A 57,671-nucleotide genomic window follows, 5' to 3' on the forward strand; every position below is an offset into this window, starting at 1 on the left:
ACCAGAGAAGAATTGTTAATTGCAGGTATTAAAACTTATTATTCCTTTTATTTGCATCAAGAAATTAGAGTTTTAAAGGGGAATTATAGTAGGTTATTCAAATATTTAGTTTCATCATTTAGTTTACTAGCAATGTCTATTTTTTTAGGTACAATAGTTGGTGAAAACATAATCTTAGAAACATTGCAACAAGGATTTAACATAGGCGGCTGGGTATTTTTATGGGAAGTTATTTCAATAGTAATATTTAGAGGACGCGAAGTTAGTTCTGAAATTAATAAATACCAGAGATTTTTAAATTCATTAATTTATTTTAAATATGGTAATGAGAACCCGTTATCATAGGATAGTTAAAAGCTAAAAAGGTAGATATTTCTGCAACAGCAAAAATATCTACCTTTTTTATTACCTTTAGGAAATATTAAACTAACCTTGTTACGGTTTTGTTTTAAAATTTAAAGGATTCTTCTAAAAATGTATATTTAGGAAGACCATTTTCTATTGATATTTTTGGTTCCCCCATTATTAATGGCAAGGTGTATTCGTATGCGTCGCGCGTAACATTATTACCTTCCGAATTTATCCATTCCAAAGGGAAGTATTTTATGTTATTTGCAACATGTACAGTATCGAGCGCAAAAGTTGCAGAGGTGTAAGGATCGTTTGAAAGTCTTCTTATACCTATCATATTTCCGCTTATTCCATCTATAGAATAAATAGCAGCGGCTTTTCCTACTTCATATGCTTCATCAATATCTGTTTGAGATGCACAGTGCATTGAACAACGTTGAGTTGTAGAAAGTTCTAAAACTCTAACTTTTTCAGCGGTACTCGTAGTTAAAATTAAATCCTTAAGGTAGGCACAAACACCACCTAATTGAACATGACCAAATTTATCGAGGCATGTTGCTCCCATTTCACCTAAGAATTTACCTTCTTTAGTTCGGATGCCCTCAGATACTACTACGAAAACATGATTTTTTTCAGTAAGTTTTTTACTGACATCTTTCAAAAATTTCTCTACATCAAAAGCTACTTCTGGTAGATATATAAAATCCGCGGCAGGTTTACCGTTAATAGTTGCAAGGCAAGCACTAGCAGCGAGCCACCCAGTATCACGTCCCATAGTTTCAAGTATGAAAACCCCTTTTGCAGGATAAACACTGGCATCTAGGAAGTTTTCAAGAACTTGAGTGGCAATTAGTTTAGCTGCGCTTCCAAAGCCTGGGGTATGATCCATAATTGGTAGATCATTATCTATTGTTTTAGGAATGCCAATAAATTTTATATCCTTATTATGCTCAGTTGCGTAAACGCTAAATTTATGAACAGTATCTTGTGAATCATTCCCCCCGATATAGAAGAATGTTTTTATTTCATATTCTTCTAATATTTCAAAGAGTTTTATGTATTCCTCGGTGCTTTTTTCAAATGGTTTTAATTTATATCTGCAAGAACCAAGACCAGAGGAAGGCGTGTATTTTAATCCTTTAACATCATCATAGTTAATGGTGGATAGGTTTACAATGTGGTTGTCTAAAATACCTTGTATTCCATATATACCAGCATAAACATTATCATAATAGTGAGAATTTATATTTGCGTCTAGTAATCCTATAGCACTAGCATTTATTACGGAAGTTGGACCTCCTGATTGCGCTACGATACAATTTTTCATTAGAGAATCTCCCCTTTCAATAGAACTTAAATTAATAGTATGTTCTTATAGCACATACCTATTTATTATAATGCACATAAAAACAAATAACAAGCCAGTATTATAGCGTAACAGGTGATGTTAAAAAAAAAGACGAAAATCTATAGAACTATTAGAAGTTTCGTTTAATAATAAAATTGTTGCAAAAATTCGAAGACTAATTTTGAAATTAATGATAAAATATATATATAATATTTTAAAAATTCTGTGAAGTTTTTGGTATTAAAATCAGGAGGGATACAATGTCGATTAATAAAAATAAACATAAAAAAGAATTGAAAAATAATATAATTTTAAAAGAAGTTAATATAAGAGGAAATTTATGTGGGGAATTTGCGGAGTATACTATTGACCATGTATATGAGAATAAAGGAAGCAATAATGTAGAAGCAATTTATACTTTCCCAATTCCAGATGGAGCTATAATATCTGGTTTTGAAGCAGTGCTTGGCGGTAGGACTATAAAGGGATTAATACAAGATAAGGAAGAAGCAAATAAACTATACGAAAATCTTAAGGGAAAAGATAATAACACTTTTATGCTGGAAGAATTTAAAGATAATATAGTTAGAATATTTATTGGCAAGATAATTCCTAATGAAGTTGTGAAAATTAAAGTGTCTTATATAGAAGAACTTAGTTATGAAAATAGAAACTTAAAATTAATTATTCCAACTATAATAACTCCAATAAATCTTTCTACTAATAATAATTTACTATCTAATAAAGATAGTAGCACCAATGAAAATTATAAGTTCACTTTAAGCCTATTAGTTGAATCCTTAACAAAATTAAAATTTAAATGTTCTTCGCATAAACTCAAGGTTGAATATGAAGAAAATAATTTATATAAAGTAACGTTAGATGGAAAAAATCAAAAAATGGATCAAGATTTAGAAATAGTACTAGAAGAGCAAGAAAAATTAGAAACTACAGGAATGATATATGATTATCCGAGAGATGATAAGGGGATTTTATATTTAAGGTTTATACCAGAGATTGAAATAGAACAAAAACCGACTGGAGAAAATTATATATTGCTGTTGGATATATCAATGGATGAAGATAAGTTAATAGAAGGTAAAAATGCGCTTCAACTATGTTTAAGAAATTTAACACTAGGAGATACCTTTAATATTGCAGCGTTTGGAGATAAGCTTAATTACTTCTCTAAAGAGATGAGGGTTGAGTTTAACGAAGAAAATTTAAGCAGTGCTAGCAAGTGGATTGAAGAACTTACAACAGAAAAAGATGCAGCAATTTTTGATGCAATAAAATATGCACTACTTGGGAAAAGTGAAAAAGAAGAAAATATAATATTCTTATTTACAGATGATGTGGTTGAAAATGAAAAAGAAATATTGAATTTTGTGGAAGAGAACATTAAAGAAAGCCGAATATTTACTTTTGGAATAGATACTTCAGTAAACAGTTATTTCATAAATAAATTAGCTCGTATTAGCTATGGTGCTGCAGAAGTTATTTCCTCAGATGAGAGAATTGAAGATAAGGTGCTTAGACAATTTAATAGAATCAAAAATCCTCAAATTACTGACATTGAAATTGATTGGGGTAAAATGAATGTGGAAACAACATTCCCAAGAACTATTGAATATATGTATGATAAAGAACCATTTTCAATTTTTGCTAAAATTAAAGGAGAAGTTGGCGGTGTTGTAACTTTAAAAGGAAAAGTTGGTAACAATAGAATTCAAAGAATAATTATGCTTAATGAACTTGAACTAGAAGAAAATGTGAATTTAATTGAAAAAATGTGGTACAAAAAACGTATAGAATCTCTTCAACACAGAGTCAAGTATGAACGAGGGGAACTTCGTGATGCAATGAGCAATAAAATTGTTGAAATTTCTAAAAAGGTTGGTATAATTTGCAAAGAAACTTCTTTTATTCTTTATGAAGAGATGGAAGATCCAATAATAGGAATAAGAATAAGAGAGATTTTACCCGTTAAAACAACGAAAAAATTAGGGATTTCCTGTGAAAGTTTAGATGAAGACTCTGAATCAACAGCATTTTATTATAAAGATTTATTAAAACTAAAAGAAGGCAATGATAAATATTCTAATTTTCAAAGAAATGAGTTATTAAGGATTTTGGCGTCGAACCAATTTGCCAGCGGAGCTTTTGGTATTAATGTGGAAGATAAATTAGAAAAAAATATAAAATACACTGTAAAAGCTATATTAGCATTTATCATAGGCAGTGAAGACACTAAGAAGTATACTAATCAATTAAATAAATCTATAGAATTTTTAAATGGAGCATTAGGAAAGAATGATTTAGAAATAAACAAAGAAGAATACCTAAATTTATTGTTAGTTTTTAAATTGGCTATTAAAAAGAATATAGCACTATCTTTTCACAAAGAAAATATTGATAAGAAAATTAATGAAATCAAAGAAAAATTTGAATTGCAGAATGTTGATGTAATTGAAATGCAAGATGAATTTATTAATAGGTTAAGGGAAAGTTCTAATGAGCCTAAAGACACACTTAATTTTATAATTGACACCGCTATTTTAAAAACTGTTTAAAATTCACTAGAGTTTTTAAGTATTAGGCACATGGAAATAAATAAGTAGTCAGGATATACTGACTACTTATTTTTATGAATCAACCTAAGAATAAGGAAGTAAGGCAATGATAAATGAAAATATAAAAGATTTAGAGTATGGCAGGTCAGAAATAATTGAAAAAAGAAATAGCATAAGAAAGAAATTTATAGTAAGATCTATTAATGTAAAAAATGGAAATATACAATGCATGTCAAATGAGGATTTGAAAATTTTATTCTATTTGTATGATGAAGAATTTTTTTATGATTACTTTAGTAAAAGATTCAAAGGGAGCTTAATTTTTTCATTATCCACTAGGATGACTTCTGCTGCAGGAAAAACTATGTATAGTAGAAAGATAAAACTATTGCAGGAAGCAGAAGAAAGTTATGAAATCAGGATGGGAATAAAATTCTTTTTTCAGTATTATAAGGTAGACAGAGACAAAATAGTATCTGGTATAAATACAAAAGATTCCTTAGAGGCATTCCAAATAGTATTAGAACATGAATTATGCCATTTAATTGAACTACATATTTATAAAGAATCTAGTTGCAAAAAACTTAGGTTTAAAACTATGGTTAATAACTTATTTGCCCATACGGATGTGTATCACCAATTGCCAAGTCAAAAGGAGGTAATTTCACAAAAATACGGTTTAATAATAGGACAAAAGGTGAGTTTTGTGAATGCAGGTAAAAAATATAGTGGGTTCATTTATAAAATAAATAAAAGAGCAATAGTTATGGTGAAGGATTCAAAAGGCACTTATAGAGATGGATATGGAAATGCATATACTAAATGGTATGTACAATTAGAGAAACTTAATTTTTAAAAAAAATTGTCACATAACATCATAATTTATGATATAATTAGAAATAATTGCTAACGAAATTAAGATGTTTTTATATTTTGTCAACGATTAATATAATATCAAAATCAATACGTGTAGCATGTGCTACATGAGATGTAAATAGGAAGGTGACAAAAATGAAGAGGATTCTTTCAGTAATATTATGTAGTGTGGTAATATTTACATTGGTCGCTTGTGGGAAATCTGAGGTAAAAAAAGAGGAGCCAAAAGCAGTTACTAAAGTAGAAACTAAGGAAATACCTAAAGAAGAAACTAAATCAGAACCTAAAGAAGAAGTGAAAAGTAGTGAAGTGCTGCTGTATTTTAGTGATGATCAAGCTATGTACTTAGTAGGAGAGAAAAGAAATATAACAAAGCCTACAGCTAAATCTATCGTAGAGGAATTAGTAAAAGGACCTAGTGCAAAGAGCGAAGGAGCAGGAAAATTGTATGCAACATTGCCTGTTAGAGCACAAGTACTAGATGTGCAGATTAAAGAACATATAGCTTATGTTGATTTTAAAGGTAACTTAAGTGAGAAAATGCAGGGTGGCTCTGCAGGTGAGGGAATGGCTTTATTTTCAATAATAAACACATTGGTTTTAGATAAGGAATTAGGAATAACAAAGGTTCAATTTCTTGTTGACGGGAAAAAGGTAGATACTATCAAAGGCCATTATGATGTTAGTAAACCTATGAGTGAAAATAAAGAAATGATAAAAAAATAATACCCACAAGGTTTCAGATTTATAGATTACTGAAAAACAAAAAGGCAAGTTTATTATAAATACATTTAAACAAATAACAAGTCAATATGCTAGCCTATTTGACTTGTTATTTATTTTCATGTACCTAATAACTTGCCTTTTAACCCTAGGGATTATTTGACAACTTAGAACAGTCTTCGCTACAACCCATATACATACCTACACACCTATTTGTAATCTTTCAACAACATACAAGCATTACAGCACATATATACATCTTTGCTCGACAATATAGAACACCTTGGGAGCCAAAAACAATCTCTCGATTAAGAATAACCCCTAGTTATAAGTTAATAAAACCTGCGGCAACCTATATCATCTTAGCTCGAATATTACACATCCGGGAGAACCATATATATACGGTTAGGCACATATCCAGCTGTTAAGAACCCATAATAATCTTCCCTCCAGCATATACAAAACCTTAGCAGATCTCGCATACACCTTTGGCCGAATACTCTAAAGCCATTTCCAGCCTACGAGCACTCTAGACTCAACCATAATAAATCATCTACTAAGATTATTGTATGCTTTTTTTTATTTATTATACTATAAGGCATAATAAAAAAATTATAAAAATTAGCCAAGAGTAAGAATTTCTTTCAGAGAGGATATAACAAATTCAACATCTTTATCAGAAACCCAATTGTGAGTAACAAAACGCATTAATCCATCTTCTTCTCCATTAATTTTTATTCCTCTATTGTAGAATTTCTCTACTAATTTATCGCTACTAAATCCAGTACTCCTCATATTAAAGAATACCATATTAATATGGATATATTCCTTATTGACTACTATGCCAGGGATTTTTGACAATTCTTCGCCTAGAACTATAGCATTTTTATGATCTATTTTAAGTTGTGGAATCATCTCACAAAGTGCTACAAGGCCTGCTGCAGCTAGAATACCGGATTGCCTTAAACCTCCACCTAAAACTTTTCTTTTCTTTCTTGCCTTATCAATAAAAATTTTACTGCCCGCAAGCATAGAACCTATAGGTGCACAAAGAGCTTTGGATAGGCAAAACATAACAGAATCACAATACTTAGTAATTTCTTTTGCATCCACATCTAAGTAAGCAGAAGCATTAAAAAGCCTTGCTCCATCTAAGTGAACAGGTACTTCATGCCCTTTTGCCAAGGTGTAAATTTTTTTCATTGTACTTAGAGGTATTACTGTACCGAAGGAATGAGCATTTTCTATGCATATAAGGCCTGTACTAGGATAATGAATGTCTTCTTCCTCTTTTCTGATTTTAGATTCAATTTCTTTAGGATCTAATTCACCCTTATTGCTCATTAGAGTTCTAAGCTGAACCCCAGCAATTATTGATGCACCGGCAACTTCATGCATTACTATATGGCAATCATCACCAAGAATTACTTCATTACCCCTAGTGCAATGAGTAAAAAGTGCTAGTTGATTACCCATTGTACCACTTGGTACAAATAGCGCAGCTTCTTTGCCAACAAGTTTAGCAGCATACTCTTCTAGTGTATTTACAGTTGGATCATCTCCATAAACATCATCTCCAACTTCAGCTGTGAACATAGCTTGTCTCATATTTTGTGTAGGCTGCGTTACTGTATCACTTCTTAAATCTATAAATTTCATTTTAATAACCTCCCTAAAATATTTATAGATACTATTATAACTTAAAATTTTTTATATTGTAGGGAATAATAAAATCTTAATGGAGTAGTAGTAATATTACTTTTGGTTTTTATGGTAAAATCTATATTAGGGGGTGGTAAAGTAATGAGTGGAACATTTCGATTTATTCATGCTGCAGACTTGCATTTAGGTTCCTTTCTTAATATAAATGGGAAACCACAGGAGGAAATTCAAGGCTTGTGTAAAGACGCTGTCTATGATGCCTTTGAAAGGATATGTAATAAAGCTATTTCATACAAGGTAGATTTTATATTACTTTGTGGAGACGTTTATGATAGCTATTTAAGATCAGTAAGAGGAAATAGTTTTTTTATTAATCAATGCGAAAGACTAAATGAAAAAGATATAAGGGTATATGCTATTTACGGTAATCACGATGCTATAAATGATGCACAGGAATTATTTGCTATGCCACAAAATGTTCATATATTAAGCGCTGATAAAGCAGAGAGTTTTGTGGTATACAAAGAAGGGAAAGTTATAGCAAAAATTATTGGGAAATCTTATAAGCATCGATCCGAAAGAGAAAAAATATATGAAAACTATTTAATGGATAATGATGTTTTTAATATTGCAATGCTACATACTGCTTTAGAAGGGGATAATAAAAATTATGTTCCTTGCACTTTGGAGGAACTTAAGGTGGTGCCTAATATAGATTATTGGGCTCTGGGTCATATTCATAAACTAAGTATTTTAAGCACTATGAAACCTATTATAGCTTTCCCAGGGATTCCTCAAGGGCGTGATATGGGAGAACAGGGAGTAGGGGGAGTTTTCTTAGTTACAGCATGCAAGAAAGAAATTGCCCATATGGAATTCATACCTGTAGCAACAGTTATGTATAAAAGGGTAGAAGTAATAATAGGTGATGAGAATGAAATAGAAAATTATAGTGATTTACTTCGAGTAATTTACGATAAGATAAGTAGTTTAACATATAGTCTTCCTGAAATTTATAGCGAGATTGTTCCTTTAAATGAAGATACATATTCTAAGGAAAGTACGCCTTTAAACGAAGATCTATTGGATGAATTTAAAGGCTATATTGTGAAGCTTATAATAAAAGGAAGAACAGATATGCACGGTGATATAAATAACATGACGGAAGATGATTATAAGCAGTTTATAGAGGATATAAATGAAGAACTGGTCGCCCAAAAATATTTTCTGTGGATAGATTCCATAATATTTAGAACCAAACCACTTATGCAGGATTTTGAAAGTCTAAAAATGCAAAACTCTATTTTTAAGGATTTAGATGAAATAATTAGCTTATATACTGAGGACCCTGAGCATAAAAACCAACTTGCAAAAAATTGGGGATCCATTTGGAAAAAACAAATTTATACAGAAAATATAGATGAAGATAAATTTGATTTTGATGAAGAGATTATGCAGGATATTATATCACAAGCTAGAGAATTGCTTATTGAAAAATTGGCAGAAGCTTTAGAAATAATGTAGGGGTGGTGAGAATTTGAAAATAACACAGCTAGATATTAGAGATTTTGGCGTGTTTCAAGGTGAAAAACTGGAAGACTTGGGTAGCGGCATAATAGTTATTGGTGGTGCAAATAGATCTGGTAAAACTACCTTAATGCAGGTACTTAGAAATATCCCCTTTGGGTTTTCAAAGAATAGCGGTATACCCCCAGCTAAATTCCAATACAATGTACGATGTGATTTATTATTAGATGATGGAAATGGCGTAAATGTACTTTTAAAAGGATTTAGTAATCCGGAGATAGTTTATAATAATGCTACAGACAATAAAGCTAATAAAGGGTTATATAATATAGATAAATCAGCCTACAGAGAACTCTTTACCATAAGTCTTGATGAACTCAATAAAAGCTCTGGCAAGGAAGATAGTAACCTACAGTCTATGCTACTGGGTGCAGGTTTTAAGCATATTGCAAAAATTCCTGGAGTTGCTAAAGAGTTAAGGGAAAAAGCTAATACAATCGGTGGAACTCGTGGAAATCCATCAACTAAAATGTTTAAGCCCTTCACGGAGAATATTAAAAAAGGCGTAGAGGGAAGGAAAAAATCCATATCCATGTTAGATACTTTTGCTGAAAAGAAAAATAGCTTGTCCCATCTTCAGGCTACCATAATTTCAAAGGAGAAGCAGCTTGAGATTAGCAATAATAATATAATTAAATTAGACATTTTAAGGCACAATTACGAGCTTAACCAAGACAGAAAAAATATTGAGGGTGAGCTTCAAACATATTTTTTTAGTCATAGTGATATAAAGGAATATAATATAGAAAAAGCAAAGACCCTAAAAACTCAATATATTAAAGAGTTAGAACAGTACAATAATGACAACAATGGATTTCAAAGAGAAATAATCACAGAGAAACCTATGAAAGAATTGCTTTTAGGTAGCAAGGATTTAATTAGTGATTTTTATAATGGAATATCAGGCATTAAGGAAATGAACAAGAACCTACTAAGTGAAAAAAATGAGTATTATGAGAAAACACAGTTATTAATGAATAAAATTAAAAAATCAAATGATAACTGGTCTAGTTTTAAAGGTATTTCAGAGATTAATTGTGATGAGGTGCAACAGTGCATTTTAATACAGAATATTGAAAAATTTAAAAAGGCAGAATACGATAGAGCACTTTGTGATAAAAGAAGTGGAGACCTCAAAATCCAAAGGGAGATCTTAGAAAAACAAATAGTAACCTGCGATTCTGCAACTTATATGAAAAAGTATTTTTATCTTACAATATCTTTTATGATTTTAGGCTTGGCATTATTTTTTATAGATAAATTGCTTGGGTGTTCACTAATAATAATTGGGGCAATAGGATCAGCCCTATATTTGTTTATAAATTACTCAAATAGCAAACTAATTATAAATAGAAATATAGAAATTAAAACTCAGATAGAGAATAGATCAGGTGATATCAGTAATAATTCCCAGGAAATAATAAGCTTAGATGAGGATTTAAGAGAACTAAACAACATAATGGACGAGTATAGGGACATTCTAAAGCTTGATGGAAGAGTCTCAGTAGAAGGTATCAAGGATTATTTTAAAACCGTGTCTTATTTAAAGGATGAAATATCGGAGTACTATTTATTAAAGAAAAAACTAAGCAGTCACTTTAATACCCTTAATGAATCTTTAAGTAGTATTGGTGAGGTGCTTAAAAAATTTACTGAGTTTAATACTAAAAATCCAGAGGAAATAAATTTAGATAATATTGAAAATATTTGTAGCGACATACTGCTAAAGTTAGAGGAGTTATATAAGCATTTGATACTGGTGGAAAAAGCCCATGAAAGTTACTTAAAATTAAACATGGTAGAGCATGAAATATTGGGGCTCCTTGGAAGCAATTACTTAGAGGATATAATATTAAATATAGAAAAGTATATAAGTCAGGGAGAAAAGTATATAAAATATTTAAATATGCAGAACGAATTAAAAATTATTCAGGAGAAGTTATTGCAATCGGTAAAAAGCCAGCGTATAAAAAAAATATTATATGATGGGAAAGTAGAAGCTGCGCCCAGTGATGATGCAAATCTATTAAAAATCCTTGAAAATTTATATAGGGAGTATATCAATATAGATGAACTCACTTATGAATATGAGGGATTAAATGCTGAAATTAAAGAATTGATAGGGCAATTGGATATTTTAAAGAATGAAAAACAAACTTTAAAAGATGAACTCCTAGCCTTAAATTCTGATGAGATGTTAGTGCAATACGATAAAGAAATTAGACAGGCAAGAGGCCACTTGCGGCCCCTTGCAGAAAAATATGCTGTTTATAATACAGCAGCTTTATTACTCGAAAAAATCAGAGAAAAGTTTTTAGAAAGTACTAAGGATAAGTTATTAAAAGGAGCTAGTGATATTCTAAGTGAAATAACCTCTGGGGAATACAAAGATATTGTGCCTATGGAAGATTTAATGCAGGGAGACTTTAAAACTGTATTACGAGATGAGAGTGTTAAGGAGAGTTCAAGAGAGTTAAGCAGGGGCACAAAAGAACAATTATTTTTGGCAGTTCGTATAAGCAGAATAAAAGAAATTAAGCCAAGTTTACCAGTGATTTTAGACGATTCCTTTGTTAACTTTGATATTGCACATACGAAAAATACAGTTAAGGCATTAGTACAGCTTTCAAAAACTCATCAGATTTTTGTACTTACCTGTCATGCAACTTTAGTAGAGTTAATAAATGATCTAGAGAAGCAGGCACAATATTTCAAATTAGACAAGGGTAAGTTTGAAAAAAGCACAGGGGGAGATTTGAAAAAATATCTAAAAGAACTATAAGTGCATTTCCTTTGAAATAGGTGCGTAAAAAATGGTATAATAGATTGCTTAATACAATTATTAGAGCATGTATTATAGAGTTTGTTAATACTTCAGCTCCGCAGGAGATGATTTAATGGAAAGTGAAGTGGTAATTATTAGTAAGGCGTTATTTATTACAGAGAAACCAAGTGTTGCTGCGGAATTTGCCAAAGTCTTAAAAATAAATGGTAGAAAGTTTGATGGATATATAGAGTCTGATAAAGCTGTTGTTACATGGTGCGTGGGACATCTTGTTACTATGAGTTACCCAGAAAAATATGATGCAAAACTTAAAAAGTGGTCTTTAGATACTTTGCCATTTTTACCTAAAAAGTATAAATATGAAGTTATAGATGGAGTGAAAAAACAATTTAATATAGTTAAAAGCCAACTAATACGTGAAGATATTGATAGAATTTATGTTTGTACAGATTCGGGGCGAGAAGGGGAGTACATATATAGATTAGTAGATGAAATGGCGGGGACTCCTAATAAGCAAAAACGAAGAGTGTGGATAGATTCACAAACGGAAGCTGAGATTATTCGAGGAGTTAAAGAAGCAAAGGATTTGAGTGAATATGATAATTTATCTGAAGCGGCCTATTTAAGAGCAAAAGAGGATTATCTAATGGGAATTAATTTCTCAAGGCTTTTAAGTTTAGTATATGGAAAAACTGTAAGCAATTATCTTGGAAAAAATTATATAGTTATTGCTGTGGGACGAGTAATGTCTTGTGTGCTTGGAATGGTAGTTCAAAGGGAAAGAGAAGTTCGCGAGTTTGTTGTTACTCCTTTTTATAAGATTATGGTCAGTTTTAAGGTAGATGAAGGTTGTAATTATGAGGGAGAATGGAAAGCCGTAGAAGGTTCTAAGTATTTTGATTCACCTATGCTTTATAATGAGGGTGGGTTCAAAACCAAGGAAACGGCGGAAAAGTTGATGGGAGAACTAAGGGATTCAAGTATAGATGGTAAAGTTTTCGTTGAAAATATTACTAAGAAAAAAGAAAACAAAAATGCTCCGCTGCTTTTTAATTTAGCAGAAATACAAAATGAGTGTTCTAAGAAATTTAAAATAAATCCAGAGCAAACGCTTAGTCACATTCAAGCATTATATGAGAAGAAAATGCTTACATATCCAAGAACGGATGCTAGGGTATTGACTACAGCGATAGCAAAAGAAATAGATGAGAATATAAAAAAATTAACGAAGTTAAATGGAAATGCTGAGATAAATAATATAGCTCAGACTATTTTAGGGAAAAAATGGTATAGTAATATAGCTAAAACAAAATATGTTGATGATAGCAAGGTAACAGATCATTATGCTATTATTCCAACAGGTGAAGGGCTTCAAAACTATTCATCATTAAAGGATATACAAAAGAAAATTTATGACTTAGTGTTACGACGGTTTTTGGCGATTTTTTATCCGCCTGCTGTGTATAGTAAGGTCTCTGTTATAACAAAGATTGACAAAGAAAGATTTTTCACCTCAGACAAGGTGTGCGTTGAACTTGGATATTTGGAGGTTTTAAAACCGGATAGGGATAGCAATGATAGTGAAAGCACAAATATGAAATTTTTGAGTACATTAAAAAAAGGTCAAAGTGTAGAAATTGAAGATTTAGTTGTAAAAGAAGGTAAAACTTCTCCCCCTAAAAGGTTTACCACAGGTTCAATTATTATAGCTATGGAAAATGCAGGTAAGCTAATTGAAGATGAAGAACTAAGAGAACATATAAAAGGGTCAGGTATTGGTACAAGTGCCACTCGTTCAGGGATTTTAACGAAGCTTGAAAAAATAGAATACATTAAATCTAATAATAAAACACAAGTAGTTATGCCTACTCTACTTGGAGAAATTATCTATGATGTGGTGAAAAATTCTATCCCCACGCTTTTAAATCCAGAGTTAACAGCTAGTTGGGAAAAAGGATTAACCATGGTTACTCAAAAAGAAATAGCTGGAGATTTGTACATGGAAAAGCTTGAAAATTATATTATTAAAAATAATGATAGGGTACTTAAACTGAATAATGGACAAAGGCTTAAAAACAATTTTGATATGGTAAGTGGGTTTTACAAAAATTCAAAAGCTAAGGTGGAATAATAGAAAAGATAAGCAGAACGTAAAATATATCTTCTGCTTATCTTTTTTCTGAATTTCACTGATATTATAATTAAAGGGAGATGGCTCTAATTGGCAAAAGATAAAATAATCTATGTTTGTAAAGAGTGTGGGTCACATGCTCCAAAATGGATGGGTAAATGTAATGATTGCGGTGCATGGAATTCATATGAAGAGAAAGTGGTTAAGGCGGGCTCTGCTAAATCAAATACTTTAAATAGTATGGGAACAACAACTAAACCTACAAAACTAAAGGCGGTTGTACAGGCGAACAGTGATAGAATAATTACTGGAGTTTCAGAGTTTGATAGGGTTATGGGTGGAGGAATAGTTAGAGATAGTGTGACTATTATATCTGCGCCCCCAGGGGCGGGAAAGTCTACACTTTTGCTACAACTCGCAAATTCACTGTCATTAAAAGGATATAAGGTTTTATATGCGTCTGGAGAGGAAAGTAATAGCCAAATTAAAAATAGAGCTGACAGAACAATAAAAGAGATAGCTGATAATTTTTGGGTTGTTTCAGATACAAAGTTAGATGAAATATTACAACATATAGAAACTGTTGATGCTGATTTAATAATACTTGACAGTATTCAAACATTCACTTTGGAGGAATATTCAAGTTCGAGGGCTGGTTCTCCTACTCAAGTAATTGAATGCGCCACAGCTTTAAAGGATAAAGCAAAAAATCCAGAGAGGCCAAGAGCTGTTTTTCTGGTTGGGCAAATGACAAAGGCAGACGAGATGGCAGGACCGCGCATATTAGAGCATTTAGTAGACACTGTATTATATATTGAAGGAGAAGATGGAGAAGAGCTAAAACACTTGGTAAGTAAGAAGAACCGTTTCGGAAATACGGAAGAGAGTGGTATGTTTAGGCTTTCGGACATAGGAATGGAAGAGATTACTGATCCTTCTGAGTTTTTTATGACCAAAAGAGATGAGTTGGTTCCAGGAAGTGCCTTAGCTGTTATAAAGGATGGAACAAGACCCATTGTTATAGAAATAGAAAGTCTTGTATCTAAATCTTTTACTCCTTACCCGAGTAGGTTAAGTGAGTGTTTTTCAAGGAAGGAGCAACTGGGAACCCTTATTTCTATTCTTGAAGAAAGGGGAGGGATAGGGCTTTATGATAAGAATGTTATTATAAAAGCAACAGGGGGTCTTAAATTAACTGAAACATCGGTGAATCTTGCTGTAGTTATGAGCATCGCATCTTCTACGCTTAATCATGGGATAGCTACAGATACAGTATTTATTGGAGAACTGGGTCTTACTGGTGAATTAAAAAAAGTCCCATCTTTAGAGCAAAGACTAAAAGAAGTAGACAGGATGGGGTTTAAAAAGGCTTATATACCTCAAAATTGTTTAAAAGCAGGGGTTAAATTTAAGAAATTAAAGGTTATCCCATGTAAAAAATTAACCGATGTTATTGAAAAAGAATTTAAGCAATAATGAAAAGGCCACTGAAATATTTATACATATTTCAGTGGCCTTTTCCGATAGGTCGCGGGTCTGTCCCACCTATCATTGTTAGCCGCCAGACCGTTCTCTTCCATGGTCGCGCAAGAGCTCCATCTTTGAATATGGAGATGCACAATAGTATGGAACTTCACTTTTCAAGCTCTTATTTGGAGTCACGCAGGAGAAACTTCATACGGATTGCACTCTTATTTTATAATTAATTCAAATAGTTTTTTAGCTGCCTTTTTAGGACCATCTTTTTCTTGTCCTTTTACACCCAAGGAAGTTCTGATTTGTCCAACTTTTACCCCTGTTTTGAAGAATTCGTCAAAATAGTTCACTAGAAGTACATCTACTAGTTCTTGTTTTTGAACAGGACCAAAAGGGTTTGCAAAATAAGAGGTTACAAGACCTAATTCAGTAGTAGTACCTTTTGCCATCCTTGACCCTCTTTTGCAAACATCAATAGCGTCCGCAGGATTCGTAAAGAAATTAATTTCTTCAATATCACAGGTTACTTCTTCATAATTATTTGCATAGAGAAATAAATCTATGGGATAACCCTTAATAATATCTTTATAGCTTGCTACTGGCATAACAAGTCTTGCATTAATTTTATCAGGATTCATAAATATGCTTCTATCAATTTCTTTAAAGGCATAACCTGCATCTAAATCATCGAGTCTTACGAAAGCACCAATTTCAGTTCCAAAGGCTAATGGTTTAGCACCTTCGTTTAGAGTAAGAACGCCCATGTCATCAAAGACTATGGTCATGTCACTGATATAATCTTCACTTAAACTTCTAAAGGCTTCTAAGCATTCAGACTTACCCGCACCGCTATCACCCATGATAACAATATTTGCGCTGTTACCATTATTCATAATAATGTTTACCATTGCGCCATGAATTGGCAGAGAACCGCGTTTAATCATTATTAAGTTATGAAGTGTTAAGGTCATCTTTTTTACATATCCGAAATAATCAATTTCATCGCCATAACTTATATAGCCAAGCATGATATTATTTGCTACATCATCATAAAATACTGTGCTGCCTTTAGAAGAGGAATTTTTAATATTAGAAGAATCTTTACCACCAAAAACAAAAACTATATCTGGCTTAATGCCCCTATATTCGCTTTCACTTGCCATTTCAAAGAGGTTACATAGCGTTATTGCATGGGCCATAAAATCTCTGTGAATATAAATGAATGCAAGTAAAGTGCCTACTTTAGCTGGATAACAAAACCAATGGTCTGTGCTTATAGTACAATTTTTCAATGGGTTTTCAAAGCATTCATTAAAAATTCCATTACGAGTATTCTTTTTAGGGTAGCTTATATAAGGTAAATCTAATATTATTGAATCAATAAATGGAACGTCTTTTAATAGCTCATATCCAGAAGGCATTGGCCAATATGCATTATTAACAATTAGACCAGCATTGCCACCTGCGGGCAGTTGCCTGTAAACCTTAGGTTTATATCCAACAACATTCTCTTCAATTTTTCTGTATAAATTAAGTATAAGCATTGAAAAATTATTGTTAGCTTCAACAAAGCTTGTTTTCTCAAGGCCATCATTGATTTTATTGTTGTGAATTACAGTGTATCTTTCAAGTTTTCTCCAAAAGCCATAGAAATCTTCTATAAAATCAATAAAAGTATCCTTGCTACTTATAAGGGAACTATATTTAGTGTTTAAATTTGTAATCTCATGTACATTTAATACAGATAAGAGTTTAAATAAATGTACAATGAAGACATCTAAATTCTCATTGTCTGTGTGTGCATTTTGGATTAAATATTTATATATATTCGATTTTTTCTTTTTTATTTTTTTGAGATATGCGTTGAAAACCCGTCGAAAGCCAGCACTTTCTAATAGGGTTTCAGGACTATTACAGTATTTTGCAGTGAAATTTATCATTACTTTATCGTTACTTAAAGAAAATTCTTTTTTCAAATTGGCACCTCCATATGTGAGTAGATAATTTTTGCGTTTTAACGAAATGAAATTAATATAAAAAAACATTTCATAAGTGACGGTTGAAACTTGAATACTATAATATAATACTGCAAAAATGAAATATTAACAACACCTAAATTGCATAAATCGTATTTTAATATATTATGCACATGAAAATATATAGGGATATAGACATACTAGGATACTGAATTGTTATTTTTAAAATGTGCTTTATAATAATAATATATTAGAGTAACTAGATATTGGCAACTATCTTAATGTTTATGTGGAGCTTATCATATTTAAGCATAAAGGTTATATCAGAAGAGGTAGAGCCAACATTATCGGCATTTTATAGATTTATGTTAGCTGCAATAATTTTATTTATAACATTAAAAGTGAAATTCCATAAGGAAAAAGTTTTAAAAGAGGAGAAGTTTAAATTTGCCTTGGGTGGTCTCTTTGGAGTAACACTATATTTTATATTTGAGAATAGGAGACTTGATGACTCTTGGAGCAGTATTTTCTTGGATGATTTACAACATTGTTTGTAGTAGTTTTAAAGGGAATTATAAAGTTATAACTATAAATACTTATGAAATTATGTAGGGGTAATTATTATAACCTACTATTAGAAAAAGCGCATAGCGCTAATTTTTTGAAAAGACAACTAATGTTCATCAGGAAATATCGCATTTATAACGTTTATGATGGTTTCATTACAAATTTTATAATTAATTTGTAGACCATTTCTTTCACCTTTGATAATTCCAAAAGATTTTAGTTTTTGAAGATGCTGAGAGACGGTGGATTGAGGAAGGTTTAAACAGTTCTGCATATAGCTAACATTGCAGCGTCCTTTGTTCATAAGTCCTCTAATAATACATATTCGTGCAGGGTGAGCAATAGCTTTTAATAAATCAGCAATTTCTGTATATTGTTCAAAATTCGCATTCATAAAAAATCTCCTTTTAAAAATCAATAAATTTTATCTTAGATTTGTTTTATACATTATATGTAATGAAAAATATAACAACTTATAATATATTAATATTCTTATATTAGTATATTACGATATAAATGTCAATATACTCGCAAAAAAAATATTTGAAAAGCCTAAAAAAGGACTATATTAATTTTTGAATTAATATAGTCCTTAAACTCGCAAATACCTATTTGAATCTCATTCCTCTACTATGACGATTTTTACGTCGGTTGATAGAAGAAATTAATAATACAATTAATGCTAAAACTACGATTAGTACAATGGCAGCTGCAGCATAGATAATTATATTATCTTTAATAAGAGCAGATTTTGAAATCATTGGATATAATTTATAGCTTTTTTCAGCATCTTTTTGTTTGAAAAGTAATGTCCCAACAGAAGTCTTTTTATTAAGTTTCCATGCATTCGTGAGGGAAACTTTAGAGGAAGTTTGTGGTGCGACATCATTTTTATAAAAAGTCACATCTTCCTTTGACTCTAATGGCACATCAATTGTTTTTTCTGGTCCTATGAATGGAATAACCTTATAGGGTACAGAAATTGTTTTGATTTCAGTAGCTTTTTTATTAAGCACTTCTTTTTTAGCGTCATAACTAAAGTCAATTAGTTTTTTCATATCTTCAAATACCTTTGTATCTTTTGCATCATTCTCAGAATTCATAACAACGCCTATGATATGGCGACCGTTACGTTCATATATAGAAACTAAGCATCTTCCAGCCTTTTCTGTATAGCCAGTTTTACCACCTATGTTGCCTTCTATGCCAAGAAGTTTATTTCTATTCTGAACAGTAGCTTCGACCCCATTAGCAGATTTTATTATACTTGTTTTTTTACCCATAGACTTTTTTACCCAATCATTTTTATAAGCAGCTCTACCTAAAAGAGTTAGGTCATAAGCAGTTGTATAATGTTGATCATTTTTATCATCCAAACCATTAGGTGTGATAAAATGAGAGCCTTTCATTCCTAGATTCGTAGCCTTGTCATTCATCATTTTAGCAAAATTAGTTGGATTTTGACCAACGTTATCGGCAATCATATAGGCTATATCATTTCCCGAATAAAGAAGAAGTCCATCCATTACGTTGTCAGCGGACATTGTATCTCCAATTGCTACAGGCTGTACATTTAGATTATAAGAGTAAGATGGTTGTTCTTTTGCAGTTTTTGTATAATTTAAATTATCTGTTGATTTTTTATTTTCAGCTAGTAGTAAAGCTGTAATAAGCTTTGTAATACTTGCTGGGTACATCTTATTATCAATGTTTTTGGTGTAAATAATTTCGTTAGTATCCATATCTACAGAAATGGCAGCTTTACCAATTAATTCTGGTGGGTTAACAGCAGCTAAAACAGTTGTAGAAAATATTAAAGTAAACACTAGTGTAAATAATAAAAGCCGATTTTTTCTTTTCAATTTTCATCTCTCCATTTGTATTGAATTTTATCTTTATCTATTGATAATTATAAAGCAAGTATATCATTTTAAGATATTAAGAACAAGGTACATTGATTAATGAAGATGTATTTAGGATGAAGTTAATACAATATATTTATGTTTGATATGTGAGAACCAAAATAATGAAAGGTTTGGTTTATTATTTGAGTATCTTGGTATAGTATATAAGTAGGTTGAATCAGGAGGTAATAGGTATGGTAAATAAGCTAGAAAAAATATTTAAAAATAGAGATTCTAAGGTTATTGGAGAATTTAAAGAAAGTGCAGTTATGATATTACTTACGGAGGATGCAGAGGGATTATCTATTGTATTTGAAGTGCGTGCACACAAATTAAGAAGCCAGCCAGGTGATGTTTGTCTTCCAGGTGGAAAGGTGGAACTAGATGAAAATCCAAGGGAAACTTCTATAAGAGAAACTATGGAAGAATTAAATTTGAAAATCGATCAAATTGAAATTATAGGGGATATGGATTATTATATAAGCCCTTATGGTAACTTGCTATATGCTTTTGTAGGCAAACTAAAATATGGTGAAATAAATCCTAATGAGGATGAAGTAGATCACGTTTTTAAAGTTCCACTAAAATTCTTTTTGGAAAATGAACCACTGCTTTATAGAATGGAGATAGGTCCCATAAACCAAGAGGGTTTTCCTTTTCATTTAATAAATGGAGGAAAAGACTATAAGTTTAGAAAAGGGTATCTAGATGAGCATTTTTATGAATATAATAACTATAAGATATGGGGTTTTACAGGGCAGATTATTAAAAGTTTTATTGAAATTTTACAAAACAGTAATAAGAAATAGATTATTACTGTTTTGTAGTTATATTATTTACTGCGTGCGACTTTGTTTTTCTTAATGAATAATAAAACACTTAGTGAGATAAGAACCAAATAGATAAAAACATATATAATTGAAACTAATCCTGATTTATAGAAAAATTTTAGATAAATAAACGCACTTTGCGATATTAAGGCCCAAAATAGAGAAATAAAAGCCATGATATTATTTCCGTGTCTCCAATGCTCAGGGTCTTTCATTGATCCAATGATTTTATCTCGTCTTTTACTTTTATCACCTGTGTTAATTACTAGAAATTTGTAATACAAGAAAAATATAAATGATACTATAGAAATTGCAAAAAACATATATGATAATGAAGTACTGGTTACATTCAAAAAAATCACTCCTTTTAGCAATTAATATGCCCTAAAAGTTAAAAAATATGTTTAGTTAGCTGATGATTAGCATACTTAATTTGAACATATCAAAAAAAGAGTGGAAAAGTCCACCCTTTAAAAATCACTATTCTTTGTTGTCAGAGACGATGCCTTCATAATAATCAGTTCCCCACTTACACATAACGTCTAATATAGGCATTACACTTTTGCCTTGTTTTGTTAAAGAGTATTCTACCTTAGGAGGAACTTCTGCATAAACTTTTCTATGAACCATTTCATATGATTCTAATTCTCTAAGCTGTTGTGTTAACATTTTTTGTGTTATTCCACCCATGGAGCGTTTCAATTCGCTAAATCTTAATACACCGTTTTGGGCTAATTTCCAAAGAATAATTGGCTTCCACTTACCACCTATTATATCTAGTGTTAACTCTATGGCACAACTATATTCTTTATTATTTATTTTCATAATTTTATCGCTCATAATACCTCCTAGTGTTAGTTCGAGTGGTAACAGTTCTTAGTATACTAAGTAACTTATAAGTGAGTACTTGATTAAAAAACCTTTGGTATATACAATTATATCATTGATATATTTTATATACAATGATATAATCCTCCTTAAAAAAGGAGGGAAAGAAATGAAAGAAATTCATACATGGCATAAAGAGACTATTGGGTCAAAAGTAGTAGAGGTTCTTAAAAAAAATGGTTTTTCAGCAGTTTATTTAAAAAAAGGTGAGGAAGCCTCAGAATTTATAATGAGTAATGTACACAAGGGTGACAGAGTAGGTTTTGGAGGATCAATGACTATAAGTGAACTTGGTATACAAGAAAAGGTAAAGGCCATGGGAGGAGTTGTGTTAGATCATGGTGATCCAACTTTAACACCTTACGAAAAAGTGGAGACTATGAGGGGTGAGCTCCTTAGTGATGTTTATTTATGTAGTTCTAATGCTGTAACTTTAGATGGAGAGCTTGTTAACGTTGATGGGGCAGGAAATAGAGTGGCAGCAATGAGCTTTGGACCTAAAAAAGTCATTGTTGTAGTAGGGGTTAATAAAATTTGTAAAAATGAAGCTTCAGCTTTTGAACGAATAGAACAAATTGCGGCACCAAAGAATAATATGAGACTAAATATGCCCAATCCTTGTACTAAGACGGGAGTTTGCAATGACTGCAAAACAGATACTAGAATCTGTAGGATCTATTCTGTAATTAAAAGAAAGCCTATGAGAACTGATATTACTGTAGTTGTAATTGGTGAGGACTTCGGTTTTTAACGATATTTCAGCACCGCAGGTGATGATTTAATGACATCTCAGAAGGGAAGATAATTTGTATATTTTTGTCTATATATTTATATGTAAAATTTAAAAAAGCACTTCAAATTATCACTAGAATGTCTTATAATGTTATGAGAGTAATGATGTTACTTAAATAACAAAATATGGGACGAGGTGATGAAATGTTACAGTGTGATTTTCTGACAACTATAGAAGAAGAAGTAGACTGCTTTAAGGAGTGTGCATTACATAAATGGGTAGATAATGGAGGGAAATGCCCGTTTGATGAATTGAGAAATTATAAACCATTTGATATTAAAAATATTTCTGATTATGATTTATTTAGTGATGATAAAACTTCACCACTTAGATTACTATACAAAGAATACTAGTAGGAATATTAATGAAAGTTTGTGTATAATATCTAATAATAGGATATAATTTAGTTTATAAATATACAATGCGGGGGAGTGAATTTAAATGGAAAGAACTTTGGTTTTAATTAAACCAGATGGAGTTAAACGAGGACTTATTGGGAAAATTCTTAATCAATATGAAGAGAAATCATTAGAAATTGTGTCGCTCAAAATGATTACTGCTACAAAGGACATTGCTAAAAAACATTATAGTGAACACGCAGGAAAGAAATTTTTTGATGCGTTAATAAATTATATTACTGAAGGTAAAATATGTGCAATTATTTTAATGGGTGAAAAAGCTGTTGATGTAGTGCGTAAAATCAATGGAGATAAGGATCCTGTAAAAGCGGAACTTGGCAGTATAAGAGGGAAATTCACTTTGGATAAAACTAAAAATTTAGTTCACGCCTCTGATAGCATTGAAAGTGCAGAACATGAGATTGCGTTATGGTTTCCGGAGCTTGCGAGCCTTCAAAAGCTTACATACCAAGATCAGTATAAGGGAACTGTTGATTTGTTTTCAAAAACAGATGGTCTATCAATAAATGTATAATTTTAACTAAAAGGCTAACCAATAATATTGGCTAGCCTTTTTAAGTATTTCCATATTAATCACATATTACATGTGGTTAATGAGAACCACAATGTCCACCGCAACCATTACAGGATTGTTTGCCAGCACTAGAACAATGGCTCTTGGCATCTTTCGGCAATAATGTCTTAATCCAAAATCTAGAATCTTTATAGGCTACTGTGAGTTCATTTATGTTTTCTAAAAGAGTTTCATCATATAATATTGGTAAATTATCAATATTATTTTTTATGTCTCCAGTTTTAAAATTATCTAAGTAAATATCAACTTTTGCAGTTTTGCAACAACCGCTGACGTATACAAATCGCACACTATCATAAGCATCGTCAAGTTTAATCATTTCCATAAGATTATCAAGAGCAATTTTTGAAAGCTTGATTTTTAAAGGTTGTGCCATAAGTCCTCCTAGTATAACTCTTGGGGATAACAAATATATTTCTGTTACTCCTCGAGGGTTTCAGAATAATGAGTTAATAGACCTTGCTTTAGGTTCCATAAATTCCAAGAAAGATCCACATAATATGCATGAGGATTATCAAATCTTAAAACTTCTGTCCATAACTTAGATACTTCTTGTTCAGAAAATGCTTTTATTTCCATAACAGACGGAGATTCATAAATCTGCTGTCCATTTTCAAATAGTTTAACCATAAGTTCTTTTACATAGTAATGTTTAAGATTTTTCTTTTTCCAGGTATAAACTGGATTAAATATTTCAAGTGGTCTACTTTCATCGATTTTCTCATCATGTAAGGTAATAAAATCTGCAATGGCCTTGTGTGATGTTTTATCGAAAATTCTATATAATTTTTTAAAAGCAGGATTGATGATTTTTTCTGCATTCTCACTAATCTTAATTTTTGGTATTATTTCTCCATCATTCTCAACTGCAACGAGTTTATAAACACCGCCAAACACTGGTTCCGATCTTGCAGTAATAAGTCTCTCACCAACACCAAAGTTATCAATTTGTGCCCCATTTTCCAAAACACCGCTTATAATATATTCATCCAGTGAGTTAGAAACCGTAATCTTTACATCTGAGTATCCAGCTTCATCTAAAATTACTCTAACTTTTTTAGTTAGATAGGTAATATCACCACTATCAATTCGTATTCCTTTAGGTCTTTTACCCATAGGTTTAAGTACATCATTAAATACTTTTATGGCATTTAGAATCCCAGAGCGTAGTACGTTATAAGTATCTATAAGAAGTACACAGTTATCGGGGTAGGTTATAGTCCAAGATTTAAAGGCATCATATTCAGTATCAAAAAGCTGTACCCAACTATGAGCCATAGTTCCAATGGCTGGGATATCAAACATTTCTTCAGCGATAGTGCAAGCAGTACCAACACAACCACCAATAACGGCGGCACGTGCTCCATATATAGCGCCATCATAGCCTTGAGCACGCCTAGAACCAAATTCCATAACAGGTCTACCCTTTGCGGCTCTACATATTCTACTCGCTTTTGTAGCTATTAAAGTTTGATGATTTATTGTGAGTAGTATCATTGTCTCAACAAATTGAGCTTGTATAATAGGTCCTTTAACTATAACCAAGGGTTCACCAGGAAAAACAGGATAACCTTCTGGCACCGCCCAGACATCACAAGAAAATTTAAAATCCTTTAAATAATCTATAAAATCATCTGAAAAATCATTTTTGCTTTTTAGATAGGATATATCATCATTTGAAAATTTCAAATTAGAAAGATATTCAAGTAATTGTTGTACCCCGGCCATAATACAATATCCACCACCGTCAGGTATTCGTCTAAAAAACATATCAAAGTAGGCAATTTTATCTTGAACATTATTATCTAAATAACCGTTTGCCATAGTTAATTCGTAAAAGTCTACCAGCATTGTTAGGTTTCTTTCGTTCCTCACATTAAAATCTTTTGAGTGTTTCATAATTTTTCCCCTTTGAAATTTAATAAAAGTATATAATGAAATTATAACATAATTATATATTAATGTTTAGATAAGATTATTAAAATAGTAAATTGGGTATAAGCATAATATATGAGCAATTTAAAGTAGGTGGATGAAAGTGGAGACAAAACATAATATGGATAATAAAATAGTAAGCAAGAAAATAAATTCGAAATTAAGTAAAGAGCAAAAGGATGCTGTTTATTCTGTTAACAGAAATTTATTAGTAACAGCAGGACCGGGTAGTGGTAAAACAGTAGTTATTGTTAATAGGATTGTTCATTTAATAAATGAGAAAAATGTTAAACCAAAAAACATTATTGTCATTACTTTTACAAGAGCTGCGGCTATTAATATGAAAAGTAGATATGTTGCTATTAATGGAAAGGAGAGGGTTCCGTTTTTTGGAACATTTCATGGTTTGTTTTATAAGATTCTTAAGAACTATTACGGACAGATAAACATAGTAGATACACTAGAGGTATATAAACTCATAAAAAATGTACTTATGTCATATTTGGATGAGGTAGGTGATGAAAAAGTAAAGGAAGTTATAAATAATATTTCAGTATTCAAAACAAGTGGAAAGCTAATGGAAAATTTCTCTCCAAGTATTGATAAAGGAATCTTTATAGCGGCCTATAACATTTATGAGCAGTATAGAAAAGAAAAAAACTTATTTGATTTTGATGATCTTCAAATAGGGTGCAGAGATCTGTTTATAAAAAATTACACAATACTTAAGGGGTATAGAAGTTTATTTAAACATATTTTAGTAGATGAATTTCAAGATTGTGATTCTATGCAAGTTGAGATACTAAAGCTTTTAAATGAAGAAAATTCTATTTTTGCAGTAGGAGACGAGGACCAATGTATTTATGGTTTTAGAGGGTCGAATCCTGAGTGCATGGTTAAGTTTTCAGAGCATTTTGTAGGTGGAGGGAAATTACCCTTGTCTACTAACTATAGATGTCCAAAGAATATAGTAGAAATATCCATGAACATTATAAAAAATAACGACTTGAGAAATGAAAAGGATATAACAGCATTTAAGCAGTATGATGGCATCGTTGCAGTACTTAACAATGTAAATGAGAACTCACAGGCAGAGGAAATTAGCTGTATTATTCAAAAATATAAGGAAAATAATGAAAAAAATTATAGAGATAATGCCATATTGTACAGAACAAACGTAGAGTGCAGAAGTCTAATAGATGTCTTTATCAAAAAAAGAATACCTTTTAAGCTTTTAGACAAGGAGTATGACTTTTTTCAACATTTCATTTGTAAAGATATAATTGCATATTTTAAATTAAGTATTGATAAAAGTGATAGAGAGAGTTTTGTCAGAATAATTAATAAGCCCTTTAGATATATAAGTAAACTAAATTTAGATAAATTAAAAAGAAATCCCGTAAAAGAAGACTGTTTTGAAATGCTAAAAGATATTGAAGAAATACCGGTATTTCAAATGAAGATGCTAGATAAGTTAAAAAAGGATATACATTTTTTAAATAAAATTTCATTAGAAAACGCTATAGATAATTTAGTCTTAAGTATAGGATATCATGATTATATTAAAGGGTATTGCACTAAATTTAAGATAGATTTAGGTGAGATGGAGGATGTTATTGACGAGTTTAGACAATCAGCAGAAGGATATAACTCTATAATAACTTTTCTAGCCCATGTGGACCAGGTTAAAGAGGAAATTAGTAAGCATAAGAAAAATATAGATGAGGATGCAGTAATACTTAGTACAATTCACGGTGTTAAAGGTATGGAGTTTGAAAATGTATACTTAATAAATTGCAATGAGGAAAATATCCCCCATGTAAATAGTATAGATAATAACCTAGAGGAAGAAAGAAGACTATTTTATGTTGGAATTACAAGAGCTATAAACAATGTTTGGCTTTGCATTAGTAAAAGTGTAAAAGGAAAAGCGAAAGAAACCTCACGATTTATTAGAGAGTGCAATATTTTAGGATCAAGCGATTCGGATTTGCCTTTTAAAGAAGGCGACGCGGTGATGCATAAAAGTTTTGGGAGTGGAGTCGTAATTGCAATTACTAGTAAAGAGTTAGAGATTAAGTTTGAGGGAGAAATTATAAGAAAATTTGACGTCAATGTATTGTATAATAACTCTTTAATTTCAAAAGTATAGCAAATGTAATGCAATACATAACAACAATTGACAAAGTATGTAAATATGGTATACTGAAAAATGAATTGTGTATTAAGGAGGGTATTTAATGGTTGCCTTTAAGCAAATGTGGGATGATGTAAGGTTAATTTTGTCAAATGGAAAGCACTCAGATATAGAAATTGTGGAGAGATTTAACTGTGGATTTACAGTTAAAGAGAGAGGTAATATAATTTTTATTACAAGAGATGACTTCGTGGATTTTTGGTGCAAGCTATTGTACTATAATGAATTATCATTGGAACAGGCTTTAAAAGATGATAAATCAAAACCAAAATACATTTATACTATTATAAAAAAATTACCTTATGTATCAGAAAGTTCCGGTGTAATTAAGTTATTACAGTAGTTTTATTGAATGTTACAATATAATTTTATTAAGCTCATATTCTATGAATATGAGCTTAATAATTTAATTTACAGTGATGGGAATAATAGGAATGTAATTGAAATATATTGGGAAAAATAGCGTAAAGGGGTGTATATAGTGAATTTTTTAGATATGGCAAAAAATATTGAAAGTGAATTAATAGACATAAGAAGAGGCTTTCATGAAAACCCTGAATTAGGGTTTGATTTATTTAAAACCTCCCAGAAGGTAAAAGATTTTTTATTAAAGGAAGGCATTGAGTTTTATGAGGTAGCACAAACGGGAATCTGTGCTATTATTAGAGGCAAAGGTGAAAAAACTATTGCTTTAAGGGCAGATATGGATGCACTTCCATTGCAAGATAAGAAAATATGTGATTACTCCTCTAAAATTAATGGTAAAATGCATGCTTGTGGACATGATGCTCATACCACTATACTTTTGGGTGCAGCTAAGATATTAAATAGCATGAAGGATAAAATTCCAGGAAATGTTAAACTTTTATTTGAACCAGCAGAAGAAACAACTGGTGGTTCACCTTTAATGATTAAAGAAGGAGTACTAGAAAATCCTAATGTGGATGCTATTATTGGGCTTCATGTAGAAGAATTTTTAGAGGCTGGAACCGTTGGTTTAAAAAGAGGCGTAGCTTATGCAGCATCAAATCCATTTACTATAAAAGTAGTAGGTAAAGGAGGACATGGTGCAAGCCCACATATGACGGTTGATCCCATTGTAATAGCTAGCAATGTTATTATTTCACTTCAAAACATTGTAAGCCGCGAAATTCCACCTACAGATCCTGCAGTAATTACTATAGGATCAATTCATGGAGGTACAGCTCAAAATATTATACCCGAAGAGGTTACAATATCGGGAATTATTAGAACTATGAAGAGTGAACATAGAGAATATATAAAGACCAGATTAGTTCAGGTAGTGGAAGGCATCGTTACCGCTATGAGAGGGGAATGTGAAATTAGTATTGAGGAAAGTTATCCTTGTCTTTATAATAATGATAAGCTTGCAGAGATGTTTGAAAGTAAAGCAAGTCAAGTTATTTCTGAGAGTAATGTTTATAAATTAGATCAGCCTACTATGGGGGTGGAAAGTTTTGCTTATTTCTCTATGGAAAGGCCAGCACTATTTTATTTTTTAGGAAGTGGTAATAAAGAAAAAGGTATAGTAAACCCGGCTCATGGTAGTTTATTTGATATAGATGAGAGTTGTATATCAATAGGTGTAGCTATGCAATGTACATTAGCTTATGAATTTTTATTGAATTCATAACACATATTAGTATATAATTGATATTTGATGTGATTTTTTTAAATGTATTATAATTTATTACAAAATAAAAGGGTGATTTTTTATAAAATAAATTAGATTATATATAGAATTCGTCAATAGATAACAAGAGATAAAAGAAATAGGAGGATTATATGAGGATAGAAATTGGAGCGAATGAAGCGGGACAAAGAACGGATAAATTCATGAGAAAAGTACTTGGTGATGTGCCGTTAAGTAAAATATATAAAGCTTTTAGAAAAGGTGATATTAGGGTTAATGGTAACAAAATCAAGGAAAAACATTCTTTAGTACAAGGCGATATTGTTGAAACAAAATATATTACAAGTGAGTTTAAAAAAGAAGAGTTTAAAAGAATTGAAAACAATTTAAAAATTACATTTGAGGATGCTAATATATTAATGGTTGAAAAATGGCCGGGAGTTTTAGTTCATTCTGATAAAAAAGATGGCGAAGCTACTTTAATAGATTATGTGCTTTCTTATTTATATGATAAGGGAGATTATCAGCCAGAAAATGAAATAACATTTAAACCAGCACCTTGTAATAGATTAGATAGAAATACTTCAGGTATAGTTATGTTTGGTAAGAACTTTAAATCTCTTAAACTTTTAAATGAAATGGTAAGAGAAAGAAATGTTGAAAAATATTATATGGCTTTAGTAAGAAACAGAATTAAAGATGGGGTTTACGAGGGATATATATATAAAAATGAGGATGCAAATATATCACAGGTATTTGACACCGAGATGCCAGATACAAAAAAAATAGCAATGGAAGTTAAAACGTTGCAAAGTTGTGGTACATTTTCTTTAATAGATATTAATCTTTTAACAGGAAGAAGCCATCAACTTAGAGCGCATTTAAGCCATTTGGGTAATTCTATTGTTGGTGATTCAAAATATGGAGATAAAAAAATGAATAGTTTCTTTAACAACAAATATGGTTTAGATTACCAATATTTATATGCGTATAAGGCAATGTTTAAGAATTGCCCGGATGATTTATCTTATATGGAGAATAAAACTATTGCAGAGAGTTTACCACCAATATTAAAAAAGATTAAAAAGGATGTATTTAAATTTTAGAGGATGAGTTTAACGACATTTCAGAAGGAAAGTCTCCCACTTCTATAAGTGAGAGTTACCTACTATAAGTAGGCGTTACTTGCCCTAACAAATAGAAAACTTCAGGGGGAGTATAAATCTCCTTCTGAAGTCGTCAATGCATCTTCTGTGAAGATGTTGCAGCACCGCAGGTGATGATTTAACGACCCAGGAGATGATTTAATGAGTGAACAAGCAAATTCAAATAAACAATCTACAACAAAAGGTTTTGCCATATTATCTGCGGCAGGTTTTATGGTTAAGGTTTTATCACTACTTTATATACCTTTTTTAGGGAAAATACTAGGAGAGGATGGGTTAGGGGTATATTATTCAGCATACAGTATATTTACATATGTATATATATTAACAAATGCTGGTATTCCTGTGGCTATTTCTAAGATAGTATCAGAGCTCATAGCGGTAGGTAATTATAAGGATGCTGTAAAGACTTTTAAAATAGCTAGATTTTCGCTTTTGATATTAGGGATAGTTATGTCACTTTTAATGCTTATTTTCGTAGTACCTATAGCTAATGCAACCGAGAGTGATACTGCAAAATTAGCAATCATGGCACTCGCTCCAACTATTCTATTATCATCTGTATTATCAGCTTATAGAGGTTATTTTCAAGGGAGAGGGAATATGACCCCCACTGCTGTATCACAAGTATTAGAACAAATTGCAAATACTATATTTAGTTTAGTTTTTGCAGCGTGTTTTATAAAATATGGGCTAGCAGAAGGAGCGGCAGGCGGAACTATTGGAACAACTGTAGGAGCACTGGTTGCGGTAATATATATGATTTATGCTTATAAAAAAAATAGAATTTTTATAGTTCCAAAAGGGTATAATAAGTTAAATATAAAGAGATTAACTACTAAAAAAATAATAAAAAAGCTATTGGGTGTTGCCGTGCCAATGACAATATGTTTAGGAATACAACAATCAGGATTATTGATTGATTTAGGGGTAGTTAAATCAAGAATGTTATCTTCTGGAATGGATAAAGTGCAGGTTAGTATTTTATGGGGTGTGTTAAGTAAATATACGACATTAATAAATGTGCCTATAGCTATTATTACAGCTCTAGCCATGACTATTCTGCCTTCTATATCCGGCTTAATGGCACTTAAGGACAAAAAAGCTGTAAGAAGTAAAATTGATTATGCTTTTAGGCTGTGTTTTTTGGTGGCAGTACCTTCCGCAGTTGGACTTGCAGTTTTAGCTAAACCCATAGTATATTTAATCCAATATGGGTCTGACGTTTCAAGATTACTTACATATGGATCAGTGGTAATAATACTTATGGCTGTGGTTAGTATTCAAACTTCAATTCTTCAGGGGCTTGGAAAACTTTACTTAGTTACAATTTATGCAGTTCTGGGATTGATAGGAAAAATAATTACTAATTATATTTTTGTAGCAATTCCAACACTTAATGTATTAGGGGCTGTTATGGCCAACGGAGTAAGTTTTGCAATAATTTTGATGTTGAACTATAATACTATGAACAAAGCGCTAGGGATTAGAATTAAACTAGCTAGTCATGCAATAAAACCCATAATAGCATCAGGGGTTATGGCTGTAGTTGCAGGGTTCATGTATACTATCTTAAATTTTATATTCAGTCATATTAAACAAGGATATTTTGCTAATGCTGTTTCTATATTATTTACTATATGCTTAGCTATATTAACTTATTTCTTCGCATTAGTGATTATAGGTGGAATAACTAAAGATGATTTGGATGTATTTCCAAGAAAGATTAAGAAACTTATACCTAAGTATATTTTACAAAGAATTAAATAAAAAAAGTATATATTACTATTAATGCATTTTATACGTAATATATACTTTTTTTTATTCATCTCTCCAATTCACAAAAAAATATCTGATTATTTTCTTTTTTTTGTAAGCAGGATAGAAAATAGTAAAAGGGAGAAGCCAGTAGCAATAATTATTATGTTTTTAGTAACAAAGATAGAATTTGGCAACGTAGTATTTAAAATTTTTAATACAAAGTATAAGAGTGTGCTAAGACAGACATCAGTTAAAATTTCGCCTACTGAAAACTGTATATAGCAGCTTTTTTTAATTGCAATAATATTTAATATAAAGCTTATAATAGAGCTTATAATGAGAGCTATGCCGTAACCTAGAATGTTTAATTTTGGGATACCTAATAATACATATAGTAAAACAAGTTCAAGAATAGAGGTTACTATAGAATTTATTAAAAGAGATTTTTGTTTGCCAAGTCCGTTTAAAATTCCAAAGGTTGAACCAGACATATACATGAATGGCGCACTTAAGGAAGCAAGCCGTATGTAAACACCTAAGTCATATCTGTCGAAAAATAATTTTCCAAGGGAGTCTCCAGTACATAAACATATTATCATAGTTGAAAGTCCTAGTAAAAACGAAACTTTTATAACTTCGCGGACTCTACGCTCCAAACCGTTATAATCATTTTTACTAATACTTTTAGAAATATCTGGAGTTAAGATGGTTGACATGGATATTACAATAATAAAAGGAAAGAACACAATGCTCATAGCCATACCTGAAAATTTACCTATTAAGGATAAACTCTGCGTATACTCTATGCCTGCAGAAACTAGTCGCCCAGGGACAATCAATGTTGATAGCGCGGAAATTACAGTGTTTAAAAAGCCATTTAAACATAATGGGAATGAAACAACAAGGACATTAAATAAAAGTTGGGCCCTTCCTTCAGTTTTTTTATTGTAATTCTTAAATTTGGTTTTACTTTTTTCATAGAAGATAAAGAGTAGAATAAAACTTATAAGTTCCCCAATGGATAAGGCGATATATGTAGCAGTTACGGTAGTAGTTACATTTTTTAATGCGAAAAAATTTATAATTCCAAGTATTATGCCCATTCTTACGGTCTTTTCAACAATATCTATGATTGCAGGTACTTTAACATTGGAAATACCGTAGAAATAACCCTTATATATAGATGAAAGAGCAACAAAGATTAAAGCCGGGCAAATAACCCAAAGGGAGTATAATGTTCTTTGATCTTTTATTATATATGTACTAATAAAAGGTGAAAAAATAAATACTAAAGCTGCTATTAATATAGAAAATGCAAAATCAAAAACTAAGGCAGTATGTATAGATTTGTTTAAACTACCGTAATCCTTTAATTCGTAATAGGATGAAGCTTCTTTTGAAATAGCTGTTACCATTCCACCGCAAATAAGGCAAGTGAATAAATCATAAATAGGCATTACAAGGCTATATAATCCCATACCTTCTGCACCTAATTTTTTTGAAAGTAAAATCGAAAACATAAACCTTAATATACCAGCAGTTAAATTTGATACGGTGAGTATTATTGAGTCTCTATAGAAATTATCTTTAATCATAAAAGGATCCTCCTTGTTCTTCTACCTGGGGAGATAACAGTTATTTATAATTAGTATGTGAAATTTAATAATTATATTCTGTAAATCATCATCTGAGATGTTGAAATGTAATTAAATCATCTCCTGGGGAGCTGCAATATTAATGACTTCAGAAGGAGACTTATACTCCTACTGAAGTTTTCTATTTGTTATAGTATGGGACTCCCATTTATAGAAGTGGGAGTCCTTCCATCTGAAATGTAATTAAAATAAAAAGTTTATTAATTATGATACCAGTGTAGTTTATGATTTTATAAAAAAATTGTAAAAACCTTCTAGGGAGGAGCTTTTTATGTTAGAATAATTTTAGTAGTGTCTTAAGGAGAATAATAAATAATATTATTATTTACTCCAAATAAAAGTGCGGAGGAAATAGAGCGATATGAAATGTTTGATATGTGGTATGGAGATAAATATAAATAATTTCAATATAAATAATGATGGTTTATTAGAAGTGAATGAAAGAGAGCATATTAAATATTGCCCGTTTTGTGGCGTAACTTATAAGTATTTAAAATCTGTTGGTGAGGCCTACAAGGTTTGTGCGCAAAGTTTGGATCCCAATACTTTAGTAGTATTAGATCATGCCATGAAACTTGAAATATTTAATTCAGAGTTTTATATGTCGGCGGCAAAGCTTGCGAGTAACAACCATGTTAAAGAAATTTTTAAAGCACTTTCAAAAATTGAAAAAATACATGCTATTGTGCATCAAAAACTAGGTGGGTTCAAAGAACTTCCAAAACTCGTGGATATAGATTACAGTAAATATAAAAACGATACAAGCTTAATGAAACTCGCAGAAAATAGAGAAGTTCATGCTACAAAGTTTTATGAAAAACATGCAAAGGAAATAAATAATTTGATTGTTAAAGAGGTATTTGTTGCCTTGGCGGAGGTTGAAAGAAGCCATATACAAATTGCTAGAAATTATTAACACATATACTCTAATTTATATAAATATATATAAATTAGAGTATTTATAATTTAGGGGGTAAGTATGAAGAAGACCATTGGATTTATAGTTATTTTAGCTGCAATGGCTTTTGCACTATTTTCAATGAAAGGTTCGTTTAAAGAATATAGGGTTACGGTTAAAGATGAAGTTATAAAATCACAGATACTATTTAAAGGATTAAGTAAGGCAGTAGATTTTACGAAAGATAGTGAAGGAAACTACTATGTAGCTTTCAAAGACAAAGTACAGTACATAGATAAAGTAGGCAGGTCATACAATATATTTACAAATAAGAAGCTGAGCATAACTAGTTTAGATTATAATAATAAAGTATTGTATTATGCATCCGGAACAAAAGTCTACTCATATGATTTAGTAACAAAGGCAAATAAAGAAATTATCAAGAATATGCCTAATTATGGAGACTATAATGACAGTTTAGTTAGAATTAATGGAGAATATCTATTTGTTACAATAGGAGCTGCAACAAATTCTGGGGTAGTTGGACCGGATAATCAATGGTTAGATGATTACCCTCAAAATCATGATGTTTCGCCTAAAAGTATAACTATAAAAGGAATTAATTTTGATAAGAAAAAGACCGGAGCATTTGTTCCATATAAAACTAGGAACGTAAAGGGGCAAATAATAACAGAACATATGATTGGAAATTCATCTATAATAGTTTATAATTTAAAAACTGGAGCACAGGGAAACTTTGCTTGGGGTATAAGAAATATGAAGGCTATAGATTTTAATAGTGAGGGCAAAATATTAGTTGCTGTTGGTGGAATGGAGGACAGGGGATTAAGGCCTGTAAAGGGAGATAGTGATTATATATACAAAATTAAAAAAAAATCATGGTATGGTTTCCCAGATTATACTGGAGGAGATCCAATAAGTTCACCTAAATTTAAAGGCTTACTTAACGGGGACATACCATTTATTTTAGACCAGCACCCTACAACAAATCCTCCCGCACCAATTTATCAACATAAAGAAGTAAATAGTTTAGCCGGGTTAGCAATTGATAAAAAAGGTATAATAGGTAGCATAGACTGTATATATTTCTATGAAAAGAATGATAATAGTATATATAGTTTAAATAAAAGTAGTGCGCTTAAAGAAAAAGTAAGATTTGGGGATGAAACTTATATATCTAGTATGAAGTTTTTTGATGATTTAATAGTGTTAGACTCTAAAAGTGGATATTTAATTAAAATCAAAAAAAATATAAAGAATGATATAGGGATAGAAGGGAGGAGATTAAGTTACTATTTATTAACAATTGTGCTAACTTTAATAATTAGCCTACTTGTTAGTTTAAGCAAAAAGAATTAGAATATAGTCAATATACATTGTTGTTAATTATTAAAAAATATTCAGGTATGTTTTCAGATCATATTTATTGTATACTAAAGTGAGAGGTGAACAGGTTGAAGAAAAGAATGGAAGTTACTTATGGAAAAACTTTAAAAGGCTTAATGATAACAATAAATCCAATTAAAAAAAGGGTCATGAAAACTCATTGCATTGTTCATAAATTTATAAATATTCAAGCTATAGAAATTTTAAAAAATAAGGAATATAGTGAAATTTCTAGTTTTTACAAGGGACACATAAAAGAACTAAATAAGGGGGTTACTTGGGCAGATCAAGATTTTAAAAGCTCAAACCATTTTTATCATCACATTAAGGGTACTGGCCTTTATGGATTTTCAAATGCATTAACCGAATTCGAAAAATATTATAAATGTGCATTAAGATTTATTAAAGAAGGGGACACAAGGCAAGCCCTGTTTTATTTTGGAGCAGCCTGTCATTTAATTCAAGATGCTACGGTGCCTCAACATGTGAACAATAAGCTACTTAAAAGCCACAGAAATTTTGAACTTTGGATTATAAGTAGATTAATGAGTGATTATTCATTTCCTATTTTTAATGAAGTAATAAAACAGGAGAATATAGAAGACTATATAAAAAAAAATGCATTATTTGCGAATGAAACTTATATTGCTAATGCAAACATAAAAAACAAGGAAGATAGGTACAAGAAAATATCTACACTTATAGTGCAACGGGCACAAAAGACTACTGCAGGTTTAATGATTAATTTTTATAATGAAATTAATAAATAATTCCTTTATTTTAGAGGAATTATTTTATTTTTGAAGAATAAGATAAAAATAGGTAAAAATAGGTAAAAATATATGAAATATATTTAACAAAGGGGGAGTAACAATTGAAAAAGGAGGTTTTTATAAATTTAGAAAAAGAAATTTTCAAAGGAAATATATTAGATATAGGTTTTTCTAATCATGGAATTATATATAATATATACAAACAATATGTTGATGATAGTAGTAGCTTAGATTATATAGAGGGGAAAGGTGAGAAGACTGGAATAGAAGAAGGTGAGTATGATCTCTGTGCACTGTTTTTTACTTTGAGTGATATAAAATTTACAAAAAGCAAAAGTAAATTAATACAAGATATATATAAATTTCTGAAAGAAGATGGATTACTATATATATGGGATGTAGATAAGGGATTTGCTAAAATCTTTAATTCTAAAATAAAGATTGTGTCACCTGATAAAAATACAAAACAAATACATTTAATAGACTTAAATATATTTAAAGATAGTTCCAAAGAGAATACAATCAAAATTTTACAACCTTATTTTGAAATATTAACTTTGAAAAATTCAGATAATGTTTATTATATGATATGCAAAAAGAAAGGGAAATCAAAAGATGAAAGTAACACTAGTAGGAATTAATGCAAAATATATTCACAGTAACTTGGCAGTAAGATATTTAAAAACATATACAGAGGATTTAAATTACGAATGCAAAATTATGGAGTTTTCTATTAATGATCAAATCGAAAGAATTGTAGAGGAAATTTTGAGTAGCAAGCCAGACCTTGTAGCATTCTCTTGCTACATATGGAACATTGAGTACGTTAAGGCTGTATCATCTCTTATAAAGCTTGTAAATAGTGAGATTGAAATCCTTTATGGAGGACCAGAGGTTAGCTTTAATTGTAAAGAGTTTCTTGAGGAAAACGTAGGGGATTATGTAATAGAAGGGGAAGGAGAGGTAACGTATAAAGAATTTATTAAATGGAGAATTAATTCAAAGGATGATTCTGAAATCAATGATGAGAATAGTGGTAACATTCAAAATATTCTAGGGCTATATTATAAATATTATGAAAATATAGGATGTGATAGTAAAATTAACTATGGTGGTAAGAGAACATTAATGGATATGGAGCAAGTTATTTTCCCATATAATGAAGAAGAACTTACCAATAAAATAGTTTATTATGAAGCATCAAGAGGATGCCCTTTTAATTGTAAATATTGTCTCTCCTCGACTACTCATGGAGTTAGATTTTTAAATACTGAAAGAGTAAAGAGAGAATTGAAATTTCTCGTGGACAAGAAGGTAAAATTAATAAAGTTTGTTGATAGAACATTTAATTGCAATTCGAGATTTGCGGTAGAAATTTGGGAATTTCTAATAAAGATGGATACTGAAATAACTTTCCACTTTGAAATCTCAGCAGATCTTCTAAACAAACAGGAATTAGACATTTTAGCTAAGGCACCAAAGGGTAGATTTCAATTTGAAGTGGGTGTACAAACAACAAATCCCTTAGTTCTTAACAATATAAATAGATTTGTAAACTTTAATGATATAAAGGAAATGGTGGAGGAATTAGAAAAAATAAAAAATATTAAACAACATTTAGATTTAATAGCGGGCCTCCCAGGAGAAAATTATGAATCATTTAAAAAATCTTTTAATGATGTTTATAGCATTCATCCAGAAGTAATACAATTAGGATTTTTAAAATTACTTAAAGGTTCGGATATGAGGAGTGAAGCAACTCTTTGGGGAATGGTCTATGCACCTTATCCACCATATGAAATTCTAAAGACAAGGGATATAAGTTATGAGGAATTAGTAAGCTTAAAAAGGGTAGAAAAAATTGTGGACAAATATTACAATTCACAAAAGTTTAGTACTATTCTAAAATATTTTGTGAAAAAATTTAATACACCATTTGAATTTTATTACGAACTGGGAGTGTTTTTCTATGAAAAGGGATATTTAAGTAGAAACATTTCCTCAGTAGATTATTACAAGATATTTATTGAATTTAATGAGGAGAAACTTGAAGAAGAAGATTTCGTTTTAAAAGAAATTGTTAAATATGACTACCTTAAATATAACAAAAAGAAGTGGCTTCCAGATTTTCTAATCAGAGATTTAGGTAAGAAAGTAGAAAGATCGATTAAGGATAAGTTGCTACATAACAATGATATAAACAATACATCTAATATTCATATTGAAAAATTTATGATTGATATTTTAGATTATATAGATAATAATACTGTACGCAAAGAAGATCATTATTTAGTTTATGATATTAATGATGAGGATAACATAAAGGATATAACTTCAATCCTAGATTAGAATATGATAAAAGTTATAAAACGGAAAAAATGATAAATTATTAAAAATGACATTTGTCACATCGGAATAAGTTAATATTACGAATATTGTTAATGTTAAAAAAAAGTTGAAACTTTCAATAAAAATTAGTATAATTAAGATGTATTCAATATTATATAAAATAGAATAAAGGTAAATACTATACTAAGTATTTACTATTATATAAATTATTAATAATTTATATATACTCATTATGGCTAGTTATTAGTAAAAGGTGGTGATATTTTGGCATTAGAAGCAATAAAAAGTATAAAAGAAGCGGAAAAAAAAGCAGCAGATATTGTAAGTAAGGCAATTTCGGATAGTAAGGATATATTAAAAAAATCTGAAATTTACGCCGAAGATCAGTACAAAAAGGTTTTGGATGATGCAAGAGAAGAAACTAAAAAAATCATTAAAAATGCTAAAGAAGAAGGTAAAAGTAAGTCTGAACCAATTTTTGATACAGGTAAGATAGAGGTCACGAATATACTAAATTTAGATAAACAAAGGTTTGATAGGTCGGTTAACATGGTGGTTGAGAGGATAGTGAAAAATAATGGCAATAGTTAAAATGAGCAAATTTACATTGTTTGCCTTTGAATCACAAAAAGAAGCGTTGCTTGATAACTTTCACAAATTTGAAAATATTCAATTTGTAAACCTACAAGAAAGTGCAGAAGAAGATTTGCAATCTCTTGTAAAAGACTCGGAAAATGAAAAAGTTTCTCATTTAGAAGGAGAGCAAGCAAAAGTAAAGTTTGCCCTAGATCTATTAATGAAGCACTCAGAAAAAGAGGGTGCTCTAAAATCTTTAATCAAAGGTAAAAGTTCTTTGGATTATGAGGAGTTAGAAACTTTAGCGAAAAAATCAAACTATAAAGAAAACTATCAAAAGTTAAAGGATCGAGATAATAATTTGATTCAAATGAAGAGTGAAAAAGCCAAAATTAATTCTGAAATAGGGTCATTAACTCCATGGATATCCTTAGATGCCTCTTTTAAGGATTTAAAATCATTAAATTCTTCAATATTCTTAATGGGGTCTTTGCCAAAAGCTTTTAAAGATGCTTTTAGAGAAGAGTTTGAAAGTAAAATTCCGTGTTCTTACTTAGAAGTTATTAGTGACGGAAAAAATGCAATTAATGTAATAGCACTAGTGTATAAAGAGTATGAAGATAAAGCTAGTGAAATACTTAAACATTATAGCTTTAATACTACTAATTTAAAATATGATGGAATTTCAGCAGAAATTGTACGCGAGTTTAACAAAAGATTAGATGAGATATCTAAAGAAGAAGAAAAAATAAATGCTGAAATAAAAAATGATTGCCAGTATTTAGAGGATTTTAAAATAGTATATGAATATTTATCAAATAAACATATAAAAGCTTCAGCTTGTAAAAATTTCTTAAAAACAGAGAACACCGTTGCCATAGAGGGATGGGTACCAACAGAATCAGCAAAAGATTTAGAAAATTTGATAAAGTCTACAACTAAGGAAGAGTTCTATTTAGAAATTGAAAAAGCTGTCAAGGAAGATGATAGGGTGCCTATACTTTTAAAGAATAGTGCAGTTGTAGAACCATTTGAACTAATAGTATCAATGTATAGTTTACCTAAATATTCAGAGATAGATCCAACACCCGTAATGGCACCCTTTTACATGGTATTCTTTGGGATGATGCTCGCTGATCTTGGGTACGGGTTAGTAATGTTCATAGCTTGTGCAATTGCATTGAAAAAATTTAATTTAGAAGAAGGACAGAAAAAATTTGCTAAATTCTTCTTACTACTAAGTATACCAACTGCACTAGCAGGCGTTGTTTACGGAGGTTTCTTCGGGGATATAATTCCATTTATATCAACTCACAGTTTAATAAATCCTGGAGAAGATATAATGTTATTACTGATTATATCAATAGTAATAGGTGCAATCCAAATCTATTTTGGCCTTGGAGTTAAAGGTTATATGTTAATTCGCGATGGAAAGCCAATGGATGCTATTTATGATGTAGTGACATGGTACGCTGCATTAACTGGAGCATTTTTATTATTAGGTGGAGCACAAATAGGATTAAGTCCTGCTGTAGTTAATATAGGTAAATGGGTTATGATAGTTGGAATGGTTGCACTAGTATTAACTCAAGGAAGACAAAACAAAGGCATTGGTGCAAAACTTGGTGGAGGTCTTTATGGTTTATATGGTATATCTAGTTATATAGGTGACTTAGTTTCCTACTCAAGAATCATGGCTCTTGGACTTGCAGGAGGATTTATAGCATCTGCTTTTAATATGCTTATTAAAATGATGCCAACACCATTTAATATTATTATAGGTATATTTATATTCGTGTTTGCACAAACATTTAATCTATTATTAAGTTCATTATCAGCTTTTGTTCACAGTGCTAGGCTTCAGTATGTAGAGTACTTTAGCAAGTTTTATGAAGGCGGAGGAAAAGCATTCAAGGTGTTTAAATCAAAAAATCAATATATTAACATAATAAAAGGAAAGCAAATTTAAGGAGGAATTAATTATGACGTTCATGGAATTTATGAGTAAAAACGGTGGATTTATCTTCGCTGCATTAGGAATGGCTTTAGCGGTAATTTTACCAGGTATAGGATCAGCAAAAGGAGTAGGTATGGTTGGTGAGGCAGCTGCAGGACTTACAACAGAAGAACCTGAAAAATTTGGTAAAGCCCTTATTCTTCAATTATTACCAGGTACTCAAGGACTTTATGGTTTCGTTATAGGACTTATGGTATTGCTTAAATTAACTTCGGGTATGACTTTAGATGTTGGATTTTATTATTTGATGGCTTGTTTACCAATAGCTTTCGTAGGGTATTTTTCAGCATTATATCAAGCTAGGGCAGCTGCTGCCGGTATTGCAATAGTAGCTAAACAACCAGATCATAGCACAAAAGCTATCATACTTGCAGCAATGGTTGAAACATATGCCATTTTAGCATTCGTTGTTTCAATAATACTCGTAAGTAAGACACTCTAATTTAAAAAGTGATGAGCTAGAGGAAGTGAGAATATGTCAAATTTAGATAAATTAGCTGCCAAGATAATAGAAGATGCTAAAATTAAAGCAGAAACTATTTTGAAAGAAGCTAAAAACAATGAAATTTTATTAATAGAAAAGAAAACAAAAGAAGCAGAACTAGTAAAAAAACAAATGATAGAAAAAACTAAGGTTGAAGCTATTATGGTGAGTAAGAGAATTGTATCAAATTCTCAGCTAAAAGCACGAAATGAAAAGCTAGGGGCTATGCAAAAAATGATTGATAAGGTATTTGAGAGTGCGCTAGAAAAACTTATGGCGATAAATGATAATGATTATTTGGAACTTATAAAAAAATATCTTTTATCAATGCCAATAGCAGGGGATGAAGAAATAATACTTCCTGGGAAATATAAAAGTATTGTAAGCGATGAATATTTATCTGGAATTAATATTTCACTAAAAACTAATGGAAAAATAGGTGAATTAAAATTAAGTTCCGATAATCGAGATATAAAAAGTGGATTTGTAGTACTTAAAAATGGTATAGAGATTAATAATACTTTTGAAAGTCTAGTTAACTCCTTAAGGGATGAACTAGAACCTGAAATTGTTAACACATTATTTAAATAAATGTAAATAAAATTTAAGGAGTGGATACCTATTTATAATTGGTATCCACTCCGGATCAAAACAAGGAGGATAGCCATATATGAATAATATGGATTTTACACAAGCTGTGGCTAGGCTAAGAGTATTAGAAAAAAGACTCCTGAGTAAAGTAAAGATTGAGAGAATGATTGACAGCTCCTCGGCGGATGAAGTACTTAAAATTTTGAAGGAAACCGAATATGCAAGTTTGATGGGAAATGTAAAAAGAGCAGAGGACTACAATATATTACTTAAGGATGAGCTAAATAGAGTATACTCCCTTATGTATGAAGTTTCTCCATATCCTTCTATAGTAGATATTATGAGTTTGAAATATGATTATCATAATATAAAAGTGTTGTTAAAAGGAAGAACTTTAGATAAGGACTTTTCTCATATGCTAATTCCAGCAGGTACAGTAAATATAGAGGAATTAAAATTTTACATGACAACTATGGAATATAAGAAATTAGACCCTAATATGAGGGAAGCTATAATTGAGGTGGAAAAAGTATACAAAGAACTTAATGATCCTCAAAAGATAGATATTATATTGGATAGGTATATGTATGTAGATATGTTAGCTAGGGCAGAAGAAACAAAAATTGATTTTATAATTGAATATGTTAAGAAAAGTATAGATTTTTCTAATATTAAGTCAATAATTAGATTAAAAAAACAACAAAAGGATGTTAACTTTTTTAAAGAAGTTATATTGATTGGTGGAGATATATCTAGTGATGTTCTATTAACAGCTTTTAGTGATCCAATTGAAAATATGGCAACTAAATTTTCTTCATCAAAATATGGAGAAGTTGTAAGAATTGGACTAGAAGAATATATTAAAACTGGTAAACTTTCTAGTTTAGAAAAATTATCAGAAAACTATATTATGGAGAAGCTAAGGGCCGCTAAGTATGTTACTTTTGGACCTGAGCCAATATTTGCGTATATCGCAGCAAAGGAAACAGAAATAAAGATAATAAGAATAATTACGGTTGGGAAATTAAATAATGTTGATACGACGATCATAAGAGAAAGGATGCGTGAAGTTTATGCATAAAGTAGGAGTAGTTGGAGATAAAGATTCAATACTTGCTTTCAAAGCTCTTGGAATTGACGTATATCCGGTTATTGAAGTAGAAGAAGCTAAAAAAGCTATAGATAAAATGGCGTCAAGTAATTATGCAGTTATATTTGTAACTGAGCAGATAGCTCAGCACTTAGATGAAACTATAGCAAGATATAACAGACAGATGATTCCTGCCATTATATTAATACCAAGTAATCAAGGCTCACTAAATATAGGAATGCAAAGAATTCGCGATAATGTAGAAAAAGCAGTGGGCGTAAATATTTTATAGAAAGGTAGGGAGATAACTTGAAAATCGGTAAAATTGTAAAAGTTTCAGGTCCATTAGTTGTTGCAAAAGATATGGACGAAGCTAATATATATGACGTAGTTAAGGTTGGAGATAAGGGTCTTATTGGCGAAATTATTGAAATGAGAGGAGATAGAGCCTCTATTCAAGTATATGAAGAAACATCAGGCCTCGGACCAGGAGATCCAGTAGTTACTACCGGTGAACCACTAAGTGTTGAACTTGGACCAGGACTTATAGAATCAATGTTTGATGGTATTCAAAGACCGCTTGATAAAATAAGAGCTATAGCTGGTAATTACTTAACAAAAGGTGTAAATGTTTCGCCACTAGATAGAGAAAGAAAATGGGACTTTGTTCCTACGGCGTCCGTTGGAGATATTGTTTCATATGGCGTAGCTATAGGAACAGTTGCGGAAACTACTGTTATAACTCAAACAATAATGGTGCCTAAAGGAATAGAGGGTACTATAACGTCTATAACTGCAGGAGAATATACTGTAGAAGATGTAGTAGCAGAGGTGCAAACAGATGGCGGAATTAAGCAAATTACGTTAATGCAAAAGTGGCCAGTAAGACGTGGAAGACCTTATGCTGATAAATTAAATCCAATAGAACCACTAGTTACAGGTCAAAGAGTAATAGATACTTTCTTTCCAGTAACTAAAGGTGGTACGGCATGTGTTCCGGGTCCTTTTGGTAGTGGAAAAACTGTAGTTCAACATCAATTTGCAAAATGGGCAGATGCAGAAATAGTTGTTTACATAGGTTGCGGTGAACGTGGCAATGAAATGACAGATGTTTTGAATGAGTTTCCAGAACTTAAAGATCCCAAAACAGGTGAATCACTAATGAAAAGAACGGTGCTCATTGCAAATACTTCTAATATGCCAGTTGCAGCTAGGGAAGCTTCTGTATATACAGGTATAACTATTGCAGAGTATTTTAGGGACATGGGATTTGCTGTAGCATTAATGGCAGATTCTACGTCAAGATGGGCAGAGGCTCTACGCGAAATGTCAGGAAGACTTGAGGAAATGCCAGGTGATGAGGGGTATCCAGCATATCTAGGCTCACGTGTAGCAGATTTTTATGAAAGATCTGGAAAGGTAGTTTGCATTGGAGACGACAAAAGAATAGGCGCAATTACAGTTATTGGCGCAGTATCACCTCCTGGTGGAGATTTATCAGAGCCAGTTACTCAAGCAACGCTTAGAATAGTCAAAGTGTTTTGGGGACTAGACGCGCAACTTGCTTATAGAAGACATTTTCCATCAATAAATTGGTTGGATTCTTATTCACTATATTTGGATCAGCTAGCTAATTGGATGGATGAGAACGTTGCTGCCGATTGGACTGAGCTTAGGGTTAAAGCTATGACCATTTTGCAAGAAGAAGCAAAACTTGATGAAATAGTAAGACTTGTAGGTGTAGATGCTCTTTCTGAAAAGGACAGGTTAAAACTAGAAGTTGCAAAATCAATTAGAGAAGATTATTTACAACAGAATGCATTCCATGAGGTTGATACTTTTACGTCACTTAACAAACAATATAAAATGTTGAAATTAGTTTTAGATTTCCATGTTGAGGGTGAAAAAGCATTGAGTTCAGGGATTTATTTGAAAAAGATATTAGAGATTCCTGCGCGTGATAAAATAGCAAGAGCAAAATATATTGCAGAAACTGATATGTCAAAAATTGATGATATATTTACGGCCCTATCTAATGATATTGAAGAATTAATAACGGAAGGAGGAGCTGTAAATGATTAAAGAATACAAAACTATAACAGAAGTTGTAGGGCCACTTATGGTTGTAGAAAAAGTTCAAGGCGTTCGGTACGATGAACTAGTGGAAATAGAACTACAGAACGGTGAAATTCGTAGCGGAAAAGTACTTGAAATAAATGAAGATAAAGCAATGGTTCAGTTATTTGAAAGTTCTGCTGGAATTAACTTAAAAGGTAGTAAGGCTAAATTTTTAGGAAGACCACTAGAACTTGGAGTTTCAGAAGATATGCTTGGAAGGGTCTTTGATGGACTTGGTAGGCCTAAAGACGGTGGACCTAAAATTATTCCTGACAAGAGACTCGATATAAATGGAGAGGCATTGAACCCTGTGGCAAGAGACTATCCGTCAGAGTTTATTCAAACAGGTATTTCAGCTATTGATGGACTTAATACTTTAGTTCGTGGACAAAAATTACCAGTGTTTTCTGGTTCGGGTCTCCCACATGCGCAACTTGCGGCTCAAATAGCAAGGCAAGCAAAGGTATTAAATTCAGATACGAAATTTGTTGTTGTATTTGCAGCTATAGGAATAACTTTTCAAGAAGCACAGTTTTTCGTAGATGATTTTACAAAAACTGGTGCAATAGACAGAACTGTATTATTTATGAATCTTGCAAATGACCCAGCTATTGAGAGAATAGCTACGCCTAGAATGGCACTAACTACAGCTGAATATCTTGCTTACGAAAAAGGATTTCACGTACTTGTAATTATGACTGATCTTACAAATTACTGTGAGGCTCTGCGTGAAGTTTCAGCTGCAAGAAAAGAAGTTCCAGGTAGACGTGGATATCCAGGATATCTTTATACTGATCTTTCGACGCTATATGAAAGAGCAGGTAGGATTAAAGGACTTGAAGGTTCAATAACTCAAATTCCTATACTTACAATGCCGGAAGATGATATAACTCATCCAATTCCTGACTTAACGGGATATATAACTGAAGGTCAGATTATTTTAAGCCGAGAACTTTATAAAAAAGGCATTATGCCACCAGTAGATGTTCTACCGTCGTTATCAAGACTTAAAGATAAAGGTATAGGCAAAGGCAAAACGCGCGAAGATCATGCTGATACGATGAATCAACTATTTGCTGCATATGCTCAAGGTAAGCAAGCAAAAGAGCTTGCAGTTATATTAGGAGAGTCGGCATTATCTGATGCAGACAAAAAATATGCAATATTTGCAGATGCTTTTGAAAAACGATATGTTTCCCAAGGATTTGAAACTAATAGGACTATTGATGAAACAATAAATTTAGGATGGGAGCTTCTATCTATTCTCCCAAGAAATGAACTTAAGAGAATTAGAGATGAATATGTAGAAAAATACTTACCAAAAAAAGAGGGTGAGTAAACGTGGCGAGGCTCAATGTTAATCCAACTAGAATGGAGCTTACTAAACTAAAAAAAAGATTAGGTACAGCTACTCGTGGTCATAAATTATTAAAGGATAAGCAAGATGAGCTTATGAGAAGATTCATTGATCTTATAAAACATAACAATAAACTACGAGCGAAAGTTGAAGAAGAATTACAGAACTCTTTTAAGGATTTTGTTATGGCAAGTGCATTAATGTCATCAGAATTTCTAGAGGAAGCAATAGCGCAACCAAAAGAAAAAATTTCTGTAGAAGTTGAGACAAAAAATCTTATGAGTGTTAATGTTCCGATAATGAAGTTTAAAAGAGAATTAGAAGATGATCCTGGCAGTATATATCCATATGGATTTGCCAGCACTTCGGCAGATCTTGATGGAGCTATAGAAAAGTTATATTTAGCCTTGCCGGAGCTTTTAGAACTTGCAGAAGTAGAAAAATCTTGTCAGCTCATGGCAGATGAGATTGAAAAAACTAGAAGAACGGTTAATGCACTTGAATACATGACTATACCTCAACTCAATGAAACTATAAAGTATATAAGAATGAAGCTTGAGGAAAATGAGCGTGGAGCTTTAACTAGACTTATGAAGGTTAAAAGTATGATGGAGAAAGCTCAAGAGCTAGCAGATGCAAAAAGAATTAGCACATAAATAAGGTGGAATTAAGGTGTCTTTAGTGATGCCTTAATTTTTTTTGCAGAGATTTTAGTTGATGTATACATATATTTAGAATAGAATATATGTATACATTTAAAAGTTATTGCTGTGAAACGCAATTAGTATAAAGAAAAGGAGAATGCATATGGCAGTTAGGGAAATTTTACAATATGGAGACGAGCGTCTTAATATGATTTGTGAGAAGGTAGGAAAAATAGATAGGAAGATATTAAACACAATTGACGATATGATGGATACGCTTTATGAGGGTAATGGAATAGGACTTGCGGCTCCTCAAATAGGAATTTTAAAAAGGGTTATCTTAATTGATTTAGGAGAAGAAGAAGAAAATCCAATAATAATTATAAATCCTAAAATAACAGCTCAGTCAGGAAATGAAAAGGATTATGAGGGCTGTTTAAGCTACTTAGGATATGAAGGTGAAGTATTTAGACCTACAAACGTTACAGTTGTAGGAATTAATATTAAGGGGAAACCAGTAACTTATGAAGCTTCAGGATTACTGGCAAGGGCCTTATGTCATGAAATTGACCATCTAGATGGAGTATTATATATGTCTAGAGCTGAGGAAATGTACGAAGTAACAACAGAATAATTTTGTACAAGAGCATGCCTGAGATTATTAAAATCATAAGGCATGCTCTTTTTTACAATTTAAGGTGTTTATTAATGTAATCTTTAAGTCTATCATCCCAAGGAGCAATTTCAATGCCAAGAGAATGTTTTATATGCGAATTATTTACACAGGTATATTTAGGTTCTTTAATGAGATTGGATAAAAGCTTATCTGAATTCACAACTAACGGAACATCGAGATTACTAAATTCTATAATACTATTTATTAGCATTGACTTTGATAAACAACCTTCATTGGTATAGTTATATATCCCATATTTATCAGTTTCTAATAGTCTCTGAAGGACTATAGTTAAATCTTCAATATAAGTTACGGAAAGGGTGGGGTCCGAAAATAGATAAATTGCTGTATGTTTGCCATTTATGAGCTTTCTCACAAAACAATCATTGCCACCAAATATATTTGAGGTGCGGACAATAAAATATTTTTCACAAATGGTTTGTAGTAATTCTTCTCCACCTAATTTACTTTTGCTATAGGCGTTTATTGGGGTACATTCATCAACTTCACTGTAGGGTGTTGTATTAGTATCTCCGTATACATCTGTGCTAGATAGGTATACTAGGGGGATACTAAGCGAATTACAACAATTAGCAATGTTTAAAGTTCCTACAGTGTTTACATCATAGGCTAAAGATTCATGGTATTCACAAATATATTTATTTGTCATGCCCGCAGTATGAATTACAGCGTCAGGCTTTAATTCATACAGAGTTTTCTCGGTAGTTATTTTATCAGTTATGTTAAGTTCAGTTTTATCTAATCCATATATAGTATGTGATTTAGACAAGATATTACAAAGATAAGTTCCAATATTACCTTTTGCGCCAGTTATTAAAATATTCATAGAGCCCTCCTTAAAGTTCGTGCTATTAAAGTATATGGCTCAGTATCCTTATTATTAAAAAATATTTTATTTTTCAGGGTGAATAATAGAATATTTTAATATTTAAGTGACAAACTATAAAGTATATGCATTTTCATGTATATAAAAGATAGGTTAACTAATAATCATTATTAGTTGAATGGATTTGATAAATGTGGTAAAATATATTATATGTAAGATGATTAAAATCATATAGGTTTATAGGATGTCTAACAATTAATAATTGTTAGACACTAAGAGAACTAAAGGAGGACTTTGAGAATGGAAACAACAAAGTTAAAAGACAATATTTATTGGGTTGGGGTAAACGATCCTAAGCTCGAGGTATTTGATATTATAATGGAAACAAAGAAAGGAACTACATATAATTCATATTTAATAGATGATGAAAAAGTTGCTATAATAGATTGTGTTAAAAATGGTTTCTTTGAAGGGTTTTTAGATAAAATAAAAGGTGTTATTGGAGAAAGAAAAGTTGATTACATAATTGTTCAACATACAGAACTCGACCATAGTGGTTCTTTAGGTAAGCTCTTAGAAGTTTATCCAGAGGCTGTTGTTCTAGCTTCAAAACCTGCTATAACGTATCTAAAAGAAATTACTAACAAGGAATTTAATAGCAGGCCAGCAGTAGGAGAGATTTGCTTAGGTAAAAACACATTACAATTTATTTCAGCACCAAATTTACATTGGCCTGATACAATGTTTACATATGCTAAGGAAGAAAAAGTATTGTTTACTTGTGACGTAATGGGTTGTCATTATTCACCAGTTAATTGTATAACGGATGCTTGCTCAGGTGATTATTTCGACGAAATGAAATATTATTTTGACGTTATAATGGGACCATTTAAAAAATTTGTTAATATGGGATTAGATAAAATCAAAGATTTAGAATTAGATATGGTAGCGCCAAGCCATGGTCCTATACATGTAGAGGATATTAAAATGTATGTAGACCTTTATAGAAAGTGGGCTAAAACTTACGAGATAAAAGAAAAAAACATTCAAATATTATACATATCCGCTTATCATAATACTGAGGCTATGGCAAAATATATAGCTAATAAAATTAATGAAAAGGGAATAAAGGCTGAAGTTCATGAAATAACATCTATGAATTTAAGTGAGATTGTATCATTAATTGAAGAAGCCTCAGGTATTATGATTGGTTCTCCAACTATCAATCAAGATGCTGTAAAGCCTGCTTGGGATGTTCTGTCTCTTGTGTGTCCAATAACAAATAGAGGTAAAGTCGCAGCAGCTTTCGGATCATATGGATGGAGTGGTGAAGGAGTTCCGATGCTTACACAAAGACTAAAATCTTTAAAATTTAAAGTAGTCGAGGAAGGACTTAAATTTAAATTCGTCCCAGACAGCAAGGAATTTGAGCAAGCTGATAAATTTGTGGAGGAGTATTTACAACTCTTGAATTAATAAGTTACTAGGGATACTTAGGCTACAACGTTTATTATAGTAAATAAAAGAAAATCTCACTTGGTTAGTGAAATTTTTCTTTTTTTTTATAAAGAATTAAAAATATTTCAAATGCAAAGAATATAATGACCAGGATACTAAATATTATTGTAAAAAAAAGTTTCGCAATAATATCCAGACAAGAATTAAATCGCAGTAAATAATTCACAAATGATTTATGGAGGGGTATATTTGAATAAGCAAAATATAATAAATTTTCTAAATAAGAATGGCCTAAGTGACATAGTTGAAATTCAATATAAAAAGGACACTATAGCACTGAAATTTAAATATTATTATGATGAAGTAGAAATTGAAGCTGCTACATCTTATGCAAATGAAGAAGGAGATTTTAAACAAAATGAAGAAGATTGGTATGAAGAGTTTTTCTTGCCTTATTTAAGTGATATTTCAGCAGATAATGTGGAAGATATAATGGAAGAATGCGCTGAGGAAATGGAAATTGAATATGAATTCATTGGTTGTGATATATCAGAAGATGCATATGAATTTAATGAATTCGCGGTAGTTTTTTATGGTGCAGATGTAAATATTGAAATTGATGATATTTTAATTGAGTTGGATATCTAAAATCATGTGTGGATTTATCAAGCCACTTTTTCCGAAATGGCTTGAAATTTCTGATATTTAATTATAACTTCATCTAATTGCTGACTGCATGATACAACTATTTTATCTGTAGGCTCTTTACAATTTAGTAAAAAATGTAATATTGTTCTTAATGATTCTAATTCTTCCTTTATAATTTTTAATTTAATATCCATACATCAACACCTCTTCGCTTTATTTTGTTTTTGTGGAATAAATATATAATAACATATTATGCAATCTATGTTAAATTTTTAGTTAGCCAATAAAATATAAAAAAATACAAAATATACTATAATTTGTTAAATAAAACATCTATATAATGGTAAAATATAACAAAAAAATCTATACAGATGTTGAAAAAACTTACATGGAATAATATGTAAATGACGAAAAAAGTCTTAATTTTCTTGTGTTATAATTATAAAATCAGAATATGTTTCATTTATACTATTTATGAATAAAATATTTTGGTATAATAGAAAAGTTAAAAATAGTCTAGGAGTGATATTATGAATATTGATGAATTAACTAACAGAATAAATTACCTTTATAATAAAAGCAAAGAAAGTCAACTTACAGAGGAAGAGAAATTAGAACAACAAGAGTTAAGGCAAAAGTACATTGACAATGTTAAAAGAAATTTTAGAGCACAATTAGATACAATTAAAAAAGTATAATATCTTTATTAAAAACAATAAATTTTAAAATCAGTAAAAATGGGGGAGTTTTAATGGATGTTACTATAGAGGAATTAATAGAGCATTTTAAGTTAGAGGTTTTAGTAGAAGGAGAAAAGGGTAACTTAATTAATGTTAGTGATATTAATAGACCGGGGCTTCAAATTGCAGGCTTTTACCAGTATTTCGATAATAATCGAGTTCAATTAATAGGTATGGCAGAATGGAGTTTTCTAGATTGTATGGAAGAAGACCTTAGGAAGAAACGATTGAATAAATACTTTAAATTAGATATACCTTGCGTTATAGTCACTAGGCAGATGCAACCTCATAAGGAACTTATGGAGGCAGCAAGGGGAAATGGACGATGGGTTTTACGAACAAAATTAATTTCTACAAGATTTATTAGTAAATTTACAAATTACGTAGATACTAAGTTAGCTCCAGAAACTAGACTTCACGGTGTTCTAGTAGATGTTTATGGTATAGGCATGTTATTAAGTGGAGAAAGTGGGATAGGTAAGAGTGAATGTGCGTTAGAACTTATAAAAAGGGGTCACAGGCTGATCGCAGACGATGCAGTTGACATTAAAGAAATTGATGGTGTATTACTTGGAAGTTGCCCATACATAACCTCAGGAATGCTGGAGGTCAGAGGTATGGGGATAATAGATATTCCAGCAATATATGGTATGAGTTCGGTTCTAAACACTAAGACTATTAGTTTGTTGATATCACTTACTCAGTGGAATGAGAGTGAAGAATATGATAGGCTTGGTATAGATAATGAATTTATGGATATTCTAAATGTGCCTGTAAGAAAAATAACATTGCCAATTAGGCCAGGTAGGAATATAGCAGTAATTATTGAAGCAGCTGCAGCTAATTATAGATACAGTTTAAATTCTAAGATAACTCCTGTTGAAACCATAAATATGAGAATAGAGGAAGTAACTGCAACTCTTAAGAAATAAAAAAATGGAATTAACATAGAGTATAATGTTTTTTTTGTAACTTTAAATGTTTGTAATTTTAGGAAATATTTAGTAGAATAGTAAGTGCAGGAAGCATTTATAATAGGGAGGGAATAAACATGTCTGAAATTAAAAGTTTAGAAAAAGAATATGAAGTAGCTTGGGATAAATACACAAAAAGTGATTTTAAAAAGGTATTTGCATTATCTGACAATTATATAGACTTCATGTCAAAATGCAAAACTGAAAGAGAATGCGTTACAGAGTTTGTTACACTAGCTAAAAAAAACGGTTACAAAAATATTGATACTTATATAAGTGAAGGCACTAAATTAAAAGCTGGTGATAAGGTTTACGCTAGCAGTATGGGAAAAACCTTAGCATTGTTTTTAATTGGGTCTGAGCCTATTGAAAAGGGTTTTAAAATTTTAGGTGCTCACGTGGACTCACCAAGACTCGATTTAAAACAAAATCCATTATATGAGGATTCAGATCTAGCATTAGCTAAAACACATTACTATGGTGGAATTAAGAAGTACCAATGGGTTACGTTACCTTTAGCTATTCATGGTGTTATTGTTAAAAAGGATGGTACAGTAATAAATGTAGTAATAGGAGAAGATGAAAAAGAACCAGTAGTTGGAATTTCAGATCTTCTAATTCACTTATCAGCAGATCAATTGAAAAAGACTTTAGACAAAGGTATCGAAGGTGAAGATTTAAACGTATTTATGGGAAGTATACCAGTAGAAGATAAGGATGCAAAAAATAGAGTTAAGTTAAATATATTAAAACTTTTAAATGATAAATATGATATAGATGAAGAAGATTTCGTATCATCAGAATTAGAAGTAGTACCTGCAGGACGCGCTAGAAACTATGGACTAGATAGCAGTATGATTATGGCTTATGGACAAGATGATAGAGTGTGTGCGTACACTTCTTATGAAGCATTAATGAACATTAAGGAAACAGACAAAACTTGTATTGTTTTACTTGTGGATAAAGAGGAAGTTGGAAGTATTGGTGCAACAGGAATGCAATCAAAATTCTTTGAAAACACAGTAGCTGAGGTTGTTAATTTAATGGGAGAATATAGTGATTTAAAAGTAAGAAGGGCATTAGCAAATTCAAAAATGTTATCATCAGACGTAAGTGCGGCATATGATCCAAACTTTCCTTCGGTTATGGAAAAGCGTAATTCTGCATATTTTGGAAAAGGTATAGTTTTAAACAAGTATACTGGGGCTCGCGGAAAAGGAGGATGCAACGATGCAAATCCAGAATTTATTGCGCAGCTTAGAACCATAATGGAAAAACATAATATTTCATGGCAAACATCAGAGCTTGGAAAAGTGGACCAAGGCGGCGGCGGTACAATAGCTTATATACTAGCCGGGTTTGGTATGCAGGTTATAGATTCAGGGGTTGCTCTTCATAATATGCATGCGCCATGGGAAATTGCAAGCAAAGCAGACATATATGAAGCTTTTAGAGCTTATGAAGCTTTCTTAATAGAAATATAGAAAAGAAAGTGTATATTATTACAACTGCTTTTCACTTCGCTGAGTAATTCTAAGCTAATATTATGAAAGACACTAAAAAGTACAAACTCACTATCGCTCAAACATGTACTTTTCTTAACGTATATTTCATAACATTAGCAAAAAATTGCTAATGCTTGTTCAAATGCAGCTTACGTAATATATGCTTTTTTTCTTTAGTTTACGATTTTGTTCCACAGTTGCGCAAGAGCTCTTCTTTAGACGATAGATATTTGTTTTGCGAATATTAAATTCAAAGCATATCTACCACATCTGCAGCCTACCGGCTAAAAGACTTTTTGGTAGGTAATATTGAGATTTATTATTACTTTACCTGCCATCCTTCTTATATACATATTAGCATAACTGCATAATAGGGTATCAAAATAAATAACAAATTTTTTATGTGTAAAAAAAAGTATATATTACTATTAATGCATTGCATTAATAGTAATATATACTTTTTTTCTTTTATGATTCTAAGGCATTTACAAAGGTAGCTAGTTCATTATGGCTTAAGGAAACTGAACCAACGACGCCATGACTGGTATCTGAGGTTGTAATTCCATGAAAATCTGAACCTGCAGTAATTAACTTGCCATATTCTTTAGCTTTTGACTTTAATAGTGATTTTTGCTTTTTTGTATTTATTGGGTAAACTGCTTCAATACCATCAAAATCTAAGCTTAGCATTTCATCTATGGTTGATTTTTTAATTAGAACAGGGTGTGCAAGTACAACTAATGCATTAACTTTTTTTAATATGGTTATGCCATCGGCTGTTGAAATTCTCTTAATGTGTACATATGCAGGGCTACTGTTTGAAAGGAAATTATCAAATATATATTTCCAATCATATTTATAACCAGCATCAATTATTGCTTTAGCTATATGGGGCCTAGCTATTACTCCTTTAGCTTCATCTAAAACTTTTTGATAGTCTAGTTTTATTTTAAAAAACGTATCTAAATTTTCCACTATTTTTTTAGCTCTTAATATTCTGAAATCATCTATGTCTTTTAAGAAATTTTGAAAAGCAACATCTTTATATTTATCATCTTTAAAATAACCCAATATGTGAATGCTTTCGTTATTATAAATAGTAGATAGTTCTATTCCAGGTATTACCCTTATATTTTCAATTAGACCTTCTCTGATTCCTTCCTCAACATTTAAAGTTGTGTCATGATCTGTTATTGCAATAATATCCAAACCATTTAAAGACGCTTCATGAATTAGTTCTTTAGGACTTAGTTTTCCATCAGACGCATTTGTATGAAGATGGAAATCACCTCGATTGTACATATAATCACCTCAAATTTAAAGTTTAGCATTAAGGGATATAAAAATAAATAACAAGACAATATACGAGTCTATTGTAGCCTATTTATTTTTATGTGCCTAATACCATTTTAACCAATATTGGTGAATATTAAAAGGGAATTATAATAAATAATAATTATTATTGAATATTTATTAAATGTTAGGCTCTTTTTATTTGCAATTGTATAGGTGGTAGCCTGCGAGATAGTTACTCGTATAACTAATCTTTATAATTTACTTATTTTTAAGACATATATTTCATACATTTCATATTTTATAATTGTAAATGTGACTTGATTACAATTATAAAAATTTGGAGGGTACTTATATGATTCAATTAAAAGCTGTGAATAAAAAATATAAACGCGAAAATATGGAGCAGGAGGTTCTGAAAAACATAGACATGGCAATCGAGGAAGGGGATTTTATTACTATAATGGGTCCTTCAGGAGGTGGAAAGTCTACACTTCTATATATTTTGTCAATGCTTGAAGCTTCAAGTACTGGTGAAGTCTTTTTTGACAATAAGATTATCAGTGGTAAGAAAGAAAAAGAAATAGAGGTATTAAGACGTAAAAATATCGGACTTATTTTTCAAAATTCTAATTTAATAACGGGTTTGACACCTTTAGAAAATTTATTGTTAGCTATGGATAGCAAAGAAGGTAAAAAAGAGAAAATAGAAAAATGTGAAGCTTTATTAAAAAAGGTAGGCTTGTTAGATAAGAAAAATGCTAAAGCAACCTCACTTTCTGGTGGAGAAGCCCAAAGAGTAGCTGTAGTGAGAGCACTTGTTAACAGTCCTAGATTCATACTATGTGATGAACCTACAGGTGCTCTAGATTCTGAAAATGGTAAAAGGGTTATTGAACTTTTAATGAGGGTTAAAGCGGAAAGTGGTTGCTGCCTTGCTATAGTAACGCATGATGAAAGAATAGGCTCTTTGGGAGATAGAAAATTTTTCCTTGAGGATGGTGTTTTGAATGAACTGGCTTAAGATTTTTAAAATATACAATTTGCAAAATTTGAGAAAGGAAAAGCTGATTTTATTATTCACCATGATCTCTATATTGCTTACTACAACGTTATCCATTACTGCTCCTATTATTTCCGCAAATATAAATGAATACAATAAGAAAAGTATAAAGGAGGCTAACGGTGGGGATTTATTTATAAAGTCATTTTATGAATCTAAAGATTTTAATGAAGAAATAAGTATATTAAAAAAAGAGAGTTATAAGGTTACTTATAAAAAAACTACTCCTGCCTTTTTTCAAAACAGTAAAAGCAGTAAATTTTACGCTAATTTGATATTAGGTGAGCAGAACATTAAAAAGGATGAAATAATTTTGGATTCATCTATGGCAA

General features: G+C 31.0%; 52 protein-coding genes (2 of these 52 only partly in view). 40 read left to right on the plus strand and 12 right to left on the minus strand.

The window, feature by feature from the left end:
• Positions 1-345, plus strand: the 3' portion of a protein-coding gene (locus KTC94_RS16555; RefSeq protein WP_165411984.1) for a hypothetical protein. The gene continues 294 nt to the left of window position 1, outside the view; 345 of the gene's 639 nt are visible here — the last part of the coding sequence; its start codon lies off the left edge, out of view; its stop codon occupies positions 343-345.
• 103 nt (positions 346-448) lie between these two features.
• Here KTC94_RS16555 and KTC94_RS16560 read toward each other — a convergent pair whose 3' ends face one another.
• Positions 449-1,678 (minus strand): 6-phosphofructokinase, encoded by a 1,230-nt coding sequence (locus KTC94_RS16560; protein WP_216301702.1) that lies wholly within the window; start codon positions 1,676-1,678, stop codon positions 449-451.
• 281 nt (positions 1,679-1,959) lie between these two features.
• On the opposite strand from KTC94_RS16560, the gene KTC94_RS16565 reads away from it, so the two are divergent.
• The 3 genes from KTC94_RS16565 (at position 1,960) to KTC94_RS16575 (ending at position 5,874) form a co-directional block, all read left to right on the plus strand.
• Positions 1,960-4,272 (plus strand): VIT and VWA domain-containing protein, encoded by a 2,313-nt coding sequence (locus KTC94_RS16565; protein ID WP_220286003.1) that lies wholly within the window; start codon positions 1,960-1,962, stop codon positions 4,270-4,272.
• A 106-nt stretch (positions 4,273-4,378) separates the two neighbouring features.
• Positions 4,379-5,128, plus strand: a complete 750-nt coding sequence (locus KTC94_RS16570) for a hypothetical protein (protein WP_216301704.1) — start codon at positions 4,379-4,381, stop codon at positions 5,126-5,128.
• 155 nt (positions 5,129-5,283) lie between these two features.
• Positions 5,284-5,874 carry a GerMN domain-containing protein gene (locus KTC94_RS16575; RefSeq protein WP_220286002.1) on the plus strand — a complete coding sequence of 197 codons (591 nt, stop codon included), beginning with the start codon at positions 5,284-5,286 and terminating at the stop codon, positions 5,872-5,874.
• A 618-nt stretch (positions 5,875-6,492) separates the two neighbouring features.
• Here KTC94_RS16575 and ltaE read toward each other — a convergent pair.
• Entirely contained in the window at positions 6,493-7,530 is a 1,038-nt protein-coding gene (ltaE, locus tag KTC94_RS16580; protein ID WP_220286001.1) for a low-specificity L-threonine aldolase, read from the minus strand.
• 144 nt (positions 7,531-7,674) lie between these two features.
• Here ltaE and KTC94_RS16585 point away from each other — a divergent pair, with 144 nt between their 5' ends.
• The 4 genes from KTC94_RS16585 (at position 7,675) to radA (ending at position 15,512) form a co-directional block, all read left to right on the plus strand.
• Positions 7,675-9,057, plus strand: coding sequence for a DNA repair exonuclease (locus KTC94_RS16585; RefSeq protein WP_220286000.1), 1,383 nt, complete (start codon positions 7,675-7,677; stop codon positions 9,055-9,057).
• A gap of 13 nt (positions 9,058-9,070) precedes the next feature.
• Complete coding sequence (locus KTC94_RS16590) at positions 9,071-11,902, plus strand: AAA family ATPase (protein WP_220285999.1); 2,832 nt, start codon at positions 9,071-9,073, stop codon at positions 11,900-11,902.
• A 136-nt stretch (positions 11,903-12,038) separates the two neighbouring features.
• Complete coding sequence (locus KTC94_RS16595; RefSeq protein ID WP_216301812.1) at positions 12,039-14,036, plus strand: DNA topoisomerase; 1,998 nt, start codon at positions 12,039-12,041, stop codon at positions 14,034-14,036.
• Positions 14,037-14,126: 90 nt separating this feature from the next.
• A complete protein-coding gene (radA, locus tag KTC94_RS16600; protein WP_220285998.1) occupies positions 14,127-15,512 on the plus strand; it encodes a DNA repair protein RadA in 1,386 nt (461 codons plus the stop codon).
• 215 nt (positions 15,513-15,727) lie between these two features.
• On the opposite strand, the gene KTC94_RS16605 is transcribed toward radA, so the two are convergent.
• Entirely contained in the window at positions 15,728-17,488 is a 1,761-nt protein-coding gene (locus KTC94_RS16605) for a phosphoenolpyruvate carboxykinase (RefSeq protein ID WP_220285997.1), read from the minus strand.
• Positions 17,489-17,754: 266 nt separating this feature from the next.
• Here KTC94_RS16605 and KTC94_RS16610 point away from each other — a divergent pair, with 266 nt between their 5' ends.
• Positions 17,755-18,045, plus strand: coding sequence for an EamA family transporter (locus KTC94_RS16610; protein WP_220320154.1), 291 nt, complete (start codon positions 17,755-17,757; stop codon positions 18,043-18,045).
• 116 nt (positions 18,046-18,161) lie between these two features.
• On the opposite strand, the gene KTC94_RS16615 is transcribed toward KTC94_RS16610, so the two are convergent.
• Complete coding sequence (locus tag KTC94_RS16615) at positions 18,162-18,449, minus strand: helix-turn-helix transcriptional regulator (protein WP_165411973.1); 288 nt, start codon at positions 18,447-18,449, stop codon at positions 18,162-18,164.
• 214 nt (positions 18,450-18,663) lie between these two features.
• Positions 18,664-19,917 (minus strand): D-alanyl-D-alanine carboxypeptidase family protein, encoded by a 1,254-nt coding sequence (locus tag KTC94_RS16620; protein WP_216301711.1) that lies wholly within the window; start codon positions 19,915-19,917, stop codon positions 18,664-18,666.
• Positions 19,918-20,153: 236 nt separating this feature from the next.
• Here KTC94_RS16620 and KTC94_RS16625 point away from each other — a divergent pair, with 236 nt between their 5' ends.
• Complete coding sequence (locus KTC94_RS16625; protein ID WP_216301712.1) at positions 20,154-20,768, plus strand: CoA pyrophosphatase; 615 nt, start codon at positions 20,154-20,156, stop codon at positions 20,766-20,768.
• Between the two features lie 501 nt (positions 20,769-21,269).
• Here KTC94_RS16625 and KTC94_RS16630 read toward each other — a convergent pair.
• Entirely contained in the window at positions 21,270-21,629 is a 360-nt protein-coding gene (locus tag KTC94_RS16630; RefSeq protein WP_165411969.1) for a helix-turn-helix domain-containing protein, read from the minus strand.
• Between the two features lie 157 nt (positions 21,630-21,786).
• On the opposite strand from KTC94_RS16630, the gene KTC94_RS16635 reads away from it, so the two are divergent.
• From KTC94_RS16635 to ndk, 3 genes are all read left to right on the plus strand, one after another.
• The gene (locus tag KTC94_RS16635) at positions 21,787-22,428 is read left to right on the plus strand and encodes a lactate utilization protein (protein WP_220285996.1); all 642 of its coding nucleotides are present in this window, start codon (positions 21,787-21,789) and stop codon (positions 22,426-22,428) included.
• A gap of 185 nt (positions 22,429-22,613) precedes the next feature.
• The gene (locus tag KTC94_RS16640) at positions 22,614-22,823 is read left to right on the plus strand and encodes a hypothetical protein (protein ID WP_165411967.1); all 210 of its coding nucleotides are present in this window, start codon (positions 22,614-22,616) and stop codon (positions 22,821-22,823) included.
• A gap of 88 nt (positions 22,824-22,911) precedes the next feature.
• Positions 22,912-23,403 (plus strand): nucleoside-diphosphate kinase, encoded by a 492-nt coding sequence (gene ndk, locus KTC94_RS16645; RefSeq protein ID WP_216301715.1) that lies wholly within the window; start codon positions 22,912-22,914, stop codon positions 23,401-23,403.
• Between the two features lie 76 nt (positions 23,404-23,479).
• Here the strand turns inward: ndk and KTC94_RS16650 are convergent, their stop codons facing one another.
• Both KTC94_RS16650 and KTC94_RS16655 read right to left on the minus strand, forming a co-directional pair.
• Positions 23,480-23,839, minus strand: coding sequence for a hypothetical protein (locus KTC94_RS16650; RefSeq protein WP_165411965.1), 360 nt, complete (start codon positions 23,837-23,839; stop codon positions 23,480-23,482).
• A 44-nt stretch (positions 23,840-23,883) separates the two neighbouring features.
• A complete protein-coding gene (locus tag KTC94_RS16655) occupies positions 23,884-25,362 on the minus strand; it encodes a nicotinate phosphoribosyltransferase (protein ID WP_165411964.1) in 1,479 nt (492 codons plus the stop codon).
• Between the two features lie 157 nt (positions 25,363-25,519).
• Between KTC94_RS16655 and KTC94_RS16660 the strand changes: the two genes are divergently transcribed.
• The 5 genes from KTC94_RS16660 (at position 25,520) to KTC94_RS16680 (ending at position 32,185) form a co-directional block, all read left to right on the plus strand.
• Entirely contained in the window at positions 25,520-27,550 is a 2,031-nt protein-coding gene (locus tag KTC94_RS16660; protein ID WP_220320173.1) for an ATP-dependent helicase, read from the plus strand.
• Between the two features lie 88 nt (positions 27,551-27,638).
• A complete protein-coding gene (locus tag KTC94_RS16665) occupies positions 27,639-27,938 on the plus strand; it encodes a hypothetical protein (protein ID WP_165411963.1) in 300 nt (99 codons plus the stop codon).
• A gap of 153 nt (positions 27,939-28,091) precedes the next feature.
• A complete protein-coding gene (locus tag KTC94_RS16670) occupies positions 28,092-29,249 on the plus strand; it encodes a M20 family metallopeptidase (protein ID WP_253198063.1) in 1,158 nt (385 codons plus the stop codon).
• A gap of 152 nt (positions 29,250-29,401) precedes the next feature.
• Positions 29,402-30,355, plus strand: a complete 954-nt coding sequence (locus KTC94_RS16675; protein WP_216301717.1) for an RluA family pseudouridine synthase — start codon at positions 29,402-29,404, stop codon at positions 30,353-30,355.
• Positions 30,356-30,556: 201 nt separating this feature from the next.
• Positions 30,557-32,185 (plus strand): polysaccharide biosynthesis protein, encoded by a 1,629-nt coding sequence (locus tag KTC94_RS16680; RefSeq protein WP_216301718.1) that lies wholly within the window; start codon positions 30,557-30,559, stop codon positions 32,183-32,185.
• A gap of 86 nt (positions 32,186-32,271) precedes the next feature.
• Here the strand turns inward: KTC94_RS16680 and spoVB are convergent, their stop codons facing one another.
• The gene (gene spoVB / locus KTC94_RS16685) at positions 32,272-33,771 is read right to left on the minus strand and encodes a stage V sporulation protein B (RefSeq protein WP_220285995.1); all 1,500 of its coding nucleotides are present in this window, start codon (positions 33,769-33,771) and stop codon (positions 32,272-32,274) included.
• A 421-nt stretch (positions 33,772-34,192) separates the two neighbouring features.
• Here spoVB and KTC94_RS16690 point away from each other — a divergent pair, with 421 nt between their 5' ends.
• From KTC94_RS16690 to def, 15 genes are all read left to right on the plus strand, one after another.
• Positions 34,193-34,747, plus strand: a complete 555-nt coding sequence (locus KTC94_RS16690) for a ferritin family protein (RefSeq protein ID WP_216301720.1) — start codon at positions 34,193-34,195, stop codon at positions 34,745-34,747.
• A gap of 63 nt (positions 34,748-34,810) precedes the next feature.
• Positions 34,811-36,109 carry a hypothetical protein gene (locus KTC94_RS16695; RefSeq protein ID WP_220285994.1) on the plus strand — a complete coding sequence of 433 codons (1,299 nt, stop codon included), beginning with the start codon at positions 34,811-34,813 and terminating at the stop codon, positions 36,107-36,109.
• 95 nt (positions 36,110-36,204) lie between these two features.
• The gene (locus KTC94_RS16700; RefSeq protein WP_216301722.1) at positions 36,205-36,906 is read left to right on the plus strand and encodes a zinc dependent phospholipase C family protein; all 702 of its coding nucleotides are present in this window, start codon (positions 36,205-36,207) and stop codon (positions 36,904-36,906) included.
• Between the two features lie 104 nt (positions 36,907-37,010).
• Positions 37,011-37,550 (plus strand): class I SAM-dependent methyltransferase, encoded by a 540-nt coding sequence (locus KTC94_RS16705; protein ID WP_165411954.1) that lies wholly within the window; start codon positions 37,011-37,013, stop codon positions 37,548-37,550.
• Complete coding sequence (locus tag KTC94_RS16710) at positions 37,525-39,258, plus strand: B12-binding domain-containing radical SAM protein (protein WP_220285993.1); 1,734 nt, start codon at positions 37,525-37,527, stop codon at positions 39,256-39,258. The genes KTC94_RS16705 and KTC94_RS16710 overlap by 26 nt, the downstream gene beginning before the upstream one ends.
• 264 nt (positions 39,259-39,522) lie before the next feature.
• Positions 39,523-39,849 carry an ATPase gene (locus KTC94_RS16715; protein WP_165411882.1) on the plus strand — a complete coding sequence of 109 codons (327 nt, stop codon included), beginning with the start codon at positions 39,523-39,525 and terminating at the stop codon, positions 39,847-39,849.
• Positions 39,836-41,803, plus strand: a complete 1,968-nt coding sequence (locus KTC94_RS16720) for a V-type ATP synthase subunit I (protein ID WP_220320155.1) — start codon at positions 39,836-39,838, stop codon at positions 41,801-41,803. Before KTC94_RS16715 ends, KTC94_RS16720 begins: the two co-directional genes overlap by 14 nt.
• A 13-nt stretch (positions 41,804-41,816) precedes the next feature.
• Positions 41,817-42,293: a V-type ATP synthase subunit K gene (locus KTC94_RS16725; protein ID WP_216301725.1), complete on the plus strand. Its 477-nt coding sequence runs from the start codon at positions 41,817-41,819 to the stop codon at positions 42,291-42,293.
• Positions 42,294-42,326: 33 nt separating this feature from the next.
• Positions 42,327-42,926 carry a V-type ATP synthase subunit E gene (locus KTC94_RS16730; protein WP_220320156.1) on the plus strand — a complete coding sequence of 200 codons (600 nt, stop codon included), beginning with the start codon at positions 42,327-42,329 and terminating at the stop codon, positions 42,924-42,926.
• A 79-nt stretch (positions 42,927-43,005) separates the two neighbouring features.
• Entirely contained in the window at positions 43,006-44,007 is a 1,002-nt protein-coding gene (locus tag KTC94_RS16735; RefSeq protein ID WP_216301727.1) for a V-type ATP synthase subunit C, read from the plus strand.
• Positions 44,000-44,308, plus strand: coding sequence for a V-type ATP synthase subunit F (locus tag KTC94_RS16740; RefSeq protein WP_165411877.1), 309 nt, complete (start codon positions 44,000-44,002; stop codon positions 44,306-44,308). The genes KTC94_RS16735 and KTC94_RS16740 overlap by 8 nt, the downstream gene beginning before the upstream one ends.
• A gap of 17 nt (positions 44,309-44,325) precedes the next feature.
• The gene (locus KTC94_RS16745; protein WP_165411876.1) at positions 44,326-46,098 is read left to right on the plus strand and encodes a V-type ATP synthase subunit A; all 1,773 of its coding nucleotides are present in this window, start codon (positions 44,326-44,328) and stop codon (positions 46,096-46,098) included.
• Complete coding sequence (locus KTC94_RS16750) at positions 46,091-47,473, plus strand: V-type ATP synthase subunit B (protein WP_165411875.1); 1,383 nt, start codon at positions 46,091-46,093, stop codon at positions 47,471-47,473. Before KTC94_RS16745 ends, KTC94_RS16750 begins: the two co-directional genes overlap by 8 nt.
• A 2-nt stretch (positions 47,474-47,475) precedes the next feature.
• A complete protein-coding gene (locus KTC94_RS16755) occupies positions 47,476-48,147 on the plus strand; it encodes a V-type ATP synthase subunit D (protein WP_165411874.1) in 672 nt (223 codons plus the stop codon).
• A gap of 151 nt (positions 48,148-48,298) precedes the next feature.
• The gene (gene def, locus KTC94_RS16760) at positions 48,299-48,769 is read left to right on the plus strand and encodes a peptide deformylase (RefSeq protein ID WP_220285992.1); all 471 of its coding nucleotides are present in this window, start codon (positions 48,299-48,301) and stop codon (positions 48,767-48,769) included.
• 52 nt (positions 48,770-48,821) lie between these two features.
• Here the strand turns inward: def and KTC94_RS16765 are convergent, their stop codons facing one another.
• Positions 48,822-49,658: an NAD(P)-dependent oxidoreductase gene (locus KTC94_RS16765; protein ID WP_220320157.1), complete on the minus strand. Its 837-nt coding sequence runs from the start codon at positions 49,656-49,658 to the stop codon at positions 48,822-48,824.
• A 300-nt stretch (positions 49,659-49,958) separates the two neighbouring features.
• On the opposite strand from KTC94_RS16765, the gene KTC94_RS16770 reads away from it, so the two are divergent.
• Together KTC94_RS16770 and KTC94_RS16775 are read left to right on the plus strand one after the other, a co-directional pair.
• A complete protein-coding gene (locus KTC94_RS16770) occupies positions 49,959-51,134 on the plus strand; it encodes an FprA family A-type flavoprotein (RefSeq protein ID WP_216301732.1) in 1,176 nt (391 codons plus the stop codon).
• Between the two features lie 231 nt (positions 51,135-51,365).
• Positions 51,366-51,764 (plus strand): hypothetical protein, encoded by a 399-nt coding sequence (locus KTC94_RS16775; protein ID WP_216301733.1) that lies wholly within the window; start codon positions 51,366-51,368, stop codon positions 51,762-51,764.
• A gap of 17 nt (positions 51,765-51,781) precedes the next feature.
• Here KTC94_RS16775 and KTC94_RS16780 read toward each other — a convergent pair whose 3' ends face one another.
• Positions 51,782-51,958 carry an aspartyl-phosphate phosphatase Spo0E family protein gene (locus KTC94_RS16780; protein WP_216301734.1) on the minus strand — a complete coding sequence of 59 codons (177 nt, stop codon included), beginning with the start codon at positions 51,956-51,958 and terminating at the stop codon, positions 51,782-51,784.
• Between the two features lie 336 nt (positions 51,959-52,294).
• Here KTC94_RS16780 and KTC94_RS16785 point away from each other — a divergent pair, with 336 nt between their 5' ends.
• From KTC94_RS16785 to KTC94_RS16795, 3 genes are all read left to right on the plus strand, one after another.
• Complete coding sequence (locus tag KTC94_RS16785) at positions 52,295-52,462, plus strand: DUF896 domain-containing protein (RefSeq protein WP_216301735.1); 168 nt, start codon at positions 52,295-52,297, stop codon at positions 52,460-52,462.
• Between the two features lie 53 nt (positions 52,463-52,515).
• Positions 52,516-53,436 (plus strand): HPr(Ser) kinase/phosphatase, encoded by a 921-nt coding sequence (hprK, locus tag KTC94_RS16790; protein WP_165411867.1) that lies wholly within the window; start codon positions 52,516-52,518, stop codon positions 53,434-53,436.
• A 119-nt stretch (positions 53,437-53,555) separates the two neighbouring features.
• Positions 53,556-54,962: an aminopeptidase gene (locus KTC94_RS16795; RefSeq protein ID WP_216301736.1), complete on the plus strand. Its 1,407-nt coding sequence runs from the start codon at positions 53,556-53,558 to the stop codon at positions 54,960-54,962.
• A 489-nt stretch (positions 54,963-55,451) separates the two neighbouring features.
• Here the strand turns inward: KTC94_RS16795 and KTC94_RS16800 are convergent, their stop codons facing one another.
• Entirely contained in the window at positions 55,452-56,285 is an 834-nt protein-coding gene (locus tag KTC94_RS16800; RefSeq protein WP_216301737.1) for a PHP domain-containing protein, read from the minus strand.
• Between the two features lie 346 nt (positions 56,286-56,631).
• Between KTC94_RS16800 and KTC94_RS16805 the strand changes: the two genes are divergently transcribed.
• A complete protein-coding gene (locus tag KTC94_RS16805) occupies positions 56,632-57,300 on the plus strand; it encodes an ABC transporter ATP-binding protein (RefSeq protein WP_220285991.1) in 669 nt (222 codons plus the stop codon).
• Positions 57,287-57,671 carry the 5' end (the start) of an ABC transporter permease gene (locus KTC94_RS16810; RefSeq protein ID WP_220285990.1) on the plus strand. 1,934 nt of this gene lie beyond the right edge of the window, so only the first 385 of its 2,319 coding nucleotides appear in the window; its start codon is at positions 57,287-57,289; the stop codon falls past the right edge of the window. Before KTC94_RS16805 ends, KTC94_RS16810 begins: the two co-directional genes overlap by 14 nt.

It is taken from the genome of Clostridium sp. CM028 (assembly GCF_030585565.1).
GTDB classification, from domain to species: Bacteria; Bacillota; Clostridia; order Clostridiales; family Clostridiaceae; genus Clostridium_AD; species Clostridium_AD estertheticum_B.

Bases quoted from the DNA above. Each gene is read 5' to 3' on its own strand.
- KTC94_RS16695 (WP_220285994.1), top strand. From the start codon at position 34,811: ATGAAGAAGACCATTGGATTTATAGTTATTTTAGCTGCAATGGCTTTT.
- KTC94_RS16735 (WP_216301727.1), top strand. From the start codon at position 43,006: ATGAATAATATGGATTTTACACAAGCTGTGGCTAGGCTAAGAGTATTA.
- KTC94_RS16630 (WP_165411969.1), bottom strand. From the start codon at position 21,629: ATGAGCGATAAAATTATGAAAATAAATAATAAAGAATATAGTTGTGCC.
- hprK (WP_165411867.1), top strand. From the start codon at position 52,516: ATGGATGTTACTATAGAGGAATTAATAGAGCATTTTAAGTTAGAGGTT.
- KTC94_RS16655 (WP_165411964.1), bottom strand. From the start codon at position 25,362: ATGAAACACTCAAAAGATTTTAATGTGAGGAACGAAAGAAACCTAACA.
- KTC94_RS16725 (WP_216301725.1), top strand. From the start codon at position 41,817: ATGACGTTCATGGAATTTATGAGTAAAAACGGTGGATTTATCTTCGCT.
- KTC94_RS16720 (WP_220320155.1), top strand. From the start codon at position 39,836: ATGGCAATAGTTAAAATGAGCAAATTTACATTGTTTGCCTTTGAATCA.
- KTC94_RS16640 (WP_165411967.1), top strand. From the start codon at position 22,614: ATGTTACAGTGTGATTTTCTGACAACTATAGAAGAAGAAGTAGACTGC.
- KTC94_RS16750 (WP_165411875.1), top strand. From the start codon at position 46,091: ATGATTAAAGAATACAAAACTATAACAGAAGTTGTAGGGCCACTTATG.
- KTC94_RS16765 (WP_220320157.1), bottom strand. From the start codon at position 49,658: ATGAATATTTTAATAACTGGCGCAAAAGGTAATATTGGAACTTATCTT.
- KTC94_RS16635 (WP_220285996.1), top strand. From the start codon at position 21,787: ATGAAAGAAATTCATACATGGCATAAAGAGACTATTGGGTCAAAAGTA.
- KTC94_RS16680 (WP_216301718.1), top strand. From the start codon at position 30,557: ATGAGTGAACAAGCAAATTCAAATAAACAATCTACAACAAAAGGTTTT.
- KTC94_RS16660 (WP_220320173.1), top strand. From the start codon at position 25,520: ATGGATAATAAAATAGTAAGCAAGAAAATAAATTCGAAATTAAGTAAA.
- KTC94_RS16625 (WP_216301712.1), top strand. From the start codon at position 20,154: ATGGTAAATAAGCTAGAAAAAATATTTAAAAATAGAGATTCTAAGGTT.
- KTC94_RS16770 (WP_216301732.1), top strand. From the start codon at position 49,959: ATGGAAACAACAAAGTTAAAAGACAATATTTATTGGGTTGGGGTAAAC.
- KTC94_RS16670 (WP_253198063.1), top strand. From the start codon at position 28,092: ATGGCAAAAAATATTGAAAGTGAATTAATAGACATAAGAAGAGGCTTT.
- KTC94_RS16615 (WP_165411973.1), bottom strand. From the start codon at position 18,449: ATGAATGCGAATTTTGAACAATATACAGAAATTGCTGATTTATTAAAA.
- KTC94_RS16585 (WP_220286000.1), top strand. From the start codon at position 7,675: ATGAGTGGAACATTTCGATTTATTCATGCTGCAGACTTGCATTTAGGT.
- KTC94_RS16560 (WP_216301702.1), bottom strand. From the start codon at position 1,678: ATGAAAAATTGTATCGTAGCGCAATCAGGAGGTCCAACTTCCGTAATA.
- KTC94_RS16780 (WP_216301734.1), bottom strand. From the start codon at position 51,958: ATGGATATTAAATTAAAAATTATAAAGGAAGAATTAGAATCATTAAGA.
- KTC94_RS16665 (WP_165411963.1), top strand. From the start codon at position 27,639: ATGGTTGCCTTTAAGCAAATGTGGGATGATGTAAGGTTAATTTTGTCA.
- KTC94_RS16575 (WP_220286002.1), top strand. From the start codon at position 5,284: ATGAAGAGGATTCTTTCAGTAATATTATGTAGTGTGGTAATATTTACA.
- KTC94_RS16650 (WP_165411965.1), bottom strand. From the start codon at position 23,839: ATGGCACAACCTTTAAAAATCAAGCTTTCAAAAATTGCTCTTGATAAT.
- KTC94_RS16690 (WP_216301720.1), top strand. From the start codon at position 34,193: ATGAAATGTTTGATATGTGGTATGGAGATAAATATAAATAATTTCAAT.
- KTC94_RS16740 (WP_165411877.1), top strand. From the start codon at position 44,000: ATGCATAAAGTAGGAGTAGTTGGAGATAAAGATTCAATACTTGCTTTC.
- KTC94_RS16800 (WP_216301737.1), bottom strand. From the start codon at position 56,285: ATGTACAATCGAGGTGATTTCCATCTTCATACAAATGCGTCTGATGGA.
- KTC94_RS16570 (WP_216301704.1), top strand. From the start codon at position 4,379: ATGATAAATGAAAATATAAAAGATTTAGAGTATGGCAGGTCAGAAATA.
- ltaE (WP_220286001.1), bottom strand. From the start codon at position 7,530: ATGAAATTTATAGATTTAAGAAGTGATACAGTAACGCAGCCTACACAA.
- KTC94_RS16730 (WP_220320156.1), top strand. From the start codon at position 42,327: ATGTCAAATTTAGATAAATTAGCTGCCAAGATAATAGAAGATGCTAAA.
- spoVB (WP_220285995.1), bottom strand. From the start codon at position 33,771: ATGATTAAAGATAATTTCTATAGAGACTCAATAATACTCACCGTATCA.
- KTC94_RS16565 (WP_220286003.1), top strand. From the start codon at position 1,960: ATGTCGATTAATAAAAATAAACATAAAAAAGAATTGAAAAATAATATA.
- KTC94_RS16795 (WP_216301736.1), top strand. From the start codon at position 53,556: ATGTCTGAAATTAAAAGTTTAGAAAAAGAATATGAAGTAGCTTGGGAT.
- KTC94_RS16785 (WP_216301735.1), top strand. From the start codon at position 52,295: ATGAATATTGATGAATTAACTAACAGAATAAATTACCTTTATAATAAA.
- KTC94_RS16710 (WP_220285993.1), top strand. From the start codon at position 37,525: ATGAAAGTAACACTAGTAGGAATTAATGCAAAATATATTCACAGTAAC.
- KTC94_RS16675 (WP_216301717.1), top strand. From the start codon at position 29,402: ATGAGGATAGAAATTGGAGCGAATGAAGCGGGACAAAGAACGGATAAA.
- def (WP_220285992.1), top strand. From the start codon at position 48,299: ATGGCAGTTAGGGAAATTTTACAATATGGAGACGAGCGTCTTAATATG.
- KTC94_RS16805 (WP_220285991.1), top strand. From the start codon at position 56,632: ATGATTCAATTAAAAGCTGTGAATAAAAAATATAAACGCGAAAATATG.
- ndk (WP_216301715.1), top strand. From the start codon at position 22,912: ATGGAAAGAACTTTGGTTTTAATTAAACCAGATGGAGTTAAACGAGGA.